General features: G+C 69.4%; 54 protein-coding genes (1 of these 54 only partly in view). 17 read left to right on the forward strand and 37 right to left on the reverse strand.

Annotated features, from left to right (window positions below):
• The coding region (locus ACFOMP_RS10225) for a DUF533 domain-containing protein (protein WP_379030066.1) at positions 1-561 on the forward strand (561 nt) is incomplete at its 5' end.
• On the opposite strand, the gene dinB is transcribed toward ACFOMP_RS10225, so the two are convergent.
• From dinB to ACFOMP_RS10240, 3 genes are read right to left on the reverse strand one after another with little or no spacing between them, the layout of a single operon-like run.
• Complete coding sequence (dinB, locus tag ACFOMP_RS10230) at positions 552-1,643, reverse strand: DNA polymerase IV (RefSeq protein ID WP_379030069.1); 1,092 nt, start codon at positions 1,641-1,643, stop codon at positions 552-554. The two genes, ACFOMP_RS10225 and dinB, sit on opposite strands and share 10 nt — an antisense overlap.
• Entirely contained in the window at positions 1,640-2,356 is a 717-nt protein-coding gene (ygfZ, locus tag ACFOMP_RS10235; protein WP_379030072.1) for a CAF17-like 4Fe-4S cluster assembly/insertion protein YgfZ, read from the reverse strand. The genes dinB and ygfZ overlap by 4 nt, the downstream gene beginning before the upstream one ends.
• Positions 2,356-4,095, reverse strand: coding sequence for an ABC transporter ATP-binding protein (locus ACFOMP_RS10240; RefSeq protein WP_379030075.1), 1,740 nt, complete (start codon positions 4,093-4,095; stop codon positions 2,356-2,358). The genes ygfZ and ACFOMP_RS10240 overlap by 1 nt, the downstream gene beginning before the upstream one ends.
• 318 nt (positions 4,096-4,413) lie before the next feature.
• Here ACFOMP_RS10240 and ACFOMP_RS10245 point away from each other — a divergent pair, with 318 nt between their 5' ends.
• The 4 genes from ACFOMP_RS10245 to ACFOMP_RS10260 all read left to right on the forward strand — a co-directional run bounded on the left by ACFOMP_RS10245 (position 4,414) and on the right by ACFOMP_RS10260 (position 8,544).
• The gene (locus ACFOMP_RS10245) at positions 4,414-5,586 is read left to right on the forward strand and encodes a pyridoxal-phosphate-dependent aminotransferase family protein (RefSeq protein ID WP_379030077.1); all 1,173 of its coding nucleotides are present in this window, start codon (positions 4,414-4,416) and stop codon (positions 5,584-5,586) included.
• A 463-nt stretch (positions 5,587-6,049) separates the two neighbouring features.
• Complete coding sequence (exbB, locus tag ACFOMP_RS10250) at positions 6,050-7,219, forward strand: tonB-system energizer ExbB (protein ID WP_379030080.1); 1,170 nt, start codon at positions 6,050-6,052, stop codon at positions 7,217-7,219.
• 3 nt (positions 7,220-7,222) lie between these two features.
• On the forward strand, positions 7,223-7,696 hold the full coding sequence (gene exbD, locus ACFOMP_RS10255) for a TonB system transport protein ExbD (protein WP_379030083.1): 474 nt from the start codon (positions 7,223-7,225) through the stop codon (positions 7,694-7,696).
• The gene (locus ACFOMP_RS10260; protein WP_379030086.1) at positions 7,693-8,544 is read left to right on the forward strand and encodes an energy transducer TonB family protein; all 852 of its coding nucleotides are present in this window, start codon (positions 7,693-7,695) and stop codon (positions 8,542-8,544) included. Before exbD ends, ACFOMP_RS10260 begins: the two co-directional genes overlap by 4 nt.
• On the opposite strand, the gene ACFOMP_RS10265 is transcribed toward ACFOMP_RS10260, so the two are convergent.
• Together ACFOMP_RS10265 and ACFOMP_RS10270 are read right to left on the reverse strand one after the other, a co-directional pair.
• On the reverse strand, positions 8,525-9,490 hold the full coding sequence (locus ACFOMP_RS10265; protein WP_379030089.1) for a hydrogen peroxide-inducible genes activator: 966 nt from the start codon (positions 9,488-9,490) through the stop codon (positions 8,525-8,527). The two genes, ACFOMP_RS10260 and ACFOMP_RS10265, sit on opposite strands and share 20 nt — an antisense overlap.
• A 41-nt stretch (positions 9,491-9,531) precedes the next feature.
• Positions 9,532-10,809, reverse strand: coding sequence for a hemolysin family protein (locus ACFOMP_RS10270; RefSeq protein ID WP_289894350.1), 1,278 nt, complete (start codon positions 10,807-10,809; stop codon positions 9,532-9,534).
• 315 nt (positions 10,810-11,124) lie between these two features.
• On the opposite strand from ACFOMP_RS10270, the gene ACFOMP_RS10275 reads away from it, so the two are divergent.
• The gene (locus ACFOMP_RS10275; protein ID WP_379030093.1) at positions 11,125-12,279 is read left to right on the forward strand and encodes a DUF3734 domain-containing protein; all 1,155 of its coding nucleotides are present in this window, start codon (positions 11,125-11,127) and stop codon (positions 12,277-12,279) included.
• 45 nt (positions 12,280-12,324) lie between these two features.
• Here the strand turns inward: ACFOMP_RS10275 and ACFOMP_RS10280 are convergent, their stop codons facing one another.
• From ACFOMP_RS10280 to hutI, 11 genes are all read right to left on the reverse strand, one after another.
• On the reverse strand, positions 12,325-13,428 hold the full coding sequence (locus ACFOMP_RS10280; RefSeq protein WP_379030096.1) for an NADH:flavin oxidoreductase/NADH oxidase: 1,104 nt from the start codon (positions 13,426-13,428) through the stop codon (positions 12,325-12,327).
• Positions 13,429-13,568: 140 nt separating this feature from the next.
• Entirely contained in the window at positions 13,569-14,339 is a 771-nt protein-coding gene (locus ACFOMP_RS10285; protein WP_289894353.1) for an amino acid ABC transporter ATP-binding protein, read from the reverse strand.
• A 4-nt stretch (positions 14,340-14,343) separates the two neighbouring features.
• Entirely contained in the window at positions 14,344-15,006 is a 663-nt protein-coding gene (locus ACFOMP_RS10290) for an amino acid ABC transporter permease (RefSeq protein WP_379030100.1), read from the reverse strand.
• Positions 15,006-15,653, reverse strand: a complete 648-nt coding sequence (locus ACFOMP_RS10295) for an amino acid ABC transporter permease (RefSeq protein WP_379030103.1) — start codon at positions 15,651-15,653, stop codon at positions 15,006-15,008. The genes ACFOMP_RS10290 and ACFOMP_RS10295 overlap by 1 nt, the downstream gene beginning before the upstream one ends.
• Before the next feature lie 57 nt (positions 15,654-15,710).
• Entirely contained in the window at positions 15,711-16,523 is an 813-nt protein-coding gene (locus ACFOMP_RS10300; RefSeq protein ID WP_379030106.1) for a transporter substrate-binding domain-containing protein, read from the reverse strand.
• A gap of 67 nt (positions 16,524-16,590) precedes the next feature.
• Entirely contained in the window at positions 16,591-18,255 is a 1,665-nt protein-coding gene (gene hutU, locus ACFOMP_RS10305) for a urocanate hydratase (RefSeq protein WP_379030109.1), read from the reverse strand.
• A gap of 12 nt (positions 18,256-18,267) precedes the next feature.
• The gene (locus tag ACFOMP_RS10310; protein WP_379030112.1) at positions 18,268-19,422 is read right to left on the reverse strand and encodes an acyl-CoA dehydrogenase family protein; all 1,155 of its coding nucleotides are present in this window, start codon (positions 19,420-19,422) and stop codon (positions 18,268-18,270) included.
• Positions 19,419-20,552: a CaiB/BaiF CoA transferase family protein gene (locus ACFOMP_RS10315; RefSeq protein WP_379030115.1), complete on the reverse strand. Its 1,134-nt coding sequence runs from the start codon at positions 20,550-20,552 to the stop codon at positions 19,419-19,421. Before ACFOMP_RS10315 ends, ACFOMP_RS10310 begins: the two co-directional genes overlap by 4 nt.
• Positions 20,549-21,340 (reverse strand): N-formylglutamate deformylase, encoded by a 792-nt coding sequence (gene hutG / locus ACFOMP_RS10320; RefSeq protein ID WP_379030118.1) that lies wholly within the window; start codon positions 21,338-21,340, stop codon positions 20,549-20,551. The genes ACFOMP_RS10315 and hutG overlap by 4 nt, the downstream gene beginning before the upstream one ends.
• Positions 21,337-22,878: a histidine ammonia-lyase gene (gene hutH, locus ACFOMP_RS10325; RefSeq protein ID WP_289894362.1), complete on the reverse strand. Its 1,542-nt coding sequence runs from the start codon at positions 22,876-22,878 to the stop codon at positions 21,337-21,339. The genes hutG and hutH overlap by 4 nt, the downstream gene beginning before the upstream one ends.
• Positions 22,871-24,073 (reverse strand): imidazolonepropionase, encoded by a 1,203-nt coding sequence (hutI, locus tag ACFOMP_RS10330; protein WP_379030121.1) that lies wholly within the window; start codon positions 24,071-24,073, stop codon positions 22,871-22,873. The genes hutH and hutI overlap by 8 nt, the downstream gene beginning before the upstream one ends.
• 96 nt (positions 24,074-24,169) lie before the next feature.
• Here hutI and ACFOMP_RS10335 point away from each other — a divergent pair, with 96 nt between their 5' ends.
• The 4 genes from ACFOMP_RS10335 to ACFOMP_RS10350 all read left to right on the forward strand — a co-directional run bounded on the left by ACFOMP_RS10335 (position 24,170) and on the right by ACFOMP_RS10350 (position 28,109).
• On the forward strand, positions 24,170-25,531 hold the full coding sequence (locus ACFOMP_RS10335; protein ID WP_379030124.1) for a formimidoylglutamate deiminase: 1,362 nt from the start codon (positions 24,170-24,172) through the stop codon (positions 25,529-25,531).
• The gene (locus tag ACFOMP_RS10340; RefSeq protein WP_028714095.1) at positions 25,528-26,235 is read left to right on the forward strand and encodes a GntR family transcriptional regulator; all 708 of its coding nucleotides are present in this window, start codon (positions 25,528-25,530) and stop codon (positions 26,233-26,235) included. The genes ACFOMP_RS10335 and ACFOMP_RS10340 overlap by 4 nt, the downstream gene beginning before the upstream one ends.
• A gap of 68 nt (positions 26,236-26,303) precedes the next feature.
• Entirely contained in the window at positions 26,304-27,092 is a 789-nt protein-coding gene (locus ACFOMP_RS10345; protein WP_289894365.1) for an inositol monophosphatase family protein, read from the forward strand.
• 63 nt (positions 27,093-27,155) lie between these two features.
• Positions 27,156-28,109, forward strand: coding sequence for a DMT family transporter (locus tag ACFOMP_RS10350; protein WP_379030128.1), 954 nt, complete (start codon positions 27,156-27,158; stop codon positions 28,107-28,109).
• Here the strand turns inward: ACFOMP_RS10350 and ACFOMP_RS10355 are convergent.
• On the reverse strand, positions 28,069-30,219 hold the full coding sequence (locus tag ACFOMP_RS10355) for a transglycosylase SLT domain-containing protein (protein WP_379030131.1): 2,151 nt from the start codon (positions 30,217-30,219) through the stop codon (positions 28,069-28,071). The two genes, ACFOMP_RS10350 and ACFOMP_RS10355, sit on opposite strands and share 41 nt — an antisense overlap.
• A 102-nt stretch (positions 30,220-30,321) precedes the next feature.
• On the opposite strand from ACFOMP_RS10355, the gene dapA reads away from it, so the two are divergent.
• Complete coding sequence (dapA, locus tag ACFOMP_RS10360; RefSeq protein ID WP_289894368.1) at positions 30,322-31,197, forward strand: 4-hydroxy-tetrahydrodipicolinate synthase; 876 nt, start codon at positions 30,322-30,324, stop codon at positions 31,195-31,197.
• Positions 31,198-31,384: 187 nt separating this feature from the next.
• Here the strand turns inward: dapA and ACFOMP_RS10365 are convergent, their stop codons facing one another.
• The 6 genes from ACFOMP_RS10365 to ACFOMP_RS10390 are packed head-to-tail and all read right to left on the reverse strand — an operon-like array spanning position 31,385 to position 37,363.
• On the reverse strand, positions 31,385-31,768 hold the full coding sequence (locus tag ACFOMP_RS10365; protein WP_019351522.1) for a Na+/H+ antiporter subunit G: 384 nt from the start codon (positions 31,766-31,768) through the stop codon (positions 31,385-31,387).
• Between the two features lie 10 nt (positions 31,769-31,778).
• A complete protein-coding gene (locus tag ACFOMP_RS10370) occupies positions 31,779-32,048 on the reverse strand; it encodes a K+/H+ antiporter subunit F (protein ID WP_019351523.1) in 270 nt (89 codons plus the stop codon).
• Positions 32,045-32,536: a Na+/H+ antiporter subunit E gene (locus ACFOMP_RS10375; RefSeq protein WP_379030136.1), complete on the reverse strand. Its 492-nt coding sequence runs from the start codon at positions 32,534-32,536 to the stop codon at positions 32,045-32,047. Before ACFOMP_RS10375 ends, ACFOMP_RS10370 begins: the two co-directional genes overlap by 4 nt.
• Positions 32,533-34,143 carry a monovalent cation/H+ antiporter subunit D gene (locus tag ACFOMP_RS10380; RefSeq protein ID WP_379030139.1) on the reverse strand — a complete coding sequence of 537 codons (1,611 nt, stop codon included), beginning with the start codon at positions 34,141-34,143 and terminating at the stop codon, positions 32,533-32,535. The genes ACFOMP_RS10375 and ACFOMP_RS10380 overlap by 4 nt, the downstream gene beginning before the upstream one ends.
• The gene (locus tag ACFOMP_RS10385; protein WP_289894371.1) at positions 34,140-34,523 is read right to left on the reverse strand and encodes a Na+/H+ antiporter subunit C; all 384 of its coding nucleotides are present in this window, start codon (positions 34,521-34,523) and stop codon (positions 34,140-34,142) included. The genes ACFOMP_RS10380 and ACFOMP_RS10385 overlap by 4 nt, the downstream gene beginning before the upstream one ends.
• Complete coding sequence (locus tag ACFOMP_RS10390) at positions 34,523-37,363, reverse strand: monovalent cation/H+ antiporter subunit A (RefSeq protein WP_379030142.1); 2,841 nt, start codon at positions 37,361-37,363, stop codon at positions 34,523-34,525. Before ACFOMP_RS10390 ends, ACFOMP_RS10385 begins: the two co-directional genes overlap by 1 nt.
• Before the next feature lie 121 nt (positions 37,364-37,484).
• Between ACFOMP_RS10390 and ruvC the strand changes: the two genes are divergently transcribed.
• The 5 genes from ruvC to ACFOMP_RS10415 are packed head-to-tail and all read left to right on the forward strand — an operon-like array spanning position 37,485 to position 40,999.
• Entirely contained in the window at positions 37,485-37,979 is a 495-nt protein-coding gene (ruvC, locus tag ACFOMP_RS10395; protein ID WP_289894373.1) for a crossover junction endodeoxyribonuclease RuvC, read from the forward strand.
• Positions 37,980-37,989: 10 nt separating this feature from the next.
• A complete protein-coding gene (gene ruvA, locus ACFOMP_RS10400; RefSeq protein WP_379030146.1) occupies positions 37,990-38,664 on the forward strand; it encodes a Holliday junction branch migration protein RuvA in 675 nt (224 codons plus the stop codon).
• A gap of 4 nt (positions 38,665-38,668) precedes the next feature.
• Positions 38,669-39,574 (forward strand): zinc metalloprotease HtpX, encoded by a 906-nt coding sequence (gene htpX, locus ACFOMP_RS10405; protein ID WP_379030149.1) that lies wholly within the window; start codon positions 38,669-38,671, stop codon positions 39,572-39,574.
• Positions 39,571-40,596 carry a Holliday junction branch migration DNA helicase RuvB gene (gene ruvB, locus ACFOMP_RS10410; RefSeq protein WP_379030152.1) on the forward strand — a complete coding sequence of 342 codons (1,026 nt, stop codon included), beginning with the start codon at positions 39,571-39,573 and terminating at the stop codon, positions 40,594-40,596. The genes htpX and ruvB overlap by 4 nt, the downstream gene beginning before the upstream one ends.
• Positions 40,589-40,999: a PaaI family thioesterase gene (locus ACFOMP_RS10415; RefSeq protein ID WP_379030155.1), complete on the forward strand. Its 411-nt coding sequence runs from the start codon at positions 40,589-40,591 to the stop codon at positions 40,997-40,999. Before ruvB ends, ACFOMP_RS10415 begins: the two co-directional genes overlap by 8 nt.
• Before the next feature lie 132 nt (positions 41,000-41,131).
• Here the strand turns inward: ACFOMP_RS10415 and ACFOMP_RS10420 are convergent, their stop codons facing one another.
• From ACFOMP_RS10420 to ACFOMP_RS10480, 13 genes are all read right to left on the reverse strand, one after another.
• Entirely contained in the window at positions 41,132-41,449 is a 318-nt protein-coding gene (locus ACFOMP_RS10420; protein ID WP_289894378.1) for a chorismate mutase, read from the reverse strand.
• A 336-nt stretch (positions 41,450-41,785) separates the two neighbouring features.
• Complete coding sequence (ftsH, locus tag ACFOMP_RS10425; protein ID WP_379030206.1) at positions 41,786-43,684, reverse strand: ATP-dependent zinc metalloprotease FtsH; 1,899 nt, start codon at positions 43,682-43,684, stop codon at positions 41,786-41,788.
• Positions 43,685-43,744: 60 nt separating this feature from the next.
• Entirely contained in the window at positions 43,745-44,983 is a 1,239-nt protein-coding gene (gene tilS, locus ACFOMP_RS10430) for a tRNA lysidine(34) synthetase TilS (RefSeq protein ID WP_379030158.1), read from the reverse strand.
• Entirely contained in the window at positions 44,973-45,923 is a 951-nt protein-coding gene (locus ACFOMP_RS10435; RefSeq protein ID WP_379030161.1) for a tetratricopeptide repeat protein, read from the reverse strand. The genes tilS and ACFOMP_RS10435 overlap by 11 nt, the downstream gene beginning before the upstream one ends.
• A complete protein-coding gene (gene pal, locus ACFOMP_RS10440) occupies positions 45,923-46,432 on the reverse strand; it encodes a peptidoglycan-associated lipoprotein Pal (RefSeq protein WP_379030164.1) in 510 nt (169 codons plus the stop codon). Before pal ends, ACFOMP_RS10435 begins: the two co-directional genes overlap by 1 nt.
• Before the next feature lie 22 nt (positions 46,433-46,454).
• Positions 46,455-47,765, reverse strand: coding sequence for a Tol-Pal system beta propeller repeat protein TolB (gene tolB / locus ACFOMP_RS10445; protein ID WP_379030209.1), 1,311 nt, complete (start codon positions 47,763-47,765; stop codon positions 46,455-46,457).
• A gap of 76 nt (positions 47,766-47,841) precedes the next feature.
• The gene (locus tag ACFOMP_RS10450; RefSeq protein WP_289894383.1) at positions 47,842-49,386 is read right to left on the reverse strand and encodes a protein TolA; all 1,545 of its coding nucleotides are present in this window, start codon (positions 49,384-49,386) and stop codon (positions 47,842-47,844) included.
• A complete protein-coding gene (locus ACFOMP_RS10455) occupies positions 49,379-49,843 on the reverse strand; it encodes an ExbD/TolR family protein (protein WP_289894384.1) in 465 nt (154 codons plus the stop codon). Before ACFOMP_RS10455 ends, ACFOMP_RS10450 begins: the two co-directional genes overlap by 8 nt.
• Before the next feature lies 1 nt (position 49,844).
• The gene (gene tolQ, locus ACFOMP_RS10460) at positions 49,845-50,540 is read right to left on the reverse strand and encodes a protein TolQ (RefSeq protein ID WP_289894385.1); all 696 of its coding nucleotides are present in this window, start codon (positions 50,538-50,540) and stop codon (positions 49,845-49,847) included.
• 99 nt (positions 50,541-50,639) lie between these two features.
• Positions 50,640-51,044 carry a tol-pal system-associated acyl-CoA thioesterase gene (gene ybgC, locus ACFOMP_RS10465; RefSeq protein WP_379030169.1) on the reverse strand — a complete coding sequence of 135 codons (405 nt, stop codon included), beginning with the start codon at positions 51,042-51,044 and terminating at the stop codon, positions 50,640-50,642.
• Positions 51,045-51,080: 36 nt separating this feature from the next.
• Complete coding sequence (locus tag ACFOMP_RS10470) at positions 51,081-51,653, reverse strand: hypothetical protein (RefSeq protein WP_379030172.1); 573 nt, start codon at positions 51,651-51,653, stop codon at positions 51,081-51,083.
• Between the two features lie 89 nt (positions 51,654-51,742).
• The gene (locus ACFOMP_RS10475; RefSeq protein WP_379030175.1) at positions 51,743-52,387 is read right to left on the reverse strand and encodes a 3-oxoacid CoA-transferase subunit B; all 645 of its coding nucleotides are present in this window, start codon (positions 52,385-52,387) and stop codon (positions 51,743-51,745) included.
• Entirely contained in the window at positions 52,387-53,091 is a 705-nt protein-coding gene (locus ACFOMP_RS10480; RefSeq protein WP_379030178.1) for a CoA transferase subunit A, read from the reverse strand. Before ACFOMP_RS10480 ends, ACFOMP_RS10475 begins: the two co-directional genes overlap by 1 nt.
• Positions 53,092-53,203: 112 nt before the next feature.
• Between ACFOMP_RS10480 and ACFOMP_RS10485 the strand changes: the two genes are divergently transcribed.
• The gene (locus ACFOMP_RS10485; protein WP_019352972.1) at positions 53,204-53,551 is read left to right on the forward strand and encodes a DUF488 domain-containing protein; all 348 of its coding nucleotides are present in this window, start codon (positions 53,204-53,206) and stop codon (positions 53,549-53,551) included.
• Here the strand turns inward: ACFOMP_RS10485 and ggt are convergent.
• Positions 53,545-54,867, reverse strand: the 3' portion of a protein-coding gene (gene ggt, locus ACFOMP_RS10490) for a gamma-glutamyltransferase (RefSeq protein ID WP_289894390.1). 417 nt of this gene lie beyond the right edge of the window; the window shows 1,323 of its 1,740 coding nt (coding positions 418-1,740); its start codon lies off the right edge, out of view; its stop codon occupies positions 53,545-53,547. The two genes, ACFOMP_RS10485 and ggt, sit on opposite strands and share 7 nt — an antisense overlap.

Consider the following 54,867-nt stretch of genomic DNA (forward strand, 5'->3'; position numbering starts at 1 on the left):
CTTGGCGGCATGTTGGGCGAGCTGCTGGGCGGGCGCGGCGGCCAGGCGCAGGCCGGCCAGGCCACCACCGGCCAGCCCCAGCCGGGCCAGCCGCAGGGCGGGCTGGCGCAGAAGGGGTCGCAGCCGCAGAACGACGCCAGCTTCGGCGAGCTTTTCAACGAGGCGCTGGCCACCGGCGACGAGCCGGCCACCGCGCCGACACCGGAACAGAACGCGCTGGCCGGGCTGATGCTGAAGGCGATGATCCAGGCCGCGAAATCCGACGGCGAGATCGACGAGGCCGAAAAGGCCAAGCTGATGGACCAGTTCGGCGAGCTGGACGACGACGAGCGCGCCTTCATCCGCGAGCAGATGGCCGCCCCGGTCGATGCCGCGGCCCTGGCCCGCGAGGTGCCGCAGGGCTTCGGCCCGCAGGTCTATCTGATGTCGCTGATGGCGATCGAGTTCGACAACCGCAAGGAAGCCGAATACCTGCACACGCTGGCACAAGGCCTTGGCCTCGACAAGGAGACGGTGAACGGCATCCACCAGAAGGTCGGCGTGATCAACCTTTACGCCTGATCGAACAGACCCAGCTGGCGCGGCGGCCCGTCCTGCCGCGCCTCCTCCAGCCCCGACAGCGTGATGCCGAGCAGCCGCACCCCGTGCGGATCGGCAAAGACCGGCGCCAGCAGGTCGCGCGCCATCTCCAGCATCTTGTCCCGGCTTTCCACCGGGCGCGGCAGAGAGCGGGCGCGGGTGATCTGGCGGAAATCGCCGTATTTCACCTTCAGCGTCACCGTCCGCCCGGCGCGGCCCGCGTTCGAGGCATGGCGCCAGACCTTGTCGGCCAGCTCCGCCAGCGCCTGATGCGCCGCCGCCAGGTCGCGCAGATCCTCGAAATAGGTGTTCTCGGCGCCGATGCTCTTGCGGATGCGGTTCGGCTTGACCTCGCGATGGTCGATGCCGCGGGCGATGTTCCAGTAATAGCTGCCGGACTTGCCGAAGCGCGCGGTCAGGAACTCCAGGCTCTGCCGGGCCAGGTCGGCGCCGGTCAGGATGCCATGCGCCTCCATCCGCGCCGCCGTGGCCGGGCCGATGCCGTGAAAGCGGCCGATGGGCAGGCTTTGCACGAACTCCGCCCCGGCCTCGGGCGGGATCACGAACAGCCCGTCCGGCTTGCGCTGGTCCGAGGCCAGCTTGGCCAGGAACTTGTTGTAGCTGACCCCGGCCGAGGCGGTCAGCCCGGTCGCCTGCCGGATGCGGGCCCGGATCTCCTGCGCGATGCGGGTGGCGGTGCGGCCGTCCAGGTGGTCGGTCAGGTCCAGATAGGCCTCGTCCAGCGACAGCGGCTCGACCAGCGGGGTGTATTCGGCAAAGATCGCGCGCACCTGCTGGCTGACGGCGCGATAGACGTCGAAACGCGGCTTCACGAAGATCAGGGCCGGGCAAAGCCGCATCGCCCGCATCGAGGGCATGGCCGAGCGCACGCCGAAGCGCCGCGCCTCGTAGCTGGCCGCCGCCACCACGCCGCGCTGGATGCCGCCCACGGCGACCGGACGCCCGCGCAGCTCGGGATTGTCGCGCTGCTCGACCGAGGCATAGAAGGCGTCCATGTCCACATGCACGATGCGGCGGACGTGCTCCCCGGCCGGGCCGGTCACGGGATGATGCGGGCGTCCCCCGCCACCAGCCCGTCTCCCATGCGGTCGAAGCGCATATGGGCGATGGCGCGGCCGCCGGACTGGGTGAAAAGCGTGCCCGCCTCGCGCCCGTCCGGCATCAGGATCGGCGTGCCGACCGGGGCGGCGCCCTCGATCCCGATCGTCACCAGCCCCTTGCGCAGCTCGGTCTTGTGCTTCATCCGCGCCGTGACCTCCTGCCCGACATAGCAGCCCTTGCGGAAATCGACGCCGTGCAGGCGCTCGAACCCGGCCTCCAGGATGAAGGTCTCGTTCGGGATCAGCTCGATCAGGGTTTCGGGGATGCAATGCGCGACCCGGATGGCATCCCAATCGGTGCCGCCATCCCCTTCGCCGCCATAAAGCCGCCAACCCAGCGCCTCGTGCCGGGGATCGGCGATGGCGGCGTCGGGCTTCTCGCCGGTGCCGCGGGCGACGGTCAGGCCGGTCGGCTCCAGCGCGACCCGGGACCGCAGCTTGTACATCGACAACCGCCGCAGCAGGTCGTCCGCCAGCCGCGCGTCCACATCGACCAGCAACCGCCCGCCATCCGGCACCACCAGAAAATCGGCCAGATACTTGCCCTGCGGTGTCAGCAGCGCCGCCCAGCAGGGCACCGGGCCGACTTTGTTGGTCACCAGCCCCTGCAGGAACTCGACCCGATCCTCACCCGAGACCGCCAGAATCCGCCGCATCACGTCTCTCCGAATTGCAGTTTGACCAGGGCCGCATAGGCGCCGCCCCGGGCCATAAGCTGGTCGTGATCGCCCTCTTCGACAACCCTGCCCTGGTCCATCACCACGATCTTGTCCGCCTGCCGCACGGTCGAAAGCCTGTGCGCGATGACCAGAGTGGTGCGCCCCGCGGACAGCTCGTCCAGCGCCTGCTGCACCAGCCGCTCGCTTTGCGCGTCCAGCGCGCTGGTCGCCTCGTCCAGAAGCAGGATCGGCGCGTTGCGCAGCACGGCGCGGGCGATGGCCACGCGCTGGCGCTGGCCGCCCGACAGGGCCGAGCCGCGCGGCCCGGCCGGCGTGTCCAGCCCCAGGGGCAGCGCATCGGTGAAATCCGCGACATGGGCGGCGACGATGGCGCGGCGCAGCGCCGCGTCGTCCTGCGCATGGCCCAGCAGGATGTTCTCGCGCAGCGTCTCGTCGAACAGCGCCGCGTCCTGGCTGACGGTCGAGAACTGCTCGCGCAGCGTGGCCAGGTCGAATTCCGCCAGCGGCACGCCGCCCAGCGTGATCCGGCCCGAGGCCGGGTCGATCATCCGCGTCAGCAGGTTGAAGACCGTGGACTTGCCGGCCCCCGACGGCCCGACCAGCGCCGTGGTCCTGCCGGCCTCGGCCGTGAAGCTCAGCCCGTTCAGCACCGGATGATTGTCATAGGCCAGCCGCACATCCTCCAGCCGGACGGTGGTGTCGGGCGGCGGCGCCCTGCGCGACCCCGAGGTGATCGTGGGCCGCAAGTCCAGCACGCCATAGATCCGCTCCAGCGAGGCCGCCGCCGCCTGCCAGGTGCCGGCCAGCGCGCCCAGCCGCCGCAGGGGCTGGAAGGCCAGCGCCAGCGCGGTGAAGAAGGACATGAAGTCGCCCACCGTGCGCTCGCCCCGGGTGACCTCGGCGCCGCCAAGCGCCAGCACGCCGACGAAGCCGATGCCGGTGACCACATCGACCAGCGCCGGCACGGTGGCGCCGATGCCGGACATCTTGATCTCGGCCCGGCGGATGCGGTTGACGATCTGGGCGAAGCGGCCGGTCTGGTACGCCTCCATCTGGTTCAGCTTGACGGCGTTGATGCCGTGCAACACCTCGTCCAGCCTGGTGGCGCGCTGGCTGGCATTGACGCGGTTCTGCCGCACCTTGCGGCGGATGTAGCGCTGCACCAGCACCGTCGGCAGGATCAGGATCGGCGCGCCGATCAGCGCGGTCATGGTCCACCACGGGTCCACCGCCACCGCCACCCCGAACAGCGCCACCAGCGAAACCATGTCGCGCCCCGCGCCCGAGATGAAGGTGGTCCAGACCCCCTGCACCGCCTGGGTATCGCCCTGCACCCGCTCGATCATCGCGCCGGGCGGGTTCTTCTGGAAGAAATGGCTGTCCAGCGTCATCACATGGGACAGCAGGTCGGTCTGCATCCGGGTCGAGACCGACAGCGAGACCGAGGTCATCAGGCTGCGGTTGATGACAAAGGTCGCGGCCCGGATCAGGAACAGCGCGAAAATGGTGCCGCCCACCCACCAGATCGCATCGGTGTCGCCGCCGACGAAGACGCGGTCGAACAGCGGTTTCAGCATCCAGCTCAGCAGGCCCAGGGTCGAACCTTCGACGACCAGAAAGACCAGCGCCAGCAGGATGCGCGCCCAATAGGGGCCAAGATAGTCGCGCCACATCCGGGCGAACAGATTGGCCGTGCTGTGAAGTCTGTCCGCCATCGCGTCCCCGGTCCTCGGTCAGGGCAAGGGATAAGGCGCAAGCCGCGCCGGGGCAAGCCGCCGGCGCTCCCGCCAGTTCCGGCCGCCCGCCGCCTGCGCGCAACCGCCCGGCCTTCACCGTTTCCCAAATACCCACTCTGCCCGCGCCACGCACCCCGGCCGCGCCGCCCCGAAGCGCATGCCCGCCGCGCCGCTGCGGCAGGCCCCGGCCCGGCCCTTCCCGTTGCCCGGACCCCCATGCTCGCGCACCCTGGCCGCCCCGTTGACCTTGCGCGGGGGCCGTCCTACCGATGACGGGTCATCAGAAAGGCATCCCGCATGAGCTTTGCCCAAGGCGCCGCCGTCCTGGCCATTCCCGGCCCCTCTCCGGTTCCCGATCGGGTGCTGCGCGCCATGCACCGCGCCTCGCTCGACATCTACGGCGAAACGCTCGCGGCCGAGAACCGCGCCATGATCGCGGCGCTGAAGCGGCTGGCCGGCACCTCCGGCCATGTCGCGCCTTATATCGGCAACGGCCATGCCGGCTGGGAAGCGGCGAATGTCAACCTGTTCAACCGCGGCGACCGCGCGCTGGTGCTGATCTCGGGCCATTTCGGCCGCGCCTGGGCGGCCACGGCCCGCGCCCTGGGCGTCGAGGTCGAAGAGCTGGATTTCGGCCTCGCCGCCGCCGATCCGCAACGCCTGGCCGAGCGGCTCGCCGCCGATCCCGGCCACCGCATCAAGGCGGTGCTGGTCTGCCAGGTCGACACCGCCAGTTCGGCCCGCGCCGACATCCCCGCGCTGCGCGCCGCCATGGGCGACCATCCCGCCGCCCTGGCCGTGGACGCCATTGCTTCGCTGGGCTGCGAGCCGCTGCTGATGGACGAATGGGGCGTGGACCTGCTGGTCTCGGCCAGCCAGAAGGGGTTGATGGTGCCGCCGGGACTGGCCTTCGTCTGGTTCTCGGACCGGCTCAGGCAATGCGGGTCGACCGACCTGACCACGCCCTATTGGGACTGGGCGCCGCGCACCGAGGCGCAGGAGCTCTGGCAGTTCTGGGGCGGCACGCCTCCGGTCCAGCACATCTTCGGCCTGAACGAGGCGCTGCGGATGCTGCTGGACGAGGAGACGCTGCCGCGCGCCTGGGCCCGGCACGAGGGGCTGGCCCGCGCCACCTGGGCCGCGCTGGAGCGCTGGGGCGCCGGCGGCAGCGGCATCGCCCCGCTGGTCGCCGAGCCGCAAGGCCGGGCCCGGTCCGTCACCGCGGCGATCCTGCCCGGCGCCGCGGCGCTGCGTGCATGGACCGCCGCCAAGGCCGGGGTGACGCTGGGCATCGGCCTGGGCGCGCCCGATCCCGACAACGCCCTGCGCATCGCCCATATGGGCCATGCCGGCGCGCCGCAGCTGCTGGGCGTTCTGGCGGCGGTCGAAGCCGGGCTGACCGCGCTGCGGATCCCGCATGGCCCGGGCGCGGTCGAGGCCGCCGCGGCCGAGATCGCCCGGCTGGCCTGAACCCGGCCTTGACGCGCGGGACAAGGCACCCGACCTTCCCCGCAAAGCCACGCGAGGCCGGATGCGCATCACCCCCCTGCCCGAGTTCCAGTCCGAAACCCCGCCGCCTCGTCCGGCGGGCTTCCGGGCCCGGCGCCTATCCGGGGGCGGCGGGGCGCTGATCGGCCGGTTGCGCGACAGCGCTCCGACCGCCGACAGCTTGTCTATGGGCGGCGGCCGCGAAACCCGCCACCGCCGCCCCGCGCCGCCCGGATTTTCGGCGGGCCGGGTCATGGCAGGCCCTGCGGCCATCGCCCGGCCGATTGCAGCGCATAAAGATCGGCCCTCGTCCCGGCTAATAGTTGACAATTTTACCATGACGTTCGATACGGGCGCCAAAGGCGTCAAGGCGGCACGTTTGCGCATGTGCCGCGCCCAAGCAAGAAGCGGACGGATCCCAATGCCGGAACTACTAAGGAACGCCATGACCAAGACGTCGCTGCCGCGCCACCGCGCGGGGACCGCCCTTGCCCTTGTCTGCCTGATGCTGGCCGCGCCGCTTTCAGCGCAGGAAAGCCAGCCGGGCCCCCCGACCGGCACGGCGGCGCCCGAAATCCAGGACCTGGCGCCGGCCCCGCAGGCCGCCGCGCCGCAAGCCCCCGCAAGCAGCACCGCGCAAACCCCGGCATCCGCGCCCCCCAGCGTGCCGCAGCCCGCCCCTGCCGAACCGGCGGCAAGCCCGGCGCCGGCAGCGACGCCTGCGACGCCGCCGGCGGCGGACAACGCCCCTGCCGCGACCGGCCCCGCCGGCGCCCAACCCCCCGCAGCCGCCGCTCCGACGGAAACGCCTGCGGAAACCCCGGCCGCCCAGCCGCAGCCGGCAGGCTCCGGCATCCTGCCGCAAGCGGTGCAGGACGCGCTGGCGCCCATGCTGAACCCGCCGGCCCGCGATCCGAACCTGCCGCATGACCTGTCGCCCTGGGGCATGTTCCTGGCCGCCGACTGGGTGGTGAAGGGGGTGATGATCGGCCTGGCCATCGCCTCGGTCATCACCTGGACGGTGCTGGTCGCCAAGATGCTGGAGCTGATGGGCGCCATGAACCGCGCGCAATCCGGCATCCGCCGCATCGAGACCGCCGCCAGCCTGCCCGCCGCCCTGTCGGCCGCCGGCAATCGCCGCGACCCGGTCTCGCGCATGATCCGCGCCGCGGCGGGCGAATACGACCGCTCGGCCCCGGCGCTGGACCAGGCCGGCGACAGCGGCGTCAAGGAGCGCGTCGAATCGCATCTGGACCGCATCGAGGCCAGCGCCGGCCGCCGCATGAGCCGGGGCACCGGCGTGCTGGCCACCATCGGCTCGACCGCGCCCTTCGTCGGGCTGTTCGGCACCGTCTGGGGCATCATGAACAGCTTCATCGGCATTTCCCAGGCGCAGACCACCAACCTCGCCGTGGTGGCGCCGGGCATCGCCGAGGCGCTGCTGGCCACCGCCATCGGCCTGGTCGCCGCCATCCCGGCGGTGGTGATCTACAACGTCTTCGCCCGCGCCATCACCGGCTATCGCCTGCGGCTGGCCAACGCCGCCGCCGGGGTCAAGCGCCTGGTCAGCCGCGACCTCGACTTCCGCGGCGCCGTTCCGCACCGGGAGGTCTGAGCCATGGCCGGCGGCTTCCGCGAGAGCCAAGGCGACGATCTGGTCGAGAACCACGAGATCAACGTCACGCCCTTCATCGACGTGATGCTGGTGCTGCTGATCATCTTCATGGTCGCGGCGCCGCTGGCGACGGTCGATGTGAATGTGGATCTGCCGGTGTCGAACGCCACGCCGGCGCAGCGCCCCGACCAGCCGGTCTATGTCACCGTCAAGCCCGACCTGACGCTGGCCATCGGCAACGAGGACGTGCCGGCCGGCGGGCTGGCCGCGGCGCTGGGGATGGCAACCGGCAACGACCGCGAGCAGCGCATCTTCCTGCGCGCCGACCGCGAGGTGTCCTATGGCGACCTGATGGGGGTCATGAACACGCTGCGCGAGACCGGCTATCTGAAGATCGCCCTGGTCGGGCTGGAGGCCGCGGCGGCCGGCACCCCGGCCCCGGCCGCCGCAACCGCTGACGGGGCCGTGCAGCCATGAGCCGGAACGCCCCCTCGGCCCTGCGCGAGGGCGCGCTCTGGGGCGGTGCCGCCGTGGTGGTGCTGGCCGCGCATCTGGGCGGCGCGCTGTGGATCATGCACGGCGCCAAGGCCGCGGCGCCTCCGGGCCTGCCCGATCCGGTCTTCGTCGACCTGGCGCCGGCCCCGCAGGCCGCCGCGCCGCTGGACGAGGCCGAGACCCCCGACATGGCCGAGGCGGAACCCGAGCCGGAACCCGAGCCCCAGCCAGAGCCGGAGCCGGAGGAGATCGTCCTGCCCGAGCCGCTGCAGGAACTCGAGCCGCTGCCCGAGATGACCTCGCTGTTCCCGCCGCCGGCCGATGCGGTGGCGCTGCAGAAATCCGCCCGCCCGAAAGAACGCCCCGAGCGCGAGCCGGAACCGGAACCCGAGCCGCAGGTCGCCGAAAAGCAGCCCGAGCCCCGGCGCGAGAAAAAGGAAAAGGCCCCGCAAGACCAGCCGGCCCGCCAGGCCACCACCCGGCTGCGCGCCCCGCAGGCCGAGCGCACCGCGGCACCGCAGGCGCAGGTCGGTGCTGCCCCCAGCGCCCGCCAGGTGGCAAGCTGGCAATCCAAGGTGCAGGCGGCCGTGGCGCGGCACATGCACCGCACGCGCCTCTCGGCCGGTCGCGGCGGCTCGGTCACGGTGACCGTGCGGTTCAGCGTCGATCCCAGCGGCCGGGTGGCGGGGGCGCGGCTGGCCGGCTCGACCGGCGATCCCGGGATCGACGCGGCGCTGAGCCGTCAGGCCTCGCGCATGCCGCGGATGCCGGCGCCGCCCTCGGGGCAAACGGTGGCGCTGGTGCTTCCGGTCAAGATCCTGCTGCGCTGATCCCCTGCCCGCCGGCGCCCGGCCCGGCCGGCAGCGGCGTCACCCCCAGCAGCGGCGCCAGGCCGCGCACCATCTCGGCCAGCACCCGGGCATCGGCGCCGGATTCGGCATTGCGCCGCCAGACCACCGCCAGATCGCGCGAGGGCGCCGGCACGGCAAAGGGCACGATGCGCAGCCGGCCGTCGCGATTCTCGTCCGCCAGCGCCAGTTGCGGGATCAGCGTCATGCCCATGCCGCTGGCCACCATCCGCATCAGGGTCGCCATCGACGCCGCCTCGAGGTTCAGCTTGCGGCGCGGATCGCGCAGACCGCAGACCTCCAGCGCCTGATCGCGCAGGCAATGGCCGTCGGCCAGCAGCAGCAGCCGCTCGGCCTCGATGCTTTCGGGTCGGGCGGGACCGGCCAGATAGGTGGTGTCGTCCTCGGACAGTGCCACCAGGAAGGCGTCGCGCAGCACCGGCTCGGCCTGGATCCCGGCATCGCCCGCCGGCAGGGCCATGATCCCGGCATCGAAGCGATGGCTGACAATGCCCCCCACCAGTTCGTCGGTGACGACCTCGTGCAGTTCCAGGTCCAGCGCCGGATGGCTGGCGCGCAGGGCCGGGACCAGATGCGGGATCAGATAGGGCGCCACCGTCGGAATGATCGCCAGCCGCAGCCGCCCCGACAGCGGCTCGCGCCCGGCCCGCGCCAGGGCATCCAGCCGCTTCGCCGTGTCGATCAGTTCCTGCGCCACCGGCAGCAGCCGTTCGCCCAGCGCCGTCAGCCGCACCGGCGCGGCGCCGGCGCCGCGCTCGAACAGCGCGCCGCCGAGCCGGCCTTCCAACTGGGCGATCTGGCTGGACAGGCCGGGCTGCGAGACATGCACCACCTCGGCGGCGCGGCCGAAATTGCCCTGCCGGGCAACGGCCAGGAAATAGGTGATCTGGCGAAGCGTGAAGTTCATAAGCCGTGATTATCACGCAGCCCCGGAACCACAAGCGGCACTCAAGCGGGCAGACGGTCCACCAGCAGCTTGTCGATGCGATGGCCGTCCATGTCCACCACCTCGAGCCGCCAGCCCTGCCAGTCCACGCGGTCGCCCGCCTGCGGCAGCCGGCCCGCCAGCTCCAGCACCAGCCCGGCCACGGTGGAATAGTCGTGATCCTCGGGCAGCGGCACCGAGAGGCGGTCGGCGAATTCGTCCACCGGCATCCAGCCGGCGACCAGCAGGCTGCCGTCCTCGCGCATGACGACCTTGGGTTCGTCGTCGTCGAGTCCGGCAAATTCGCCGGTGATCGCCTCCAGCACGTCCATGGGCGTCACCACGCCCTCGAAATGGCCGTATTCGTCATAGACCAGCAGCATCTGGCCGGGCGCGGCGCGCAGCCGGGCGATGACCTCGGGCGCATCCATGGTCTCGGGGATGATCGGGGCGGGCTGCATGACCTCGCGCAGGTCGATGGCTTCGGCCCGGCTTTGTGACATCAGGTCCAGGCTGGCGACCACGCCGATCATGTTGTTCGGATCGCCGTCGCTGACCGGCAGGCGGGTGCGGCGGCTGTCCTGGAACTTGCGCGCCATCTCCTGCCAGCTGTCCGCGACATCGACGGCCGGGATGTCGCGCCGCGGCGTCATCAGCCCGCGGGCGCTGCGGTCGGCGATGCGCATGACCCCGGCGATCATCTCGGTCTCGGCCCGGTGCATGACGCCGGCGGTCTCGGCTTCCGAGATGACGAGCTTGATCTCTTCGTCGCTGATGGTCTGCCGGTCCTCGCCCGATTGCCCCAGCGCCGCCAGCAGCAGCTTGCCCGAGCGGTCGAGCAGCCAGACCAGCGGCGCCGCCCCGCGCGAAATCGCCCGCATCAGCGGCGCCACCCGCACCGCCACCCGCTCGGGCGCCTTCAGCGCCAGCTGCTTCGGCACCAGCTCGCCGACGATCAGCGACAGGTAAGTGATGGCGACGACCACGCCGCCCATGCCCAGCGGCTGCGCCAGCGAGGCGGGCACGCCCCAGCCCGGCAGCGCCGCCGCCAGCCGCGCACCCAGCGTCGCGCCAGAGAAGGCGCCCGACAACACCCCGACCAGGGTGATGCCGATCTGGACCGAACTGAGGAACCGGCCCGGATCCTCGCCCAGGGCCAGGGCGGTGACGGCGCCGCGGTCGCCGCGCTCGGCCAGAACCTTCAGCCGCGCCGGCCGGGCCGAGACGATGGCCAGCTCGGACATGGCCAGCAGGCCGTTCAACAGCGTCAGCACAAGGACGATGGCGATCTCAAACCACATGGGGAGAACTCGGGTGCTTTCGGAAATGGGCCGGATCGAGAGTGCGGCCACGGGCCGCCCATCTCTCGTAAGGATCGTCGATCATGCGCGTATCGGCATCTGACTCCGGCTGGGACATGACGCAGTATAGACCGCCGGCGCGCCAGCACAATCGCCCTGACCGGATTTCTGCCGCCGCGTCCGGCTTTGGGCGGATTCCGGAATACTTGACGTTGCGGCAGGCGTTTCCATTGCTTCGCATGGGCTTATGGCAATCCGCCTGTTTCGGCCCTAGCGTGAAACCTGTGTGACCATTGCGCGGATGGGGAAGCGACCATGCCAGACACCGACAAGGAGCGGCCGGAAAAGATCGTGCTTGTCCTGCAGGGCGGCGGCGCGCTGGGGGCCTATCAGGCCGGCGCCTACGAGGCGCTCTGTCGCAGCGGACAGCAGCCGGAATGGCTGGCCGGCATCTCGATCGGCTCGATCAACGCGGCGCTGATCGCCGGCAATCCCCCCAAGCGGCGGCTCGGGGCGCTGCGCCGGTTCTGGGAAGCGGTGACCGGCGCGCCCTGGCTTCTGGGCCATTGCTTCGAGGGTGGGCCGCTGGCCGACCCGATGCGCGCCTTCTGCAACGAAAGCCGGGCCACGCTCAGCACCATGCTGGGCGCCCCCGGCTTCTTCCGCCCGCGCCTGCCGGACCTGTTCTCGTTCCTGCCCGGCTTGATGCGGCAGACCAACTGGTATGACACCTCGCCCTTGCGCGCGACGCTGCTGGAGCTGGTCGATTTCGCCTATCTCAACGAGGCGGGGCCGCGGCTGAGCGTCTGCGCCGTGGATGTGCAGACCGGCAACTTCACCTGCTTCGACAGCCGCGAGACGTCGATCACCGTCGATCACATCATGGCCTCGGGGGCGCTGCCGCCCGGCTTTCCGGCGGTCGAGATCGACGGCCGGCATTATTGGGACGGCGGGCTGGTCTCGAACTCGCCGCTGCAGGTCGTGCTGGACCGGCCCGCCCGGCGGCCGCTTTGCATCTACCAGGTGGACCTTTATCCCTCGCGCGACCGCCTGCCCCGGACCATGGCCCAGGTCGAGCAGCGCGAGCGCGAGATCCGCTTTTCCAGCCGCACGCGGTTCAATACCGACGAATTCCGTAACCGCCATGCGCTGTCGCGGGCCGCGCGCCGGCTGCGCCAGCGGCTGCCCGAGGCGTTCCGCGACGACCCGGACCTGCAGATGCTGATCGAAGCCGGCCCGTCGCAGCCGGTCAGCCTGATGCACCTGATCTATCGCCACGCCGATTATGAAAGCGCCTCCAAGGATTACGAATTCTCGCGCCTCTCGATGCTGGACCATTGGCGCGACGGGCGGCGCGATGCCGAACGCTCGCTGCGCCATCCGCGCTGGACCGGCCGGCAGGTGCCCGAGGACGGGCTGATGGTGTTCGACATGAACGACCCGCACCGGCCCGAGGCAGCGGCGGACTGAGCGCCGCGCCCGGCGGGCATCGCCGCTGCTGCGGCGCCCGGCTGGCTACTTGCCGAACAGCTCGCGCAGCCCCAAGGGCTGGCAGCGCCGGAATTGCGGCGGCGCGGTGACGCTGGCTCCCAGCTTGGCGGCCGCGTGCCAGGGCCAGCGCGGATCGTAAAGCACCGTCCGGGCCAGCGCGATCATGTCGGCATCGCCGGTGGCGACGATGGCCTCGGCCTGCTCGGGCTCGGTGATCAGGCCGACGGCAATGACCGGAATCCCGACCGCCTGCTTGACCGCCCGCGCCAGCGGCACCTGGTAGCTCGGGCCGACCGGGATCTGCTGGCGCGGATCCAGCCCGCCGCTGCTGACATGGATGGCGGCGCAGCCCCGCGCCTCCAGCGCCCGCGAAAAGGCGATGCTGCCTTCGATGTCCCAGCCGCCCTCGACCCAGTCGGTGCCCGAGATCCGCACGGTGACCGGATAGCCCGCCGGCACCGCGTCCCGCACCGCCTCGAAAACCTCCAGCGGAAAACGCATGCGGTTTTCCAGGCTGCCGCCATAGTCGTCCTCGCGCCGGTTGGACAGCGGCGACAGGAACTGGTGCAGCAGATAGCCATGCGCCGCATGGATCTGGATCGCGTCGATCCCCAGCCGCACCGCCCGCCGCGCCGCCTCGGCAAAGGCGTCGCGCACCCGCGCCAACCCGGCGCGATCCAGCGCCACGGGCGGGTTCTCGCCCTCGGCGAAGGCCCGGTCCGAGGCCGAGACGGTCTGCCAGCCATTCGCCGCATCCGGCGCGATCTGCGCCCCGCCGTCCCAGGGCTTGGCGGTCGAGGCCTTGCGCCCGGCATGGGCCAGCTGGATGGCGACGGGCATGTCGGACCAGGCCCGCACGCCCTTCAGCACCCGGTCCATCGCCGCCTCGGTCGCATCGTCCCACAACCCGACATCGGCATAGGAGATGCGGCCCTCGGGCAGGACGGCGGTGGCCTCGATGGTCAGGATGGCCGCGCCGGAATGCGACAGCGCGCCGAGATGGATCAGGTGCCAGTCGGTCATCCGCCCGTCCTCGGCCGAATACATGCACATGGGCGCGATGACGATCCGGTTCGCAAGGCTCTGACCGCCAATGGCGATCGGCTCGAAAAGTGTCGGTTTGGGCATGAAGGCGATCCTTGCTGTTGCCCGTTCCAGATAAGCCTCGGCCGCCGCGCCGCAAGCCCCCGCCCCCGCGCTTCACCGTTTCCCAAATACCCCGGGGGAGTCGCGGAACGCGACGGGGGCAGAGCCCCCGCCGCCCGCGATCAGAAGCTGTTGCGCTCGTGATAGGTGCGCAGGAAGTTCTGGATGCGCTGGTCCTTCGGCGCGTGGAAGATGGCCTGCGGGCTGTCCACCGCCACCAGCTCGCCCTTTTCCATGAAGGCGACCTGATCGGCGACATGGGCGGCAAAACCCATCTCATGCGTGACCACCACCATGGTCATGCCCTCGTTCGCCAGCGCCTTCATCACGTTCAGCACCTCGCCCACCAGCTCGGGATCCAGGGCCGAGGTCGGCTCGTCGAACAGCATCAGCCGCGGCTCCATGGCGATGGCGCGGGCGATGGCGACGCGCTGCTGCTGGCCGCCCGACAGGCGCGAGGGGTGGTTGCCCATCTTGTCGCCCAGCCCGACCTTGGTCAGCGCCTCGGCGGCGCGCTTCTCGGCCTCGGCTTTCGACAGGCCGCGGACGCGGATCAGCCCCTCGGCCACGTTCTCCTTGGCGGTCATGTGCGGCCACAGGTTGAACTGCTGGAACACCATGCCGATGGAGCGCCGCATCTCGCGCAGCTTGCGCCCGGCCATCTTCCGCCCCGGCGCCTCGTAGCCCATCAGCTTCCCGTCGATGCGGATCTCGCCCGAATCGTATTCCTCAAGGAAATTGATGCAGCGCAGCAGCGTGGACTTGCCCGATCCGGATGGCCCGATCAGGCAGGTCACCTTGCCCGGCGGGATGGACAGGTCCACGTCCTTCAGCGCGTGGAAGGGGCCGTAATACTTGTTGACCTTGCGGATCTCGACGGCGGATGCCTGCATCGGCTCAGGTCCTTTCGATCAGGTGTTTGGTGATGCGCGTCTCAAGCCGGCGGCCGACGCGCGAGATGGTCTCGACCAGCGCCCAGAAGAACAGCGCCAGCACCAGATTCGCCTCGAGATAGCGGAAGGTCTCGGTGGACATGCGGCTGACCTGATACATCAGTTCGGGCACGGTGATGATCGACAGGATCACCGTCTCCTTGGTCAGGATGATCGAGAAATTGACCAGCGCCGGCAGCGACGAGACCAGGCCCAGCGGCAGCAGGATGCGGCGCACGATGGCCGGCTCGGCCATGCCGATGGCGCGGGCGGCCTCGATCTGGCCATGCGGCACGGCGCGGAAGCCCGAGCGGAAGATCTCGGCGAAATAGGGGCTGCCATAGAGGGTCAGGCCCAGCAGGCCCGCCGGCAGCGCGTCCAGCCGCAGCCCGATCAGCGGCCCGCCGTAATAAAGCACGAAAAGCTGCACCAGGAAGGGCGTGCCGCGGATCACCTCGATATAGGCCTGGATGATCCAGCCCAGCCAGCGCGGCCCATAGCGCTGGAGCAGCGCGACCAGCAGGCCCAGCGCCATGCCGAAGATGGTGCCGAGGATCCAGCACAGCACGGTGACGCCGAAGCCCCTCAGCAGGGCCGGGCCGTATTGTTCAAGGATGCTCCATTCCATCAGACGGCCGTCCTGTGTTCAAGGTAACGTCCCAGCGCCGCAAGGCAGAGGTTGATCGCCAGATAGATGCAGGCGGCGGCGATATAGACCTCGAGCGGGCGGAAGGTGGTGGCGGCCTGCGCCTGGCTGGCGCGGGTCAGTTCGAGGATGCCGACGATCGATACCAGCGAGCTGGCCTTGACCAGCAGGATCAGCTCGTTGACCAGCGCCGGCAGCGACAGGGTGAAGGCCTGCGGCAGGATCACCCGCGTCCAGACGTCGCGCGGCGTCATGCCGATGGCGACGGCGGCCTCGGCCTGGCCCTTGGGCAGCGCCGCGATGGCGCCGCGCCAGATTTCCGAGATATAGGCGCTGGCGCAGATGCCGACGGTGACGACCGCCGCAACGATGGCGGGCACGTCGACGCCGATCACCGGCAGGGTGTAATAGAACACCAGCAACTGCACCAGCAGCGGCACGCCGCGCAGGAAGCTGACCCAGATCGCGGCGAAGCGGCGCAGGGCCGCATAGGGCGAAAGCCGGGCGGCGCAAACCAGCGTGCCGATCACCAGCCCCAGCGCGATACCCAGCACCGAAATCAGCAGCGTATAGCGCGCCGCCCAGAACAGCGGTTCGAAACTTTGAAGGAAGACCGGGATTGAGAACATGCGCGCCTCGCCTTGGCCCTTGGGGAACGGGCGGGGCATCCCCCGCCCGCCAGCGACTTAGTTGGTCGGAACTTCGCGGGGCAGTTCGGTATAGCTGCCCAGCCATTTCTCCTGGATCGCCTTGACGCGGCCGTCATCGGTCATCTTCAGCAGCGCGTCGTTGATGGCCTTGGCGAAGCTTTCGCTGTCGGCGTCCTTGCGCAGCACCCAGGCGAAATAGGTCGGCTGGCCGAACTGGGCCGGTTCGAACAGGGCGAAGGTCTCGGAGCGGTTCTTCACCAGATAGGTCAGGTTCGGCAGCGAGCCCGCCACCGCGTCCAGACGGCCGGCAGCCAGGTCGGCATAGGCCTCGTCGGTGGTGCCGTATTCCTTGACCGTCACCCCGCCCAGGCTTTCGCCATAGGCCGAAAGCTGCTTGAACTGCGCCGTGCCCTGCTGCACGCCGACGGTCTTGCCCTTGATGTCCTCGGGCTTGGTCAGCTCGGTGTTCGAGGCGGCCTTGACCAGCGAGACGGTGGCGTCGGCGATCGGCAGGGTGAAGGTATAACGCTCCAGCCGCTCGGGGGTGATGGTGACGGGCGCGATCACGATGTCGAACTTCTTGACTTCGAGGCCCGGCAGCTCGGCGGTCCAGGGGATGTCCTGATAGACCGGCTCGACGCCGATTTCCTTGCTGACCTCGTCGAACAGATCCTTGGTCATGCCCTCATAGGTGCCGTTGTTCAGCATGTCGAAGGGGGCATAGTGCATGTCGGTCGCGGTGACGATCTTGCCCGCCGCCTTGACGTCGGCCAGCTGGTCGGCCTGCGCGGCGGTGCCCAGCGCGAGCAGGCCGATGGCGGCGGCTTTCAGACTCATGTGAAAACTCATGTCTTTCTCCTTGTTGGACAGGTAATGGGCGCGGCCACGGAGCGTTGCGCAGCCCACGCCCCTTGGATCAGAGAATCCCGGGCAGATTCAACCCGTGCTCCCGCGCGCAGTCCAGCGCGATCTGATAGCCCGCGTCAGCATGGCGCATGACGCCGGTGGCCGGATCGTTCCACAGCACCCGGGCCAGCCGCGCATCGGCATCCTCGCTGCCGTCGCAGCAGATCACCATGCCGGAATGCTGCGAAAAGCCCATGCCGACGCCGCCGCCATGATGCAGCGACACCCAGGTCGCGCCCGAGGCGGTATTCAGAAGCGCATTCAGCAGCGGCCAGTCGGAAACCGCGTCCGAGCCGTCCTGCATCGCCTCGGTCTCGCGGTTCGGCGAGGCGACCGAGCCCGAGTCGAGATGGTCGCGGCCGATGACGATGGGCGCCTTCAGCTCGCCATTGCGCACCATCTCGTTGAAGGCGAGGCCCAGCTTGTGGCGGATGCCAAGGCCGACCCAGCAGATCCGCGCCGGCAGCCCCTGGAAGCTGATGCGCTCGCGCGCCATGTCCAGCCAGTTGTGCAGATGCGGGTCGTCGACCAGTTCCTTGACCTTCTGGTCGGTCTTCAGGATGTCCTCGGGATCGCCCGACAGCGCCGCCCAGCGGAACGGGCCGATGCCCTTGCAGAACAACGGCCGGATATAGGCCGGCACGAAGCCCGGGAAGGCGAAGGCGCGCTCGAAGCCTTCCTCCAGCGCCATCTGGCGGATGTTGTTGCCGTAATCGACGGTCGGGATGCCTGCGTCATGGAAGGCTACCATGGCCTCGACCTGCTGGCGCATCGACTTGCGGGCGGCGGCGGCCACCGCCTTGGGATCGGTTTCCTGGCGCGCGCGCCATTCGGCGACGGTCCAGCCCTGCGGCAGATAGCCATGCACCGGGTCGTGGGCCGAGGTCTGGTCGGTCACGATGTCGGGACGCACGCCGCGCTTGACCAGTTCCGGGAACACGTCGGCGGCATTGCCGATCAGCGCCACGGATTTCGCCTCGCCGGCCTTGGTCCAGCGGTCGATCATCTCCAGCGCCTCGTCGAGGCTGTGGGTCTTTTCATCGACATAGCGGGTGCGCAGGCGGAAATCGGCGCGGGTCTCGTCGCATTCCACCGCCAGGCAGCAGGCCCCGGCCATGACCGCGGCCAAAGGCTGGGCGCCGCCCATGCCGCCAAGCCCGGCGGTCAGGATCCACTTGCCCTTCAGGTCGCCATTGTAGTGCTGGCGCCCGGCCTCGACGAAGGTCTCGTAGGTGCCCTGGACGATGCCCTGGCTGCCGATATAGATCCAGGAACCGGCGGTCATCTGGCCGTACATGGCCAGGCCCTTCTTATCCAGCTCGTTGAAATGGTCCCAGTTCGCCCAATGCGGCACCAGGTTCGAGTTGGCGATCAGCACCCGCGGCGCGTCCTTGTGGGTCTTGAACACGCCGACCGGCTTGCCGGATTGCACCAGCAGCGTCTCGTCGGTTTCCAGCTTCTTGAGGCTGTCGACGATCAGGTCGAAATCCTTCCAGGTGCGGGCGGCGCGGCCGATGCCGCCATAGACCACCAGCTCATGCGGGTTCTCGGCCACGTCGGGATGCAGGTTGTTCATCAGCATCCGCATCGGCGCCTCGGTCAGCCAGCTTTTCGCGGTGATCTCGGGACCGGTGGGCGGGAAGATGTCGCGGGTGTTGTGACGGGGGTTGTCCATCTGGGTCTCCGTTCAGGCCAGCATGTTGCCGGAAATGATGATGCGTTGGATTTCGGACGAACCTTCGTAGATCCGCATGATGCGCAAATCGCGGTTGATCCTCTCGATGGGAAAGTCGCGGGTGTAGCCATAGCCGCCATGCAATTGCAGCGCGGTGTCGGCGATCTTGCCCGCCGCCTCGCTGGCCGCGAGCTTGGCCATGCTGGAGGCCAGCGAGAAGCGCCCGCCGCCGTGATGCGCCGCCTGCCGCTGCCGCGCCGCGTCCTGCGACAACAGCAGCGCCTGGCGATAAGCGACGCCCATGTCGGCGATCATCCAGCGGATGCCCTGCCGGTCGGTCAGCCGCTCGCCGCCGATCACGCGGTCCTTGGCATAGGCGATGGCGGCTTTCATCGCCGCCTCGGCCAGGCCCAGGCATTGCGCAGCGACCTCGATGCGGCCGTTGTCCAGCACCTGCATGGCGGTGCGGAAGCCCCTGCCCTCCTCGCCCAGCAGCGCGTCCTCGGGCAGCTGGCAGTCGAGGTTCAGGGTGAAGACATGCCCACCCTTCAGCCCCATGGTCTTTTCCGGCGCGCCCGGCTCCAGCCCCGGCGTCCCTTTCGGCAGGATGAAGGCCGAGATGCCGCGATGGCCCTTGTCGGGGTCGGTCACCGCATAGACGACGATGAAATCCGCCACCCCGCCGTTCGAGATGAAGCATTTCGTGCCCTTCAGGTGCCAGCCGGTTTCCGTGCGGCGGGAGCGGGTCTTCATGTCGGCGGGGTCCGAGCCGGCGGTGGGCTCGGTCAGGGCGAAGGCGCCCAGCGCCTCGCCCGTCGCGGCCTTTTGCAGCCATGCCTGCTTCTGCGATTCAGACCCGCCGATCAGGATCGAATCGGTCGCCAGGTAATGCGCCGTCAAGGCCGAGGCCGTGGACCCGCAGGCCCCCGCCACGATGGCGACCGCGCGCAAAAGCGCCGGGGCCGAAATGCCCGAGCCGCCATAGGCCTCGGGCAGGTTCGCGCCCATCATCCCGGCCTCGCCCAGCACGGCAAGCTGGTCGTGGACAAAGGCCGAGGTCTCGTCGGTTTCCGACGCCTTGGGCGCGATCTGCTCGGCGCAGATGCGCTCCAGCACGTCGCAGAACAGCCGCTCTTCCTCGGCCAGCATGTGCCAGTCGTCGCTCATGCGGTTTCCTCCAATCCGAATGCGCGCAGAATGGCGGCGCGGTCGCCGCCAAGGCGCGGGGCCGGGGTCTCGGCCAGGGGTTTCTCTGCATCGAAGCGCACCGGCTGGCCGACGACCGGGTTCCGACCCAGCAGGCTGACCAACCCGCGCGCGCGGGCGTGATCGTTGTCGGCCGCCTGGGCAATGTCCCAGATCGGCGCGGCGGGCAGGCCGACGCCGGCCAGCGCCGCCACGGCGGCCTCGGTGCTCAGGCGCGAGGACCAGGCCTCGATCAGCGCCTTGACCTCGGGTTCATGCTCGGTGCGCGATTCGTCGCTGGCGAAACGCGGGTCCGTCGCCGCCTCGGGCGCACCGATCAGCTGCGCCAGCGCGGCGAATTGCTTGCCCGACAGCACCGCGATCACCACCTGCCCGTCGCTGGTGGCAAAGCAGCCGAAGGGCGTCGACAAGGGATGGCGGTTGCCGACCCGCTGCGGCAGCTTCTCGGCGTAGAAATGCAACGCATGGCTGGTCGTCAGCATGGAAAACAGCGCGTCATACATCGCCACGTCCAGCACCGCGCCCTGCCCGGTGGCGTTGCGCCCGACCAGCGCCGCCATGATCGACCAGCTGGCAAACAGGCCGGCCAGCAGGTCGGCGATGCTTTCGCCGGTCTTCAGCGGCGCGCCGCCTTCCTCGCCGGTGCCGGCCATCAGCCCGGACATGGCCTGCACCACCAGGTCATAGGCCGGCAGGTCGCGGAACGGCCCCTGCTGGCCGAAGCCCGAGATCGAGCAATAGACCAGCCGCGGGTTTGCCGCGCGCAGCGCCTCGGCACCCAGCCCCAACCGGGCCGCGACGCCGGGGCGGAAATTCTCGACCACCACATCCACCTGCGCCGCGATGGCCTTGGCCAGCGCCAGGTCGGCGGGATCCTTCAGGTCCAGAACCAGGCTTTGCTTGCCGCGGTTGTTCAGGGTGAACAGCGCGCTTTCGCCGTCCTTGAACGGGCCGATATGCCGGTAGTCGTCGCCCGAGGGCGGCTCCAGCTTGATGACCTCGGCCCCCAGATCGGCCAGCAGCGCGGTGCAATAGGGCCCCGCCAGCACCCGCGACAGGTCCAGCACCTTGATACCCGCAAGCGGCTTCATGCCCGCAGCTCCGGCGCCAGCGCGGCGAGGCGCTCCAGGATCGCCCCAAGCGTCACCCGCAGGCTCTCGGCCTTCCGCTCGTCATAGGCGAAGGGCGGGGCCTCGGTGGCCAGATGCGTCGCCTGCGCCAGCTCCATCTGGATGGCGTGCACGCGCTGTCCCGGCCGGCCGTAATGCCGCGTCGTCCAGCCGCCCTTGAAGCGGCCGTTCAGCACATGGCTGCGGCCGGTGGCGGCGCAAGCCTCGAAGGTGGCGGCTTCGATGCGCTTGTCGCAGGATGCGCCGCTATTGGTGCCGATGTTGAAATCCGGCAGCACGCCGTCGAACAGAAAAGGGATCACCGAACGGATCGAATGGCAGTCATAAAGGATCGCAACCCCGTGCTTCGCCTTCACCCGCTCGATCTCGGCGGCCAGCGCCGCGTGATAGGGGGTATGGAAGCGAGCCTTGCGCTCGGCGATGTCCTCCTCCGTCGGCTCCGCCTCCCAGATCGGCTCGCCGTCGAAATCGGTCAGCGGCACCAGACCGGTGGTGTTCTGGCCGGGATAGAGGCTCGCATCGTCCGGGCCGCGATTCGCGTCGATGACATAGCGGTGGAAGGTCGCCCGCACCGTGGTCGCACCGGGCAGAAGCCCGTCATAAAGCCGCTCGATATGCCAGTCGGTATCGGCCAGCACCTGCCCGCGCGGATTCAGCGCCGCGCGGATCTTCTCGGGCAGCCAGGTCCCGGTATGCGGCAGGCCGAGAATGACCGGGCTGTCGCCCTGGACGACTTCGACGGGATTCACGGCCGCACCTCGTCCAGCAGGTGGCCGGGGATGGCGCCGACCAGCACGCCCTCGCGCACCAGCCGGGCAGATTCGGCCAGGTCCGGGGCAAGGTAGCGGTCCTGCTGCAGCGCCGGCACCGTCCGGCGCAATGCGGCGATCACCGCCCGCAACGGGGCCGAGGTCGCCAGGGGCGCGCGGAACTCGACGCCGGCGCTGGCGCAAAGCGCCTCGATCCCCAGAATCTGCGCGAGGTTCGCGTTCATGCGCTTCAGCCGCCGCGCGCCATGCGCGGCCATGGAAACGTGATCCTCCTGGTTGGCCGAGGTCGGCGTCGAGTCGGTCGAGCAGGGCGTCGCCAGATGCTTGTTTTCCGACATCAGCGCCGCCGAGGTCACCTCGGCGATCATCAGCCCCGAATTCAGCCCCGGATCGGGGGTCAGGAAGGGCGGCAGGTCGTGCGACAGCGCCGGATCGACCATCAGCGCGATGCGGCGCTGGGAAATCGCGCCGATCTCGGCGATCGCCAGCGCGATCTGGTCGGCGGCGAAGGCCACCGGCTCGGCATGGAAATTGCCGCCCGAGACGATGCGGTCGGCGCCGACCAGCACCAGCGGGTTGTCGGTGGCGGCGTTCGATTCGATCTCCAGCGTCCGGGCGGCCTGCCAGAGCAGGTCGATACAGGCGCCCGTCACCTGCGGCTGGCAGCGGATGCAATAGGGATCCTGCACGCGGGTGTCGCCCTCGCGGTGGCTTTCGCGGATCTCTGACCCGTCCATCAGCGCGCGGATGGTCCGGGCGGCGACGATCTGGCCGCGATGGCCGCGCAGCGTGTGGATCTCGTCCAGGAAGGGCGCGGTCGAGCCCATGATCGCGTCGGTCGACAGCGACGAGGTGACCAGCGCCGCACGGGCGCTTGCGAAGGCCTCGAACAGCCCGGCCAGCGCGAAGGCGGTCGAGACTTGGGTGCCGTTGATCAGCGCCAGCCCCTCCTTGGCGGCCAGCACCACGGGCTTGAGCCCCGCAGCGGCCAGCGCCTCGGCCGAGGGCATCTCGCGGCCGTCATAGGTCGCACGGCCCTCGCCCAACATGGCGGCGGCCATATGCGCCAGCGGCGCCAGGTCGCCCGAGGCGCCGACCGAGCCCTGCGACGGGATCACCGGCAGCACGCCGCGGGCCAGCATGGCTTCGATGAGCGCGATCACCTCCGGGCGCACGCCCGAGGCGCCCCGGCCCAGCGACAGCAGCTTCAGCACCATGATCAGCCGCACGGTTTCCGGCTCGACCGGCTCGCCGACGCCGCAGCAATGCGACAGGATCAGGTTCCGTTGCAGCGTTGCGGTGTCCTTGGACGCGATCTTGATCGAGGCGAGCTTGCCGAAGCCGGTATTCACGCCATAGACCGGCACCGCGCCATTGGCGGCGGCCTCGATACGGGCGGCGGATTCGGCGATGCCGGGGCGGGCCGAGTCGGCCAGCCGCACGGCCAGCCCCTGACGCCAGACCTGTTCAAGCTGCGCGAGGGTGGTTTCACCGGGGATAAGGATCAGTTCAGACAAGCTCGCCTCCGACGATGCAGGCATGAAGGGGGTTGAAGCCGATGCGATAGGTCAACTCGGCCGGATGCCGGATGTCCCAGACCGCCAGATCGGCGCGCATGCCGGGCGCCAGCCGGCCGCGATCCGCCAGACCCAGCGCATGGGCGGCGTGACGCGTGACGCCGGCCAGACATTCCGAGGGCGTCATGCGAAACAGCGTCGCGCCCATGTTCATGGTCAAGAGCAGCGAGGTCAGCGGCGAGGTGCCGGGATTGCAATCCGTCGCCAGCGCGATCGGCACGCCGGCATCGCGCAGCGCCTGCATCGGCGGATATTGCGTCTCGCGCAGGGTATAGAAGGCGCCGGGCAGCAGCACCGCCACGGTGCCATGGGCCGCCATGGCCTTGATGCCGTCCGGACCCAGATATTCCAGATGGTCCGCCGACAGCGCCCCGTGCTGCGCCGCCATCGCCGCGCCGCCCAGATCGGAAAGCTGCTCGGCATGCAGCTTGACCGGCAGGCCCAGCTTGGCCGCGCGGTCGAAGATCCCGGCCATTTCCTCGCGCGTGAAGGCGATGCCCTCGCAGAATCCGTCCACCGCGTCGATCAGCCCCTCGGCATGGCCGCGCTCCATGCCGGCGATCACCACCTCGCGGATATAGCCGGCGCGGTCGTCCTTGTATTCCGGCGGCAGGGCATGGGCGGCCAGCCAGGTGGTGCGCACCGTCACCTTGCGCAGCTGCCCGATCCGGCGGGCGACGCGCAGCATCTTCAGTTCGCTGTCGATGTCCAGCCCGTAGCCCGACTTGATCTCCAGCGTGGTCACGCCCTCGGCCAGCAGCGCATCGACGCGCGGCAGGGCGGATGCCAGCAGCGCCTCCTCATCCGCCTCGCGCGTGGCGCGGACGCTGGACAGGATGCCGCCGCCGGCCCGCGCGATCTCCTCGTAGGAGGCGCCTTCCAGCCGCATCTCGAACTCGCGGGCGCGGTCGCCGCCAAAGACGATATGGGTGTGGCAGTCGATCAGCCCCGGCGTCACCAGCCGCCCGCCCAGGTCGTGCCGCGTCGCATCGGCATACCGTTCCGGCAAGTCCGTTTCCACACCGATCCAGCTGATTCGACCCGCCTCGATCGCCAGCGCCCCCTGCTCGATCAGGCCGTAACCGCCTGATTTTTCGTCCATCGTGACAAGCTGCGCGTGGTAGAGAAGCTGCATCGGATCGCATCCCGGATTGATTTCTCGGTTGTTCTATGTCTAAACTTAATTAATCTCTATGTCTAAACTTATTTTGGCGCAAGCAAGGGTGACGGGATGACGGTTATCTGGGCGGAACGGGCCTTGTTGCCCGATGGATGGGCGGAAAACGTCCGGGTGACGGTCGAACAGGGCCGAATCGCCGCGGTGGAAAAAGACACGGCGCCGCAAGGCCAGCGCGTCGGCCTGCTGCTGCCGGCGCTCGCCAATCTGCACAGCCACGCCTTCCAGCGCGCCATGGCCGGGCTGTCCGAAGCGAAAGGCCCCGAGCCGCGCGACACCTTCTGGACCTGGCGGCAGATCATGTATCGCTTCCTCGACCACCTGACGCCCGAGGATGTCGAAGCCATCGCCGCGCTGGTGCAGATGGAGATGCTGGAGGCCGGCTATGCCACCAATGTCGAGTTCCACTATCTGCACCACCGCCCCGGCGGCGGGCATTACGACAACATCGCCGAGATGGCCGCGCGCATCGCCGCCGCCGCCAGCCGCACCGGCATCGGCCTGACCCTGCTGCCGGTGCATTACCAGTTCGGCGGCGTGGACCGCCGGCCGCTGGCCCCCGGCCAGAACCGTTTCGGCACCACGCCCGAGGAATTCGTGCAACTGGTCGAGGGCGCCGAGACCGCGCTGCGCGCCCTGCCCGCCGATTCCGGCATCGGCGTCGCCCCGCATTCGCTGCGCGCGGTCTCGCCCGAGGGGCTGGCGGCCTGCGTCGCGCTGCGCCCCGGCCGGCCCTTGCACATGCACCTGGCCGAGCAGGTGCCCGAGATCGAGGAAATCAGCGCCGCCTATGGCCGCCGCCCGGTCGAATGGCTGCTGGACAATCACCAGCCTGACCGGCGCTGGACGCTGATCCACCTGACCCACATGACCGAGGACGAAACCCGCCGGCTGGCCGCCACCGGCGCCGTGGCCGGGCTTTGCCCGATCACCGAATCGTCGCTGGGCGACGGCATCTTCAACGGCACCATCTGGGCCGAGGCGAAGGGCCGGCTCGGCTTCGGCTCGGACAGCAACATCCGCATCTCGCTGGTCGAGGAGCTGCGGACGCTGGAATACAGCCAGCGCCTGCGCGACCGCGGCCGGGCGATCCTGGCTGAGCCGGGACGTTCCACCGGCCGCGTGATCTACGAGGCGGGGCTGGACGGCGGCGCCACGGCGGCGGGGCGCGAGACCGGGGCGATCCGGCCGGGGCTCTGGGCCGATCTGGTCGCGGTCGGGTTGGACAACCCGGTGATGTTCAGCCGCAAGGGCGACCAGCTTGTCGACAGCCTGGTCTTTGCCGGGCATGACGGGCTGGTTCGCGACCTGTGGTCGGCGGGTCGCCATGTCGTGCGGGACGGCCGGCATATGGACCGCGACCGCATCATGTCGGAATATCTGGCGACCGTCGCCCGCGTTCAGGATCGCATGTGACCGAGAAAACCGCCCAGATCTCCAAGGCGCAGGCCATCGTCAGCGAGGTGCGCCGCCGCATCGTCGACCGCGAATGGCGCCAGGGCGACCGCATCCCGGACGAGGCGGAACTGGCCGTCGAGTTCGGCGTCGCCCGCGCCACGGTGAACAAGGCCCTGCAGATGCTGGCCGAGGAGGGATTGCTGGACCGCAAGCGCCGGGCCGGCACCCATGTGACGGTGAACCCGGCGCGCAAGGCCACGCTGACCATCCCCATCGTGCGCGAGCAGATCGAGCAGGCGGGGATGGAATACAGCCACCGGGTCATCGCGCAGAAGGAAAGCCCGATCCCGGCCGAGATCGCGCAGCGCATGGAACTGCCCGAGGGGCGGATGCTGATCCACCTGCGCACCGTGCATTACGGCGACGGCAAGCCCTTCCAGGTCGAGGATCGCTGGATCAATCCCGGCGCCGCGCCGGGCGTCGCCGGCATCGACTTCCACCGGGTCAATGCCAATGAATGGCTGGTGCGCAACGCGCCCTGGCTGCGCGCCGACATGGCCTTTTCGGCCGAGAACGCCAATGCCCGCGACGCCCGGCTGCTGGAGACGCGGCAGGGCAGCGCGCTCTTGATCCTGCAGCGCACCACCTTCAACGACCTGGGCGCGATCACCACCGTCCGGGTGGCCTTTCATCCCGGCTATGCCATGATCGCAACGCACTAGGCGCCGCGCCGGCTTCACTTTGCGCGGCCCTTCGCCTAATAGGCTGGCAATCCCAAAAAGGAAAAGCCATGGCCAGCGCCAATCTCAACATCATGATCAAGGCCGCGCGCAAGGCGGGCCGCAGCCTCGTCAAGGACTTCCGCGAGGTGGAAAACCTTCAGGTCTCGGTCAAGGGCGCCGGCGATTTCGTCAGCCGCGCCGACCGCGAGGCCGAGCGCATCATCAAGGAAGAGCTGCGCACCGCCCGCCCGAACTATGGCTGGCTGGGCGAGGAAACCGGCGAAGAGGCGGGCGAAGACCCGACCCGGCGCTGGATCGTCGATCCGCTGGACGGCACCACGAACTTTCTGCACGGCCTGCCGCATTGGGCGGTCAGCATCGCGCTGGAGCACAAGGGCGAGATCGTCGCCGCAGTGATCTTCGATGCCGCCAAGGACGAGATGTTCACCGCCGAGCGCGGCGACGGCGCCTTCCTGAACGACCGCCGCATCCGCGTTTCGGGCCGCCGGCAGATGATCGAATCGATCTTCGCCACCGGCGTGCCCTTCGCCGGGCGGCCGATGCTGCCGGCGACGCTGCGCGACCTGGGCCGGCTGATGCCGCTGACCGCCGGCATGCGGCGCTGGGGCGCGGCCTCGCTGGACCTGGCCTATGTCGCGGCCGGCCGCTTCGACGGCTATTGGGAACGCGGCAACCAGCCCTGGGACATCGCCGCCGGCATCCTGCTGGTCAAGGAAGCCGGGGGGTTCGCCGAATCGATCCGGGGCGAGGAAAGCCCGGTCCAGACCGGCTCGGTCGTGGCGGCCAACCCGCAACTTTTCAACGAATTCGCGGAAATCGTACGCCGGCCGGACTGAGCCCGGCTTGACCTTTCCGCGGCAGGGGCGCATGGCCGGGTTTCCAGCCCAGGATGATGCGCCATGCCAGACAACCGCCAGACGGGGCCGCTGATGGCCCCGGCCGCACAGCCCCCTGCCGTTCCGCCGCCGCATGCCCGGCCGCGCGCCGACCGGCAGGGCGCCGCGATCCTAATGATCTGCGCATCGAGCTTCATCTTCGCGGCGCAGGACGGGGTCTCGCGCTACCTGGGCGCCGCCTATTCGCCGATTTTCGTGATCATGCTGCGCTATTGGTTCTTCGCGCTGTTCGTGATCCTGCTTTGCGCGCGCAGCTCCGGCGGGCTGGGCCGCGCCATCCGCTCGCGCCGGCCGGGCCTGCAGATCTTTCGCGGCGTGCTGCTGGTGGCCGAGGTCGTCGTCACCATCGAGGCCTTCGTGCGGCTGGGCCTGATCAACACCCATGCGATCTTCGCCTGCTACCCGCTGATCATCTCGGCCCTGTCCGGGCCGGTGCTGGGCGAGAAGGTCGGCTGGCGCCGCTGGGCGGCGGTGGCGGTGGGCTTCGCCGGCATCCTGATCGTGCTGAGGCCGGGCAGCGGCGTGTTCAGCGCCAATGCCACGCTGCCGCTGCTGGGCGCGGCGATGTTCGCGCTTTACGGGCTGCTGACCCGGCTGGCCGGGCGCGACGACACCGCCATGGTCAGCTTTTTCTGGACCGGGATCTCGGGCGCCGTCGCCATCACCGCCGTCGGCATCTGGCATTGGGAACCGATCGCCGGCCGCGACATTCCCTGGCTGCTGATGCTCTGCCTGACCGCGGTGGCCGGGCATTTCCTGCTGATCAAGGCCTATGAGCTGGCCGAGGCCTCGGCGCTGCAGCCGTTCTCCTATACGCAGCTGGTCTGGATCAGCATCTTCGGCGTAACGATCTTTGGCGAGCATCTGGCGCCGAACGTCGCCATCGGCGGCGTCATCGTCGTCGGCGCCGGGATGTTCACCTGGTGGCGCTCGCGCCAGCGCGAGCGGGCCGGGTAGCGTCGATGGCCCGCGCCGCCGCCAGGGCGGGCGGCGGGCCCAGCACCTCGGCCAGCACCCCGCCGGCGGCAAAGGGCAGCAGGCTGCGCGCCGGTATCCGCGGCCGCGACGATTGCGCCAGACGGATCGGCGGCGGCGCCGGCGCGGGTTTCACCCCGCCCCCGGTCAGATCCCAGGTCGGCACCAGCGGCACCGGCGCACCCTTGATGCGGGCGCGATAGACCGGCAGCGACTCGGCCACGCGCATGACGTAGTTGCGCGTCTCGTCGAAGGGGATCATCTCGACCCAATCCACCGGATCGACCTGGCCGCGCAGGTCGCCGAATTCGCCCAGCCAGCGCGCCGACCGCCCCGGCCCGGCATTGTAGCCCGCCGCCACCAGCGCGATCGAGGGGCCGAAGCGTTCGCGCAGCCCGGCCAGATAGGCCGCGCCCAGCCGGGCGTTATAGGCGGCGTCGCGGGTCAGCCGCGCCTGCTCGAAGGGCTCGCCGACCTTGCGCGCCATGGAACGCGCGGTGTCGGGCATGACCTGCATCAGCCCCAGTGCCCCGGCATGCGAGGACACGGTATGGTTGAACTCGCTTTCCCGCCGGGCGATGGCCATGACCAGTTCGGGCGGCAGGCCCAGTTCGCTGCTTTCAAGACCGGTCAGCGGGAAATAGGCGGCGGGATAGACCGCGCCCTTGGCGGCGGCGGCCTTGGCCAGCCGCAGCGCGTGCCAGGGCAGGCGCATTTCCAGCATCATCCGCGCCATGCGGCCGATATCCTCGGGCGCGGCGGTTTCGGCCAGGTGCAGGAAGAAGCGCGCGGCCTGGTCCGTCTCGCCCGCCGCCAGCAGCCAGGTGCCGGCCTGCCAGACCGGATTGTCGCGCAGGGCCGAGCCGCGCCATTCCGGCAGGCTGGTCTCGCTGCGCCCGGCCACGGCCAGCTCTGGCCGCATCGGCAGGCCCAGCTTTTCCGCGGCCAGTTGCCCATACCAGGCCGACTGGTATTCGGCGGCGCTGGCATAGGCCGCGGCGGCGCCCGGCGCATCGCCCCCGGCCTCCAGCGCCCGAGCCTGCCAGTAATGCGCCCGGGACAGCGAGATCGGGCTGGCCACCGCCGTCTCCAGCGTGCGGAAATGCTGCAGCGCCCGGTCGGGCGCGCCGCCGCGCAGCGCCGCATAACCGGCCAGCCATTCCAGATCGGAAAAGGCATCGCTGCCCGGCGGCAGGAAATGCCCGGCGGCCAGCCGTTCCGCCAACGCCCAGTCGCCCTGCCGCAGCGCCAGCCTTGCGTAATCGGCGCGCTTGGGCGCCCAGGCGGCGGGATCGCGCAACGCCTCGGCGCCGGTCGAGCGTTCCAGCATCAGCGCGCGCGCCAGATCCGGCATCTTGGCCCAGACCCGCCAGCGGAAGCGATCCAGCGCCAGCCCGGCATCGTCCCGCTGGTCCCCGGGCAGGGCCAGGATCAGCGCATCCACCCCGGCCTGTCCCGATTGCAGCGCCAGCCGCGCCTTGCCCAGGGCCTGCGCCGGGGCCGAGGCCATGGGCAGCACCACCTGCGCCGCCTGCCATTCGCCCAGATCCAGCAGCCGCGTCAGCCGCGCATCGTGCAGGCCGGCGACCTCGGCGCCATGCGCGGCCAGGAAGATGTCGGCCTCGGGTTTGGTCAGCGCCTGCTCGGACCAGAAGCGGGCGATCTCGGCCTTGGCGGCCTGCGGATCGGTCGCCTGCAGGGCGGCGATCAGCGCCATGGCGCCATTCAGCGTGTCGGGGCGGCGGGGGCCGAACCAGCGGATCACCTCGGCCGGCGGCAGGTCGGTGCGCAGCACCGCATCGCCGCGTTTCCGGAACAGCGCCATGCCCGGCCAATCCGCATGGCGCAGGGCAAAGTCGCGATAGTCCGGCCAGCTGCCCTGCCCGGCCCGCAGCCGCTGCCAGGCGACCAGATCGCGGGCGATGGGGCCGGATTGCGCCGCCTCGGCCGCGGCGGCGGTCCAGTCGCGCGTCCCGGCCGCCGCCAGCGCGCGCGACAGACGACCGGCATCCTCGGCCCCGGCCGGCGCGGCAAGGCCGACCCCCAGGGCCAGCAACGGTCCCAAAATCCTGTCGCGGAAAGGATACATCATGCCCCCATTTCTGTTCGGTTCCGCCGGGCGGCGCAACTCACATCCTTGGCAATCGGCGCGCCCGGATGTAAGTCCCGTCAGAGGCAAATTCAGGATACCCACATGTTCAAAGGCTCGCTGCCCGCGCTGGTCACGCCATTCACCCCGGACGGGGAGCTGGATCTCCCCGCGCTGGAAAAGCTCGTCGACTGGCATGTCGCGCAGGGCAGCCACGGGCTGGTGCCCGTCGGCACCACCGGCGAAAGCCCGACGCTGAGCCATGAGGAACACCGCAAGGTCATCGAGGAAGTGGTGCGCATGGCCGCCGGCCGCGTGCCGGTCATCGCCGGCGCCGGCTCGAACGCCACGCATGAGGGGATCGGCCTGGTCCAGCACGCCCAGGCCGCCGGCGCCGATGCGGCGCTGGTGGTGACGCCCTATTACAACAAGCCGACCCAGGCCGGGCTGATCGCGCATTACACGGCGCTGCACGATGCCAGCGACCTGCCGATCATCATCTACAACATCCCCGGCCGCTCGGTCATCGACATGCTGCCCGAGACCATGGGCCAGCTGGCGAAGCTGCCGCGCATCATCGGCGTCAAGGACGCCACCGGCAAGCTCGAACGGGTCAGCCAGCAGCGCGCCGCCTGCGGCAAGGAGTTCGTGCAGCTTTCGGGCGAGGATGCCACGGCGCTTGGCTTCAACGCCCATGGCGGGGTCGGCTGCATCTCGGTCACCGCCAATGTGGCGCCGAAGCTCTGCGCCGAGTTCCAGGAGGCGACGCTGGCCGGCGACTATGCCAAGGCGCTGGACTACCAGGACCGGCTGATGCCGCTGCACGAGGCGATCTTCATCGAGCCGGGCGTCGCCGGGGCGAAATACGCCATGTCGCGGCTGGGCCTCATCAGCGACCGGGTGCGCCTGCCGCTGGTCGGGCTGACCGACGCCACCAAGGCCCGCATCGACGCGGCGCTGGCCCATGCCGGGCTGATCTGAACGGCGCGCATCGGGCTTGACGACAGGGGCGGGTTTTCCGCCCCTTTTTGGTGCCGCGCCCGGCACCGTTGCCGCATCCGGAGGCGTCGCCCCCCGCAAGACATTCGAACAGGACAGATACCTGCCGCAAGGCGGATGTCCGCCCCGGCTTCCGACGCGCCCGGCTGCCCTGGTAATCCGCTGCCCGCTAATCCCCGGACCGGCGATCGACAAGGCTGGCCTTGTCCGGGTCGGCGAAGGTGGCCCAGTCCTTGCCGGGCGCCGGGCGGGGCAGTTCATCACGGCTCCAGCCCAGATGCATATGGGCCTTGGCGATGAAATAGCCGGTGACGGGCGCGGTCAGGAACAGGAACAGGGTGATCAGCAGCTCGTGCCAGGTCAGCATGCCATGCCGGGCCGGGAACCAGATCAGCGAGGCGATCAGCACCGCCCCCACGCCCAGCGTCGCCGATTTCGTCGGCGCATGCAGCCGGGTCATCGGGTCCGGCAGCTTGACCAGCCCATAGGAGCCGACAAGCCCGAAGAACCCGCCCACCACCAGCAGAACCGAGACGACGATTTCCGCGATCATGCCCGCTCTCCTATTCGATGATGTCGCCGCGCAGGACGAATTTCGCATAGGCCACGGTCGAGATGAAGCCGACCATGGCGAACAGCAGCGAGGCCTCGAAATACATCGTCGTGCCCTTGTCGATGCCGAACAGCGTCAGAAGCGCGATCATGTTGATCGCCATGGTGTCCAGCGCCAGCACCCGATCCGACAGGCCGGGCGCGAACACCACCCGATAAAGGCAGAACAACAGCGCCAGTCCGAAGCAGCCATAGGCGAACAGCAGCGCGTAAGCGATCATTCGAAGATCTCCTTCAGCCGGGCCTCGTAGCGGGTCTTGATCTCGTCCAGCGCCGCCGCCGGGTCGGGGGCGTGCATGGCATGGACCAGCAGGGCGCGGCCGTCCTCGGACAGGTCGCAACTGACCGTGCCGGGGGTCAGGGTGATGGTCGCGGCCAGGGCGGTGATCGCCTCGGGGCGGCGCAGGTCCAGCGGCACGGCGATCCAGGCCGGCTGAAGCGCCCGGCGCGGCATGAACAGCACGATGCGCGCCACGGTGAAATTCGCCTTGGCGATGTCCCAGATCACGACGGCCAGATAGGCCGGGATGCGCTGCGGCTTGCTGTAGCCGGTCGCGCCCGGCCAATAGGGCGCGGTGACCAGCGGCACCACCACGCCGATGATCGCGGCGAAGACCAGCGAACCCACGGCCCAGCGGTTGACCAGCAGCATCCAGACCAGGACCAGCGTGACCGAAAGCCAGGGATGCGGGAACAGGCGGCGGATCATTTCGTGTCCTCCTGCCCTTCCAGCACCGCCGAGACATAGGCGTCGGGGTTGTGCAACTGCGCGGCGGTCGCCTCGGCAAAGCGCATCGCGGGGCCGGCAAAGGCGGTCAGCGCGACGATCCCCGACAGAAGCAGCGCCACCGAGGCCACCGCCAGCCAGTTCGCCGGCGCATCGCCAAGATCCTGGATCGGCTCGTCCGGTTCCAGCTTGGGGCTAAGCGGGGCCGAGGCCTCGGCCGCGGCCGGTTGGGCCGTTGCGGAAGCCGGCGCCGGAGCCGGGGCGGGGCCAAGCTCGAAACTTTTCCAGAAGACGATCGAACCGGCCCGCGACATGGCATAGATGGCGATCAGCGAGGTGATCAGGATGGTGGCCCAGATCCAGACCATCGCCGGCGCCGCCCCGGTGGCCTGCATCACCAAGAGCTTGCCGATGAAACCGGAAAACGGCGGCATGCCGACCACGGCGATGGCCGCGGTGAAATACAGCGCCGCCACCAGCCCGTTGCCCGGCATCACCCGCTCCAGCCGCAGCCACAGGTCGCCCCGGCGCGCGCCGATCATGTCCACGATCAGGAACAGCGCCCCCGCCGCCAGCGTCGAATGGATCATGTAATAGACCGCCGCCGAGGTGCCTTGCGGGGTGAACTGCGCCACCGCGATCATCAGCGTGCCGATCGAGCCGATGGCGGCGAAAGCGGCCAGCCGGCCCAGATGGCGGGTGCCCAGAATGCCGATCTGGCCGATGGCCAGCGTGAACAGCGCCGCCGGCAGCAGCAGGTCGGCCGCCACGCCCTGGGTCACGGCGTCCTGCGGAAAGACCAGCGTGAAGAAGCGAATGATGCCATAGACCCCGACCTTGGTCATGATGGCGAACAGCGCCGCCACCGGCCCCGGCGCATTGGCATAGGTCGAGGGCAGCCAGAAATGCAGCGGCACCAGCGCCGCCTTGACGGCAAAGACCAGCATCAAGAGCACGGCGCCGACGCGCAGCAGCGCCGTGTCCTCGGCCGGCATCGCCGCGACGCGCAGCGCCATGTCGGCCATGTTCAGCGTGCCGGTGACGGAATAGAGCACCCCCAGCGCCGCCAGGAACAGGGTCGAGCCGGCCAGGTTGTAGGCGATATACTGCACGCCCGCGCGCAGCCGCATCTCGCCGCCGCCATGGATCATCAACCCATAGCTGGCGATCAGCAGCACCTCGAAGAACACGAACAGGTTGAAGGCATCGCCGGTCAGGAAGGCGCCGCAAATGCCCATCAGCTGGAACTGCCAGAGCGCATGGAAATGCCGGCCCTTGCGATCCCAGCCCGAGCCGATGGCGTAAAGCTGCACCGCCAGCGCCAGCCCGGCGGTCAGAAGCAGCATCAGCGCCGCCAGCCGGTCCAGCATCAGGACGATGCCGAAAGGCGCGGCCCAGTTGCCCAGCCGATAGACCTGCACGTCTCCGCCGGCAGCCAGGACATTCAGGTAAAGCGCCACCGCGACCAGAAGCGCGGTCCCGGTGACCGAGAACACCCGCTGCAGCAGCAGGTCGTTGCGCATCCACAGGATGATCAGCGGCCCGATGACGGCGGGCAGGACGACGGGGGCGATGATCAGATGGCTCATGCGTCGCCATCCCCCGAGGCGCGATCGGCAGGCGCGGCATCGGCCGGCAGGCGGTCGGCGCGCGGCATGTCCACGCGGTCGTCGCCACCTTCGATGAATGCCCCCAGCGCCATCATCACCACCACCGCGGTCATGCCGAAGCTGATGACGATGGCGGTCAGCACCAGCGCCTGCGGCAGCGGGTCGGTATGGAACTCGACCCCTTTCTGCAGGATCGGCGGCGCGTTCACCACCAGCCGCCCGGTCGAGAACAGGAACAGGTTGATGGCATAGCTGAGCATGGTCATGCCCAGCACCACCGCGAACGTCCGCAGCCGCAGGATCAGATAGACCCCGGCAGCGGTCAGCATCCCGATCGCGCTTGACAGCAGCAGTTCCATCAGCGCCGCGCCTCCTTGCTGGGGTCGATATCCATGGGCTCCAGGTTCACCGTGGCCCCCGCCTGCCGGGCGATCCGCGACAGCGAGTTCAGCGCCAGCATCACCGCGCCCACCACGCACAGGAACACGCCCAGGTCAAAGCCCATGGCCGAGGCCAGCTCGAATTCCTCGAGCCCCGGCAGCTTCACATAGCCATAGGTCGAAGTCAGGAACGGCAGCCCGGCGAACCAGGCGCCGATCCCGGTCAGCCCGGCGGCGATGACACCGGCGCCGATCAGCGCGTGATAGTTGATCTTTTGCCGCTCCTGCGCCCAGGCAAAGCCCGAGGCCATGTATTGCGACACCAGCGCGATGGCGACCACCAGACCGGCGACGAAGCCGCCCCCCGGCATGTTGTGGCCGCGCAGGAAGATATAAAGCCCGACCACCAGCGCGATCGGCAGCACCAGCCGCGTCGCCACCACCAGCATCAGCGGATGCCGGTCGCCGGCTCGGCGGCTGTCATGCACCCAGTTGCGCAGCCGCCGGCCGCTGGCGCCGGCCAGCAGCGTCTCGGTCAGGGCAAAGATGGTCAGGGCGGCGATGCCCAGCACGGTGATCTCGCCGAAGGTGTCGTAGCCGCGGAAGTCCACCAGGATCACGTTGACGACATTGGCGCCGCCGCCCAGCTTGTAGCTGTTCGCCAGCATGTATTCCGAGATCGGCGAAAAGGCGAAATCGCTGCGCATGATCACATAGGCCAGCGCCCCGAAGCCTAGCCCGGTCACGGTGGCGATGAAGGCGTCCAGACCGCGCTTGCGGTCGCGGCTGTCGATCACGGTGAATTTGGGCAGGAAGTTCAGCGCCGCCAGCAACAGGACCACCGTGACCACCTCGACCGAGATCTGCGTCAGCGCCAGGTCGGGGGCCGAGAAATAGATGAAGCTGACCGAGACCATCAGCCCGATGATGCCGACCAGCACCAGCGCCAGGATGCGGTGGCGGTGAAAGGCCACCATGCAGCACGTCGCCACGATCAGGGCCACCCAGCCGATCAGCGGCACCGGCTCGACGGGCAGCATCGGCCGGGTCGCGCCCTGCCAGCCTCCGGTCGAGAAGGCCCAGAAGCCGCAAAGCACCACCGTCAGCGAAAAGGCGGCCAGGGCGCGCGACATCGAGCCATTGGTCAGCCGGTCGGTAAAGATGCCCGCCGCGCCGGCCGCGCAGCGGGTGATGGCGTCGAAGATCGCCTTGGCGTCCGGCCAGACCATCGCCGCCCGCGCCGCCAGCAGCCGGCGGTTCAGCGCCAGCAGCAGCCCCCCGCCAACCAGCGCGGTGATCGACAGCATCAGCGCCGGCGTCACGCCATGCCACAGCGCCAGATGCGGATGCTGGGCCGCGCCGGTGACGGCACTGGCCGAGGCCTCGACCAGCCAGCCGGCCATGCCGGCCGGGAACAGCCCGATCAGCACCACCAGCACCGCCAGCAGCGCCGGGGCCGACCACAGGCCGAAACCCGGATCATGCGGGCGATGCGGGTAATCCCGACGCTCGGGGCCGAAGAACACCTGCCAGACGAAGCGCAGCGAATAGCAGACCGAGAACAGCGCCCCCAGCGTCGCCATCGCCGCCACCAGGCCGGGATGACCCTGCCAGGCGGCATGGGTCGCCTCCTCCAGCATCAGTTCCTTCGACAGGAAGCCGTTCAGCGGCGGGATGCCGGCCATGGACAGCGCCGCCACGGTGCCGATGACGAAAGTCACCGGCATCAGCCGGCGCAGCCCGCCCAGCCGGGCGATCGAGCGGGTGCCGGCCTCGTGGTCGATGATGCCGGCGGTCATGAACAGCGCCGCCTTGAAGGTGGCGTGGTTGATGATGTGAAACACCGCCGCCACCGCCGCCGCCTCGGTGCCGAAGCCCAGCAGCATGGTGATCAGCCCCAGATGCGAGACGGTGGAAAAGGCCAGCAGCGATTTCAGGTCGTCGCGGAAGATGGCGATCCAGGCCGCCAGCACCATGGTCACAAGGCCGGTGGTGGCGACGATGTAGAACCATTCCGGCGTGCCCGACAGCACCGGCCACAGCCGCGCCATCAGGAACAGCCCGGCCTTCACCATGGTCGCGGAATGCAGATAGGCCGAGACCGGGGTCGGCGCCGCCATGGCGTGCGGCAGCCAGAAATGGAACGGGAACTGCGCCGATTTGGTGAAGGCGCCCAGCAGGATCAGCAGCAGCGCCGGCAGATAATAGGGGCTGGCCTGGATCGCCTCGCGCGCCTGCAGGATATCCGAGATATCGAAACTGCCGGCGATATTGCCCAGGATCAGCATCCCCGCGATCATCGCAAGCCCGCCCATGCCGGTCACGGTCAGCGCCATGCGGGCGCCCTGCCGCCCCTCGGGCAGGTGCTTCCAGTAACCGATCAGCAGAAAGGAGGAGAGCGAGGTCAGTTCCCAGAACACCAGCAAAAGCAGGATGTTGTCCGACAGCACGATGCCCAGCATCGCGCCCTGGAACAGCATCAGATAGGTGTAGAACACACCCACCGGATCCTCGCGCGACAGGTAATAGCGCGCATAGGCGATGATCAGCAGGCCGATGCCCAGGATCAGGATGCCGAACAGAAGCCCCAGCCCGTCGATTCGGAAATGCGCGTTAAGCCCCAGCGAGGGCAGCCAGGCAAAGCGCGCCGTGATCACCTCGCCCGCCATGATCCCCGGGATATGCAGACAAAGCCCCAGCAGCGCGATGAAACTTGCCGTCGCGCAAGAGACCGCAGCGACATCGCGCCCCGAGCGGATCAGCAATCCGGGCAGAAGCGCCCCGATGAACGGAAGCACGGCGATCAGCGCTGGCGACATTGTCCCTCGTTCCTTTTCGTGCCCCTCTGTTCGCGGCGGAGGCCTGCGATGTCAAGCAGATGACAAAGCAACTAGGCGATGTTCGCCTTTCGTGCTAACGCTGGGCAAAAAGGGAACAGGCATGAAGATCATCGGCATAGACCCCGGCCTGCGGAACATGGGCTGGGGCGTGATCGCGGTCGAAGGGCCGCGCCTGCGGCATCTCGGCAACGGCATCGTCCATTCCGAAGCGGGCGAGCTGGGTCCGCGTCTCGCCACGCTGTATCGCGGGCTTTGCGCGGTGATCACCCGGCACGCCCCCGATGCGGCCGCGGTCGAACAGACCTTCGTGAACAAGGACGCCTTGGGCACGCTGAAACTGGGCCAGGCGCGCGGCATCGCCCTGCTGGCCCCGGCCGAGGCCGGGCTGGAGATCGGCGAATATGCCCCGAACGCGGTCAAGAAGGCCGTGGTCGGCGTCGGCCATGCCGCCAAGGAACAGATCCAGCACATGGTCCGCTTCATGCTGCCCGGGGTCGAGTTCGCCGGGCCGGACGCGGCGGACGCGCTGGCCGTGGCAATTTGTCACGCCCATCACCTGCAGGGCCGCGCCCTGCGCATCAAGGCAAGCGCATGAGGGTCGGGCCATGATCGGACGCATCGCCGGGGTGATCCTGCATCGGGCGCAGGACCATGTGCTGATCGACGTGCGCGGCGTGGGCTATATCGTCCATGTCAGCGAACGCACCGCCGCCAGCCTGCCCCCCGCCGGGCAGGCGACGGCGCTTTATACCGAATTGCTGGTGCGCGAGGATCTGTTGCAGCTTTTCGGCTTCCCGACGCTTCTGGAAAAGGAATGGCACCGGCTGCTGATTTCGGTGCAGGGGGTGGGGGCCAAGGTGGCGCTGGCGGTGCTGGGCACGCTGGGGCCAGACGGGCTGTCGCGGGCGCTGGCGCTTGGCGACTGGTCGGCGCTGCGCAAGGCGCCCGGCGTCGGCCCGAAACTGGCGCAGCGCGTGGTGATGGAGTTGAAGGACAAAGCCCCGGCGGTGATGGCGCTGGGCGGCGCGCTGACCGTCGATCCCGGCCCGCTGGCCGAGATCGAGCCGGTCGAGACCACCGCCGCCGCTCCGGCGCCGGCCCGGACGGCGCCGGCCTCATCGGCGCAGGCGACGGCGGATGCGCTCTCGGCGCTGGGAAATCTGGGCTATGCTCCGTCCGAGGCCGCTTCGGCGGTGGCCGAGGCGGCCGCCCGGGAACCCGAGGCACCGACCGCGGCGTTGATCCGCGCGGCCCTGCGGCTGCTGGCGCCCAAGGAGTAAGACGATGACCGGAAACCTGCGCACCTTCGTGCTGATGGCCGCCATGACGGCGCTGGTCATGGGCATGGGCTGGCTGATCGGCGGCCAGGGCGGCGCGGTGATCGCGCTGCTGGTCGCCGGCGCCGGCAACATGTTCGCCTGGTGGAACAGCGACAGGATGGTGCTGCGCCAGCAGGGCGCGCATCCGGTCACGCGCCAGCAGGCGCCCGAACTGGTCGACATGGTGGCGGCGCTGGCGCAGCGGGCCGGCCTGCCGATGCCCAAGATCTATGTGCTGGACACCGAACAGCCCAATGCCTTCGCCACCGGCCGCAACCCGGAAAACGCCGCGGTGGCGGTGACGCAGGGCATCCTGCGGGTGCTGAGCCGCGACGAGCTGGCCGGGGTGATCGCGCATGAGCTGGCCCATATCAAGCATCGCGACACGCTGACCATGACCGTGACCGCCACCATGGCCGGCGCCATCGCCATGCTGGGCAACATGCTGATGTTTTCCAGCATGTTCGGCGGCCGCGACGACAATCGCGGCGGCGGGCTGGCGGCGATCCTGGCCATGATCTTCGCGCCCATGGCCGCGGGGCTGGTGCAGATGGCGATCTCGCGCACCCGCGAATACGAGGCCGACCGCAGCGGCGCCCAGATCTGCGGCCAGCCGATGGCGCTGGCCGGGGCGCTGGCCAAGATCTCGCGCGCGGCGGGCCAAGTGGTGAACGTCCCGGCCGAGCGGAACCCGGCCTCGGCGGCGCTGTTCATCGTCAACCCGCTGCACGCGCTGCGCATGGACCGGCTGTTCGCCACCCACCCCCCGGTCGAGGATCGCATCGCCCGGCTGCAGGCCATGGCCGGCGGTCTCGCGCCCTCGCGCGTGCCGGCCTCGGGCGGGCCCGCCGGCCCCTGGGGCGCGCAATGAGCCAGCCCGACCCGATGCTGCGCCCCGAACCGCTGGCAAACGACGGCGAGGACCGGGCGCTGCGCCCGCAGATGCTGGCGGATTTCGTCGGCCAGGCCGAGGCGCGGGCGAACCTGCGCGTCTTCATCGAAAGCGCCCGCATGCGCGGCCAGGCCATGGACCACACGCTGTTCCACGGCCCCCCCGGTCTGGGCAAGACCACGCTGGCGCAGATCATGGCGCGCGAGCTGGGGGTGAACTTCAAGATGACCTCCGGGCCGGTACTGGCGCGGGCCGGCGACCTTGCGGCGATCCTGACCAATCTGGAAGCCCGCGACGTGCTGTTCATCGACGAGATCCACCGCATGAACCCGGCGGTCGAGGAGATCCTCTATCCCGCCATGGAGGATTTCGAGCTGGATCTGGTGATCGGCGAAGGCCCCGCCGCGCGCACGGTGCGCATCGAACTGCAGCCCTTCACCCTGGTCGGCGCCACCACCCGTCTCGGCCTGCTGACCACGCCGCTGCGCGACCGTTTCGGCATCCCGACCCGGCTGCAATTCTACACCATCGAGGAACTCGACCTGATCGTCACCCGCGGCGCCCGCCTGCTGGGCATCCCCTCGGAACCCGCGGGCACGCGCGAGATCGCCCGCCGGGCCCGCGGCACGCCGCGCATCGCCGGCCGCCTGCTGCGCCGGGTCATCGATTTCGCGCTGGTCGAGGGCGACGGCCGCCTGACCCGCGCCATCGCCGATTCGGCGCTGACTCGGCTCGGCGTCGATCACCTGGGCCTCGACGGCGCCGACCGCCGCTATCTGACGCTGATGGCCGAGCATTACGGCGGCGGCCCGGTCGGGGTGGAAACCCTCTCGGCCGCGCTGTCGGAAAGCCGCGACGCCATCGAGGAGGTGATCGAACCCTATCTGATGCAGCAGGGCCTGGTCGCCCGCACGCCGCGCGGCCGGACGCTGGCGCGGCTGGGCTGGCGGCACCTTGGCCTTGACGCGCCGCGCCCGCAGGAGAGCCTGTTCGATGAATGACCCCACCAACCGCATCCGCGACAGCTTCGACCGGCAGACCATGATGCAGACGCTGGGCGCCACCCTGCTGGCCGTGGCGCCGGGCAAGGTCAGCATCGCCGCACCGATCTTGCCGTCGGCACTGCAACAGCACGGCGCGGGCCATGCCGGACTGGCCTTCAGCATCGGCGATTCGGCGGCCGGCTATGCCGCGCTGTCGCTGATGCCCGAAGGCGCCGAGCTGATGACGGTCGAGATGAAGATCAACCTGATGTCGCCGGCGGTCGGGGACCGCCTGCTGGCCGAGGGGCGGGTGATCCGCCCCGGCCGCCGCATCATGGTCGTCGCCGCCGATATCTGGGCCGAAACCGGCGAGAGCCGCAAGCATGTCGCCATGCTGCAGGGCACGATGATCCCGGTCTGATGCCGCGACCTTGCGTGAGGTGACCGGGCCCCCGCGCCGGGGGCTTTGCGCCCCCGGACCCCCGCAGGGGATTGGGGGCAGCGGAGAAGCAGGCGGGCGGATGGCCGGTCACAAGCCCGGAAGGCGCGGCGGTTAGGTCTGTTCGCCGCCGGAAAGGACGCGGTCTTCCTGCGCGATGAAGTGATCCATCATCACCCGCCACAGCCGCTCGGCCAGGTCCGGGTCCAGCCCCTGTTCGGCGGCAAGGCGGCGGGCATTGGCGGCGACCTCCTCGACGCGGCTGTCGATGCGGGCGGGCAGGTTCTCGCGGGTCTTGATCCGCGCCGCCTCGTCGATCAGCGCCGAGCGTTCGGCCAGCAACGCCACCAGCCGCGTATCCAGCGCGTCGATGCGCGCCCGCAGCTCGGGCATGGCGGAGTTCGGGGGCAGTTCGGATTCGGATCGGCTCATGCCCGACCCATGCCCTGCCCGGCACGCCGGCGCAAGCCCCGGCTGTGGCGAATTTGTCGCAACCCATCGGCGGATTTCCGCCGAAACCGGAACGATCTGGCGAGAATCGGGGTTTTGCCCTGAACTGGAACCAGGGCGCGTCTCGCGCCCGTTGCGAAAGGTCATCGGATGAAAGCAGCCAGTTTCGTCATCAATGTGGGTTTCGGTCTGGGATTGGCGCTTGGCGCCGTCGCACTTCTGCTGCTCTGATTTTCGGCGCGCCGCTCGGACCGGCCCTTGGCGCCAATGCAAAACCCCCGGCCGATGGCCGGGGGTTTTCCTGTCAGGATCGCCGGTTCAGCCCTGCGGCTGCGGCGCGGCGTCCGGCGCCGGCTTGGCCGCACCCGCGCGCGGGATGGCGCTGACCGAGGGGATCGAGGAGCCCGGCGGATTCTCGTCGCCACCCAGCGCCTCGCCCCGGATCACCCGGCCGATATCCTCGCCGGTCAGGGTTTCGTATTCCAGAAGCCCCTTGGCCAGGCGCTCGAATTCCTCTTCCTTCTCGATCAGGATGCGATAGGCGTCCTGATAGCCCTGTTCGATCAGGTCATGGACCTCCTGCTCGATCAGTTCCTTGGTCGCCGCCGAGACCGAGAAGCCGCCGGTATTGCCGGAATAACCCTCATGCGCCTCGGCATAGTCGATGTTGCCGACCTTGTCGGACATGCCCCAGCGCATCACCATGGCGCGCGCAAGCTGGCTGGCCTGCTGGATGTCGCCGGCCGGACCGTTCGAGACACCTTCCTCGCCGTATTTGATGATCTCGGCCGCCTTGCCGGCCATGGTCATCGTCAGCTTCTGCTTGGCCTCGTCCTTGTGATAGTTCAGCCGGTCCATTTCCGGCAGCGACACCACCATGCCAAGCGCACCGCCGCGCGGGATGATCGTCGCCTTGTAGACCGGATCGCATTTCGGCAGGCTCAGGCCGACGATGGCGTGGCCGGCCTCGTGATAGGCGGTCTTTTCCTTCTGCTCGGGGGTCAGGACCATGCTGCGGCGCTCGACGCCCAGCATGACCTTGTCCTTGGCGTTCTCGAAATCCTCCATGGTGACGAAGCGGCGGCCGATGCGCGCGGCCATCAGCGCGGCCTCGTTCACCAGGTTCATCAGGTCGGCCCCCGAAAAGCCGGGCGTGCCGCGGGCGATGATGCGCAGGTCCACGTCCGGACCGACCGGCACCTTGCGCGAGTGCACGCCCAGGATCTTCTCACGCCCCTTGATGTCGGGGTTCGGGACATAGATCTGGCGGTCGAAGCGGCCGGGACGCAGCAGCGCCGGGTCCAGCACGTCCTTGCGGTTGGTGGCGGCGATGATGATGACGCCCTCGTTGGCGTCGAAGCCGTCCATTTCGACCAGAAGCTGGTTCAGGGTCTGCTCGCGCTCGTCATTGCCGCCGCCGATGCCGACGCCGCGGGCGCGACCGACCGCGTCGATCTCGTCGATGAAGACGATGCAGGGGGCGGATTTCTTCGCCTGCTCGAACATGTCGCGCACGCGGCTGGCGCCGACGCCCACGAACATCTCGACGAAGTCGGAACCGGAGATGGTGAAGAACGGCACCCCCGCCTCGCCGGCGATGGCGCGGGCCAGCAGGGTCTTACCGGTGCCGGGCGGGCCGACCAGCAGCGCGCCTTTCGGGATCTTGCCGCCAAGGCGGCTGAATTTCTGCGGATTGCGCAGGAATTCGACGATCTCCTCCAGCTCTTCCTTGGCCTCGTCGATGCCGGCCACGTCGTCGAAGGTGACGCGGCCATGCTTTTCAGTCAGCAGCTTGGCGCGCGACTTGCCGAAGCCCATCGCCCCGCCTTTGCCGCCGCCCTGCATCCGGTTCATGAAGAAGATCCAGACGCCGATCAGCAGGATGAAGGGCAACCAGACGCCCAGAAGCGACATGAAGCCCGACTGCTGCTGGCGCTCGACCTTGACCTCGACGCCCTTGTCGATCAGCCGGTCGGCGATTTCCTCGCCCTGCGGCCGGACGGTGGCGTATTGCTTGCCGTCCTTGTCGGTGATGCCGATATTCTCTCCGTCGATGGTGACGGACGTCACTTCATCCTTGTCCACCCGCTGGATGAAGTCCGAATAGCTGATCTGGCGGCTGTTCATCTGGGCCGATCCGTCGCTGAACAGATTGAACAGCGCCAGGATCATCAGAAACAGCACGACCCAGAAGGCGATATTGCGCGCGTTGCCCAAAGGCATGTCCTCCGCGGGTAAACAGGCTTTCGAGTGAAAATAGGGATTCCGGCGTCAGGTTCAATGCACATAGAGCAGTGCGCGGAATTCCGGCAGGCCGCGCAGGGGTTCGGCAGAGATGCCGGCGACCGGACGCAGCAGCGGCGCGGCGACAAGCCGCCCGCCCTGCCAGATTCCGGGACTGGCAGCAGCCTCGTCGCGCAGCAGGCCCGAATCGCGCCAGCCAAGGCCCGGCAGCGGCGCGTGGCCCAGCGCCCGCACCTCTTGCCCCGGCCCCAGCCCAGAGAGCCGCCAGCGGCCGTCCCAGACCGCCGGGTCGCCGCTGGCCGCCGGGCTGCGCGCGGCTGCGGCGGGTTCGCGGATCAGATGCAGCGCCCCGTCCCGCGCCTCGGCGATCGCCCCGTCCAGCGTCAGCCGCCCGCCCTTGGCCAGCGCGGCCAGCGCCTGCAGCACCGGCTCGCGCCGGGGCGGGTAATCGGCGTCGGTCACGAAGCGCAGCCCTGCGACAAGAAGTCGCCGGCGAATCTCGGGCGGTGCGGCCAGAAAGCGGGCCAGCGGCAGGAGCAGCGAACCGGCCCGGACCTCGGCCCCCTGCGAAACCTGCGCGGCGAACTCCTGCAAGGCGTCCCGTGCCATGCCGAGATTCGCCGCCGACTGGCCCAACTGTTGCAGTGGCAGACCCAGCGTCGCGATGGCCTTGCGGATGCGGACACGTTCGAAATCCGCGTTCTCGTTCGATGGGTCGTCCGCCCAGACCAGCCCGCGCGCGGTCAGCCATTGCCGCAGCTCGGCCCGGCTGGCACCCAGCATCGGCCGCAACCAGACCATGCCGCAGGCACGGCGCGTCTCGGCCATGGCCGACAACCCGTCCACCCCGGCGCCGCGGTTCAGGCGCATCAGCAGGGTCTCGGCCTGGTCGTCGAGCGTATGGCCCAGCAGCACCGCGGCCAGCCCGTGGCGACGCGCCCAATCCGCCAGCAGCCGCAAGCGCGCCTGGCGGGCAGCCGCCATCAGGTTGCCGCCGCCCGCGCGGGTCGTCCAGACCAGGGTCTCGTGCGGGATGCCGAGCACGCCGGCCGCAAGCCCGGCCTGCCGCGCCTCGGCGGCCGAGCCCGGGCGCAGCCCGTGATCGACCGTCGCCGCCCTCAGGCGGGCGCGGCCCCAACGATGGACAAGATGCATCAGTGCCGTGGAATCGCCGCCGCCCGACAGTGCGATCCCCAGCGAGGGCAGGTCTCCGGCCAGGCGGTCCAGCGCGGCATGGACGCGCGCCTCGACCGCGGCGGGGTCAGCCGCCATCCGCCAGGTCCGCGGCGGCCTCGGGGTCCAGGGCCTCTTCCGCGGCCATGCCGTCCTCCGCATCGCCGACCGAGCCTTCGATCAGCGCTTCGCAGCCGACGGCGGCCTTGCGCTTCTCCGCCTCGGCCGCCTGGGGCGAGTCCGGGAAGCGGTTGGTGATTTCCTGCAGATAGAAGCAGCCTTCCTGCGGTCCGCCCTTGGCGGACATGGCCCGCGACAGGCCCAGCAGCGCATCGGCCGCCTGCGGTCCGTCCGGATTGGCGGCGAAGCTTTCCAGCCAGGCCAGGCCGGCGCCTTCCAGATCGCCGGCGGCATCCAGCGCCGCCCCGCGCAGGAACAGCGCCTCGGCGGTCAGTGGACCACCGGCATGGGTCTTGGCGATGGCCGCAAAGAGCTGCGCAGCACGGTGAAAGTCACCTTGACCGAGCACCTCCCGGGCCCGGTCGAAATCGGCTTTTTCCGCCGCAGTGGCGGCCCCGGCCGAAGGGGTCTTGGCGGGCGCGAGCGCCCCTTGCTGATCCGAGGACGGCAGCGGCGCCGCCCCCCCTTGCTCGCCCAGCGGCGACGGCGTGGTCAGGCTGCCAAGATCGCAGCCCTCCTCCATCTCGCACAGGCGGAATTCGATGTCGCCGATGCGGGTGGTGCCGTCCTTGACGATGCGGTCGATGCGGTTCTGCAGCTGCTCGGTCTGGCCGGTCAGCTGCGCCAGCCGCGCCTCCATGGCATTCATGCGGTCGATGGCGCTGTCACCGCCCGCGGCCGCGAAGCCGGCAGGCCCCGAGGCGACGAGCTGCGCGCGCAGGTTCTGCAGATCGCTCGAAAGCTGGTTCAGCTCGGTCCGGATATCGGCCAGGGTCCGCGCGTCCTGCGCCGCGGCCGGCCAGGCGGCCAGGACGAAGCCCGCCGCCAGAACCAGTCCCCGGAAAACCCCTCCGACCATCACATGCCCACCCCGGGGCTGACCACGGTCACGGCACGGCGGTTCTTGGTGAAACACTCCTCGGTCGAGCAGATCGCCAGCGGCCGTTCCTTGCCATAGCTGACGGTGCGCAGCCGGCCGGCCGCGATGCCCTGCGAGATCAGGTATTCCTGCACCGAGTTCGCCCGCCGGGCGCCCAGGGCAAGGTTGTATTCGCGGGTCCCCTGCTCATCGGCATGGCCCTCGATCACGGCCGAGAAGCCGGCATTCTGGCTCAGCCACCCTGCCTGGTTGGCCAGGATCGCCCGCGCCTCGGGCGTCAGGGTGGACTGGTCCAGCGGGAACAGCACGGTGTCGCCGACGCTGGCCTTGAAATATTCGGCGCTGCCCGGCAGCGCGGTCGAGCCGACGCCCGACGCGCCGCCCGCCCCGGCATAAGGGTCCTGGACCTGCATGTCCTGCGCCGGCCGGGCGCAGGCCGCCAGCGCGAGAATGGCACCGACTGCGGCAATTTTCATGAAAGTTTTCATAATCCTGTCCATCTCACGCACTTCAGGGCAGCAAGGGGCCCCAATCGGGGTCCGAGGCTGCGCCATTGATCTTGACCGGGCGCATGTTGCGCCCCGTGATATCCACCGAATGCAGGCGCGGCTGGCCGTCGCCGCCCGGCGTCACCCGCGTGAACATCACGACGCGCCCATTGGGGGCCCAAGTCGGGCCCTCGTCAAGGAACGATTCCGTCAGCATTTTCTCTTCCGAACCATCGGTGCGCATGACGCCGATGTGGAATTTTCCGCCGACCTGGCGGGTAAAGGCGATCATGTCGCCGCGCGGCGACCAGACCGGGGTGCCGTAGCGCCCCTCGCCGAAGCTGATCCGCTTCGGCTCGCCGCCATTGGCGCCCATGATGTAGAGCTGCGGCGAGCCCGAGCGGTCGCTTTCAAAGACGATCTGCTTGCCGTCCGGGCTGTAGCTGGGCGAGGTCTCGATCGAGGGGGCGTTGGTCAGCGCCCGCTGCGCGCCCGAGGCCGCGTCCATCTGGTAGATGTCGCTATTGCCGTTCTGTTCCAGCGAGTAGACGATCCAGCGCCCATCCGGCGAGAAGCGGGGCGAGAAGCTCATCGTGCCCTGCTGGCCGCCGCTCAGTTGCCGCACCGAGAGCGAGTTCACGTCCATCATCATCGCCTGCGGGAAGCCGGTGGCGTAGCTGGTGTAAAGCAGCCGCGAACCGTCGGGCGAGAAGCGCGGCTTCAGCACCAGCGTGGAATCGTCGGTCAGCCATTTCACGTTGGCGCCGTCGTAATCCATGATGCCGATGCGCTTGCGGCGCGCGTCCTTGGGGCCGTTTTCCTGCACGAAGGCGACGCGGCTGTCGAAATACGGGCCCTCGCCCGTCAGCCGCGAATAGACCTGATCGGCCGCCTTGTGCGCGGCACGGCGCCAGTTGCCGGTCGAGGCGTCGAACTGCATGCCGTCGCCCAGCGGCTGGCCGGCGAAGACGTCGAACAGCCGGAACTTGACGACGACCTTGCCGCCCTCGACCCTGACGGCGCCGGTGATCAGCGCCTGGGCATTGATCGCCTTCCAATCTTCATAGGAGACCGGCGCGTCGAAACTTTCCGGCCGGGCGATATGGGCGCTGGCCGGGATCTCGCGGAACAGGCCGGTGCCGGTCAGGTCGGCGGCGATCAGGTTCTGCACCTGCTGAAGATATTCGCCGGCGCCGCCCTCGTCGTGGAATTGCGCGATGGCGAAGGGCATCGGTTCGATGACCCCGTCGGTGATCTCGATCCGCAGGGGTCCGTCCTGCGCCAGAACCGGCGCGGCCAGCCCCAGACCCGCCAGGGCCATCACGGAAGTCATCAGGAATTGTCGCAACATGAATCGCCCTCGTAAGGTCTTGGTTGCAGAATAGAGTGTCATGCGCCGGGATGCCATGTCACTTGACCCGCGCGCCCCCGCTGGCGTTGAAGTCGATGATGACATCCTTCCAGCGGTTGTATTTCTCCGGCGGCAGCTTGTAGCCGCCGCGCTCGCACATCAGGATCGCCCGACGCGCCGCCTCATAGGCCTGTTTCGCCGCCGCATCCGAACCGCCGTCATGGCCGATCATGCGCAGCGAGCCTTTTTCCACCGAGCCGTCCGGCGCCATCGCGAACTGCACCGAAACCGTGGTGCGGCTGGCCTCGGTCGAAAGCGAGCCGCGGTTCCAGCATTGCTCGACCGCGACGCGGAAGCCGTCCTTCTCGCCCTGGCTCAGCGGCGGGCCGCTGGCAGCCGCACCGCCGCCGCCCGACCCGGCCGAGCCCTCGTCCTTCATCGCCTCTTCCAGCGCGGCCTGCTTGGCGGCCTCGGCCTTGCGCTCGGCCTCGGCCTGTTTGCGGGCCTTGGCCTCGGCGGCGGCCTTCTCGGCCGCCTTCTTCTTCTCGGCCGCAGCCTTTTCTGCGGCGGCCTTTTCCTCGGCCTCCTTGCGGGCCTTGGCCTCGGCCGCCTTCTTCTCGGCCGCCTTCTTCTCGGCGGCAGCCTTTTCCGCGGCGGCCTTTTCGGCCGCCTTCTCGGCGGCGGCCAGGCGTTCGGCCTCAGCCTTCTTCTCGGCGGCCTTCTTCTCGGCGGCGCGGCGTTCCGCAGCGGCCGTTTCCTTTTCGGTCGCCTCGGCCTCGGCCTGGCGGCGTGCGCGTTCCCTGGCCTCCGAAGCGCGGCGGGCGGCTTCGGCATCCTCGGCCTGGCGCGCCGCTTCGCGGCGTTCCTCCTTCGCGCGCTCCTCGGCGGCGCGGCGGGCGGCGTCCTTCTGTGCCTTCTCGGCGGCGGCCTGCTCGGCGGCGGCCTCATCGGCCTGACGGGCCAGGGCGATTTCGCGCTGGCGCGCTGCCTCGGCCGCCTGCCGCCGGGCCTGCACCGCCTCGGCCAGCCCCTCGGGCCGGCCGTGCGGGCGGGCGGAATCAACCGGCGCCAAGGTCGAGCGCTGCGGGATCGGCGCCGGGGATTGCGGCTGCGCCGGGTTGCGCGCCGGATCAGGCCGGTCACTGGTCTGCGGCAATGCCGCCAGTTCGACCGAATTCTCGGGCTGCGACGGCTGCGGTGCGTCGGTCACCACGGCCACCGGCCGGTCGGGCGTCTGGAAATCCGACAGGTCCGGACGCGCCTCGGGCCGGTCCGAGGGCTGGGTCAGCTCGGCCGCCTGCCCGTCCGGCGCGGGAGGGCTGGTGGCCTCGACCTCGCCCAGCCGGTTCTCGTCAGCGGGCGGGCGCGGCTGCGCCGGGGTGGTGGCGGCGGAATCCGACACCGGGCCGCGCCCGGCGGCCGCGGCAGCCAGTGACTGGAACTCCGCCTCGGACATGGTCGCGACCTCGGCCATGCGCACGGCCTCCAGCGGCTGCGGCCGGAACAGCGCGCCGCCGACCAGCGCCGCCCCCAGCAGCCCGGCATGAGCAACGCCCGAGACCCAGAAACCGATGCGTTCCGCCCGATCCATGGCTTCAGCCATCCGCGCCTGCGTCCATCCGCGGCCCGCCAGCCTCGGTCACCAGGACGATGTTGTTGAAACCGGCCGCGTTCAGCGCTCCCATCACCTCCATGATCCGCGCATAGGGGATCGAGCCGTCGGCGCGCAGGTAGATCTTGTCGCTCTGCCGCTCGGCGGCGACGGCGCGCAGCCGGGTGACCAGCTGATCCTCGGGCACCTCGCTGGTCATGACCAGGATCGGCCCTTCGGGCGTGACCGAGACGCTCAGCGGCTCCTCGGGTTCGGCGGGCACGGCCTGGGCGGCGGTCTTGGGCAGTTCCAGCGGCACGCCCACGGTCAGAAGCGGCGCCGCCACCATGAAGATGATCAGCAGCACCAGCATCACGTCCACGAAGGGCGTGACGTTGATCTCGGCCATCGGCTGGCTGCGGGCGCGGCCCTTGCCGCGGCTTGTGCGTTTGACGACCCCGGCCCCCATCTTATTCGTCGTCCAGCTGGCGCGACAGGATGGTCGAGAACTCGTCGGCGAAGCTTTCGTAGCCGCCGGTGATGCGGTCGGCATCGGCGCTGAGCTTGTTGTAGAAGATCACCGCCGGAATCGCCGCCAGCAGGCCAAGCGCGGTTGCCACCAGCGCCTCGGCGATGCCCGGCGCCACCACGGCCAGCGAGGTGTTCTGCGAAATGGCGATCTCCTCGAAGGCGGTCTTGATGCCCCAGACGGTGCCGAACAGGCCGATGAAGGGCGCGGTCGAGCCCACCGTAGCCAGGAAGGGCAGGCCGCGGGTCAACCGGTCGTTCTCGCGATTGATGGTGACGTTCATGGCGCGGTCGATGCGCGCGGTCACGCCGGCGATCAGGTTGCCGTCGTCGCGGTGGCTGCGCCGCCACTCGGTCATGCCCGAGGCAAAGATGCGCTCGGCCGGACCCGAGGGGGTTTCGCCGATGCGATCGTAAAGATCGTCCAACGGCTGGCCCGACCAGAAGGCGCGGTCGAACCGGTCGGCCTCGCGCCGGGCGGCGTTGAAGGCGATGAATTTCTGGATGATGATCGCCCAGGCCCAGAATGAGGCCAGGATCAGGATCACCATGACGATCTGGACGGTCAGCGAGGCGCGCGCAAACAGCGCGATCAGCGAGAAATCGACCGGCTGCCCGGTTCCGGCGAGTTGTTCCATGAATTTAGGCCTGTCCTTTGGGCCGCTGCGGCGCGGCTTCTGCCAGCGCAACTAGCAGATCGGCCCAGGGGGAAAAACCCTGGTGACGTCAATTCTGCGTCAGCGCCCCGCGATGGCCGCTTCCTGCAGCCGCGCCGCCACCGCGCCCGGAATCCGCGCCGGCCGCCCCGAGGCGGCCAGGCAGGCGACGGTGACGCAGGCCCGGAACAGCGCCTGCCCGCCGCGCAGGACGCATTGGTCCAGGACGATGCGCGCCGGGCTCAGCGTCCGCAGCACGGTCTCGACCTCCAGCAGGTCATCGAAGCGGGCGGGGGCCAGGTAATCCGCCTCGACCCGCCGCACGGCAAAGACGAAGCCCTGGCGCTGCAGCGCGCCCTGGTCGACGTCCAGCAGGCGCAGCCATTCCGAACGCCCGCGCTCGATGAATTTCAGGTAGTTGGCATAATAGACGATCCCCGCCAGGTCGGTGTCCTCGTAATAGACGCGGATCGGAAACCTGTGCATGACAGCCTCGCTGGTTCGCAAACTGGGCCGCCGCGCTCAGGACAGCCGCGCCGCCAGACGCAGCGCATGCGCGGCATCGGTGGCGACCGCCGGCATGACCGGATCATAGGCGGCGCGGATCAGCCGCGCCAGCTCGGCCGAGGGCACAACGTCGCGCGCAAAGGTCAGCATGGCGCGCACCGCCAGGGTCTCGGCCAGTTGGCCGGGATGGGAATCGGCCAGCGCCCCGCCCATGTTGACGAAGGTCAGGCAGGCGCGGATCGCCCCGTCGGCGTCGAAACGGAACAGCCGGTACTGGTCTGCCGACCCCGCCTTCAGACGCTCGGGCAAGCCCGACTGGCCGGTCAGCCGGTCAAGGTCGGGCAGCCCGCCCAGCTCGTCCCAATCCCGCACGAAGAAGGTCATCAGATTCGCACCCATCTCGGGATCGGTCTCGGCCATGGGCTGGCCGGCATGGGTCAGCACCGCCCGCAGGGCCTCGCGAAAGATCGGCAGGCTCTCGTCGGCCAGACCGAAGACGACCGGCGCCACCGGCCGCCCCCAGCGCGCGCACAGATAGCGGCCGTCGCGGGTAAACAGCGCCTCGATGGCCTGAGGATCGAACGCCATCCGGTCTTTCTCCGTTTTGCAAATACCCTCGGGGGTGAATTGCGGCAAAGCCGCAAGAGGGGGCGGACAGCCCCCTCCCTTCGCGGGCGTCACCCGACGATGGTCGCCTCGGTCGCGGCGCGCAGCTCGTCCTCGCTGACGCCGTCCGCCAGCTCGACGATCTTCAGCCCGCCCTCGACCACATCCAGCACGCCCAGATTGGTGATGATGCGATTGACCACCTTCTGCCCGGTCAGCGGCAGCGTGCAGGCCTTCAGCACCTTCGATTCGCCATGCTTCGAGCTGTGGTCCATCACCACCACCACCCGGCCGACACCGGCGACCAGATCCATCGCCCCGCCCATGCCCTTCACGAGCTTGCCCGGGATCATCCAGTTCGCCAGGTCGCCGTTCTCGGCCACCTCCATCGCCCCCAGGATCGCCATGGCGATCTTGCCGCCGCGGATCATCGCGAAGCTCTCGGCGCTGTCGAAATAGGCGGTCTGCGGCAGCTCGGTCACCGTCTGCTTGCCGGCGTTGATCAGGTCCGGGTCCTCCTCGCCCTCGAACGGAAACGGCCCGATGCCCAGCATGCCGTTTTCCGATTGCAGCGTCACATGCACCCCCTCGGGGATGTAGTTCGCCACCAGCGTCGGAATGCCGATGCCGAGGTTCACATACCAGCCGTCCTGCAGCTCCCGCGCGGCCCGCGCCGCCATCCGGTTGCGGTCCCAGCCCTTGATTTCGGCGGCCATCACGCGGTCTCCTTCTTGCGAGTGGTGCGCTGCTCGATGCGCTTCTCGTGCTGCCCCTGGAACAGGCGGTGGACATAGATCCCCGGCAGGTGGATGCCGTCGGGGTCGAGGCTGCCGGTCGGCACGATCTCCTCGACCTCGCAGACGCAGATCCGGCCGCATTTCGCCGCCGGCACGTTGAAGTTGCGCGCGGTCTTGCGGAACACCACATTGCCCGACTCGTCCGCCTTCCAGCCCTTGACGATCGCCAGGTCCGCGACGATGCCGCGTTCCAGGATATAGGTCTCGCCGTCGAAATCCTTGTGGTCCTTGCCCTCGGCGATCACCGTGCCGACCCCGGTTTTCGTGTAGAACCCCGGGATGCCGGCGCCGCCGGCCCGCATGCGCTCGGCCAGGGTGCCCTGCGGGTTGAACTCCAGCTCCAGCTCGCCCGAGAGATACTGCCGCATGAACTCGGCGTTCTCGCCGACATAGGAGGAGACCATCTTGCGGATCTGCCGGGTGTCGAGCAGCTTGCCCAAGCCGAAGCCGTCGACGCCGCAATTGTTGCTGACCACCGTCAGCTCCTTGGTCCCCGCCTTCAGGATCGCCTCGATCAGCAGCTCGGGGATGCCGCAAAGCCCGAAGCCCCCGGCCGCGATCAGCATCCCGTCCGTCAGCAGGCCGTCAAGAGCAGACTCGGCGCTCGCATAGACCTTCTTCATGCAACCCTCTCCCCGTGTTGGACGCGCCAGTTGTGGACACAATCCAAAACCGAGTCAACGCGCCGGGAACCCGTTAGCGCGACCAGGAATTTTGTTGCGAAAGGAGAATGCGATGCCTGCGATTTCCATTCGCCGCGCCTATGATCCCGCCGCCCCGGACGAGGGTCACCGGGTGCTGGTCGACCGGCTCTGGCCACGCGGCCTCAGCCGCGAGGCGCTTGGGGCGGATCTCTGGCTGCGCGAGATCGCCCCCTCGGACGACTTGCGGCACTGGTTCGGCCATGACCCCGCGAAATGGGACGAGTTCCGCCGCCGCTACGCGGCCGAACTCGACGCCAACCCGGATCCGGTGCGCGCATTGCGCCAACTGGCCAGGAAAGGCCCCGTCACCCTGCTTTACGCAGCCCATGACCAGCAGCACAACAACGCGGTGGCGCTGCGCGACTATCTCGCTCAATAGCCCAGCGTCGCCGCATCCGGCCGGCGCGGGTCCGAGGCGCCGTAAAGCGTCCCCGTCTCCGGGTCGCGCATGATCGACTGGGTCGAGCCCATCGCCTCCTTGACCGCGACGGTGTGGCCCTTGGCCTGCAGGATGCGGACGGTATCCAGGCCGATCCCCTCCTCGACCCGCAGCTCGTCGGGCAGCCACTGGTGATGGACGCGCGGCGCCGTCGAGGCCTCGGCGACGTTCATGCCGTGGTCGATCATGTTCATCACCACCTGCAAGACCGTGGTGATGATCCGCGCCCCGCCGGGCGAGCCGGTGACCAGCCAGACCTTGCCATCCTTCAGCACCATGGTCGGCGTCATCGACGACAGCGGCCGCTTGCCCGGCTCGACCGCATTGGCATCGCCGCCGACCAGGCCAAAGGCATTGGGCACGCCGGGCTTGGCCGAGAAATCGTCCATCTCGTTGTTCATCAACACGCCGGTGCCCGCCGCCACCAGCCCCGATCCGTAGCTGAGATTGATGGTATAGGTGTTCGAGACCGCGTTGCCCTGCTTGTCCACCACCGAGAAATGCGTGGTCTGGTCGGATTCATAGGGCGCCAGGTCCGCCGGCCTGATCATCACCGAGGGCGTGGCGAAATCGGCGCTGATCTTGCGGCGCATCTCGACCGCGTAATCCTTGCTGGTCAGCGCCGCGACCGGCACATCGACGAAATCGGGATCGCCCAGATATTCCGAGCGGTCGGCATAGGCCAGCTTCATCGCCTCGGCCATCAGATGGATGGTCTCGCCGGAATTCTGCCCCAGCGCCCCGACCGGATAGCCCTCCAGCGCGTTCAGGATCTGGATCAGGTGCACCCCGCCCGAGGAGGGCGGCGGCATCGAGACGATGTCATAGCCGCGATAGCTGCCCAGCACCGGCTGGCGTTCCACGGGCTTGTAGGCGGCCATGTCCTCGACGGTGATCAGCCCGCCCGCCCCCTGCACCGCCTTGGCGATGGCCTCGGCCACCTCGCCCTTGTAGAAGCCGTCCGGCCCTTCGGCGGCGATCTTCTTCAGCGTCTTCGCCAGATCGGCCTGCACCAGCCGGTCGCCGGGCCGGTAAGCCGCGCCGCCCTCCTTGAAGAAGATCGCGGCGCTCGAGGGGAACTTCTCCAGATGCTCGCGCCCGGCCTCGATGCTGTCGGCCAGCTCCGGGGTGACGGTGATGCCCTCCTCGGCCAGCCGGATCGCCGGGGCGATGACCTCGGCCCAGTCCATGCTGCCGTATCTGTCCAGCGCCAGCTTCATCCCCGCCACGGTTCCCGGCACACCCGAGGCTGCGCC

This window comes from Paracoccus simplex (genome assembly GCF_042648325.1).
GTDB classification, from domain to species: Bacteria; Pseudomonadota; Alphaproteobacteria; order Rhodobacterales; family Rhodobacteraceae; genus Paracoccus; species Paracoccus simplex.

What these genes read in the sequence shown, in the direction of transcription:
- ygfZ (WP_379030072.1), bottom strand. Translation starts at nt 2,356, where the DNA reads ATGCGGCGGATTCTGGCGGTCTCGGGTGAGGATCGGGTCGAGTTCCTG.
- ACFOMP_RS10240 (WP_379030075.1), bottom strand. Translation starts at nt 4,095, where the DNA reads ATGGCGGACAGACTTCACAGCACGGCCAATCTGTTCGCCCGGATGTGG.
- ACFOMP_RS10245 (WP_379030077.1), top strand. Translation starts at nt 4,414, where the DNA reads ATGAGCTTTGCCCAAGGCGCCGCCGTCCTGGCCATTCCCGGCCCCTCT.
- exbB (WP_379030080.1), top strand. Translation starts at nt 6,050, where the DNA reads ATGACCAAGACGTCGCTGCCGCGCCACCGCGCGGGGACCGCCCTTGCC.
- exbD (WP_379030083.1), top strand. Translation starts at nt 7,223, where the DNA reads ATGGCCGGCGGCTTCCGCGAGAGCCAAGGCGACGATCTGGTCGAGAAC.
- ACFOMP_RS10260 (WP_379030086.1), top strand. Translation starts at nt 7,693, where the DNA reads ATGAGCCGGAACGCCCCCTCGGCCCTGCGCGAGGGCGCGCTCTGGGGC.
- ACFOMP_RS10265 (WP_379030089.1), bottom strand. Translation starts at nt 9,490, where the DNA reads ATGAACTTCACGCTTCGCCAGATCACCTATTTCCTGGCCGTTGCCCGG.
- ACFOMP_RS10270 (WP_289894350.1), bottom strand. Translation starts at nt 10,809, where the DNA reads ATGTGGTTTGAGATCGCCATCGTCCTTGTGCTGACGCTGTTGAACGGC.
- ACFOMP_RS10275 (WP_379030093.1), top strand. Translation starts at nt 11,125, where the DNA reads ATGCCAGACACCGACAAGGAGCGGCCGGAAAAGATCGTGCTTGTCCTG.
- ACFOMP_RS10280 (WP_379030096.1), bottom strand. Translation starts at nt 13,428, where the DNA reads ATGCCCAAACCGACACTTTTCGAGCCGATCGCCATTGGCGGTCAGAGC.
- ACFOMP_RS10285 (WP_289894353.1), bottom strand. Translation starts at nt 14,339, where the DNA reads ATGCAGGCATCCGCCGTCGAGATCCGCAAGGTCAACAAGTATTACGGC.
- ACFOMP_RS10290 (WP_379030100.1), bottom strand. Translation starts at nt 15,006, where the DNA reads ATGGAATGGAGCATCCTTGAACAATACGGCCCGGCCCTGCTGAGGGGC.
- ACFOMP_RS10295 (WP_379030103.1), bottom strand. Translation starts at nt 15,653, where the DNA reads ATGTTCTCAATCCCGGTCTTCCTTCAAAGTTTCGAACCGCTGTTCTGG.
- ACFOMP_RS10300 (WP_379030106.1), bottom strand. Translation starts at nt 16,523, where the DNA reads ATGAGTTTTCACATGAGTCTGAAAGCCGCCGCCATCGGCCTGCTCGCG.
- hutU (WP_379030109.1), bottom strand. Translation starts at nt 18,255, where the DNA reads ATGGACAACCCCCGTCACAACACCCGCGACATCTTCCCGCCCACCGGT.
- ACFOMP_RS10310 (WP_379030112.1), bottom strand. Translation starts at nt 19,422, where the DNA reads ATGAGCGACGACTGGCACATGCTGGCCGAGGAAGAGCGGCTGTTCTGC.
- ACFOMP_RS10315 (WP_379030115.1), bottom strand. Translation starts at nt 20,552, where the DNA reads ATGAAGCCGCTTGCGGGTATCAAGGTGCTGGACCTGTCGCGGGTGCTG.
- hutI (WP_379030121.1), bottom strand. Translation starts at nt 24,073, where the DNA reads ATGCAGCTTCTCTACCACGCGCAGCTTGTCACGATGGACGAAAAATCA.
- ACFOMP_RS10335 (WP_379030124.1), top strand. Translation starts at nt 24,170, where the DNA reads ATGACGGTTATCTGGGCGGAACGGGCCTTGTTGCCCGATGGATGGGCG.
- ACFOMP_RS10345 (WP_289894365.1), top strand. Translation starts at nt 26,304, where the DNA reads ATGGCCAGCGCCAATCTCAACATCATGATCAAGGCCGCGCGCAAGGCG.
- ACFOMP_RS10350 (WP_379030128.1), top strand. Translation starts at nt 27,156, where the DNA reads ATGCCAGACAACCGCCAGACGGGGCCGCTGATGGCCCCGGCCGCACAG.
- ACFOMP_RS10355 (WP_379030131.1), bottom strand. Translation starts at nt 30,219, where the DNA reads ATGATGTATCCTTTCCGCGACAGGATTTTGGGACCGTTGCTGGCCCTG.
- dapA (WP_289894368.1), top strand. Translation starts at nt 30,322, where the DNA reads ATGTTCAAAGGCTCGCTGCCCGCGCTGGTCACGCCATTCACCCCGGAC.
- ACFOMP_RS10365 (WP_019351522.1), bottom strand. Translation starts at nt 31,768, where the DNA reads ATGATCGCGGAAATCGTCGTCTCGGTTCTGCTGGTGGTGGGCGGGTTC.
- ACFOMP_RS10370 (WP_019351523.1), bottom strand. Translation starts at nt 32,048, where the DNA reads ATGATCGCTTACGCGCTGCTGTTCGCCTATGGCTGCTTCGGACTGGCG.
- ACFOMP_RS10375 (WP_379030136.1), bottom strand. Translation starts at nt 32,536, where the DNA reads ATGATCCGCCGCCTGTTCCCGCATCCCTGGCTTTCGGTCACGCTGGTC.
- ACFOMP_RS10380 (WP_379030139.1), bottom strand. Translation starts at nt 34,143, where the DNA reads ATGAGCCATCTGATCATCGCCCCCGTCGTCCTGCCCGCCGTCATCGGG.
- ACFOMP_RS10385 (WP_289894371.1), bottom strand. Translation starts at nt 34,523, where the DNA reads ATGGAACTGCTGCTGTCAAGCGCGATCGGGATGCTGACCGCTGCCGGG.
- ACFOMP_RS10390 (WP_379030142.1), bottom strand. Translation starts at nt 37,363, where the DNA reads ATGTCGCCAGCGCTGATCGCCGTGCTTCCGTTCATCGGGGCGCTTCTG.
- ruvC (WP_289894373.1), top strand. Translation starts at nt 37,485, where the DNA reads ATGAAGATCATCGGCATAGACCCCGGCCTGCGGAACATGGGCTGGGGC.
- ruvA (WP_379030146.1), top strand. Translation starts at nt 37,990, where the DNA reads ATGATCGGACGCATCGCCGGGGTGATCCTGCATCGGGCGCAGGACCAT.
- htpX (WP_379030149.1), top strand. Translation starts at nt 38,669, where the DNA reads ATGACCGGAAACCTGCGCACCTTCGTGCTGATGGCCGCCATGACGGCG.
- ruvB (WP_379030152.1), top strand. Translation starts at nt 39,571, where the DNA reads ATGAGCCAGCCCGACCCGATGCTGCGCCCCGAACCGCTGGCAAACGAC.
- ACFOMP_RS10415 (WP_379030155.1), top strand. Translation starts at nt 40,589, where the DNA reads ATGAATGACCCCACCAACCGCATCCGCGACAGCTTCGACCGGCAGACC.
- ACFOMP_RS10420 (WP_289894378.1), bottom strand. Translation starts at nt 41,449, where the DNA reads ATGAGCCGATCCGAATCCGAACTGCCCCCGAACTCCGCCATGCCCGAG.
- tilS (WP_379030158.1), bottom strand. Translation starts at nt 44,983, where the DNA reads ATGGCGGCTGACCCCGCCGCGGTCGAGGCGCGCGTCCATGCCGCGCTG.
- ACFOMP_RS10435 (WP_379030161.1), bottom strand. Translation starts at nt 45,923, where the DNA reads ATGGTCGGAGGGGTTTTCCGGGGACTGGTTCTGGCGGCGGGCTTCGTC.
- pal (WP_379030164.1), bottom strand. Translation starts at nt 46,432, where the DNA reads ATGAAAACTTTCATGAAAATTGCCGCAGTCGGTGCCATTCTCGCGCTG.
- tolB (WP_379030209.1), bottom strand. Translation starts at nt 47,765, where the DNA reads ATGACTTCCGTGATGGCCCTGGCGGGTCTGGGGCTGGCCGCGCCGGTT.
- ACFOMP_RS10450 (WP_289894383.1), bottom strand. Translation starts at nt 49,386, where the DNA reads ATGGCTGAAGCCATGGATCGGGCGGAACGCATCGGTTTCTGGGTCTCG.
- ACFOMP_RS10455 (WP_289894384.1), bottom strand. Translation starts at nt 49,843, where the DNA reads ATGGGGGCCGGGGTCGTCAAACGCACAAGCCGCGGCAAGGGCCGCGCC.
- tolQ (WP_289894385.1), bottom strand. Translation starts at nt 50,540, where the DNA reads ATGGAACAACTCGCCGGAACCGGGCAGCCGGTCGATTTCTCGCTGATC.
- ybgC (WP_379030169.1), bottom strand. Translation starts at nt 51,044, where the DNA reads ATGCACAGGTTTCCGATCCGCGTCTATTACGAGGACACCGACCTGGCG.
- ACFOMP_RS10470 (WP_379030172.1), bottom strand. Translation starts at nt 51,653, where the DNA reads ATGGCGTTCGATCCTCAGGCCATCGAGGCGCTGTTTACCCGCGACGGC.
- ACFOMP_RS10475 (WP_379030175.1), bottom strand. Translation starts at nt 52,387, where the DNA reads ATGGCCGCCGAAATCAAGGGCTGGGACCGCAACCGGATGGCGGCGCGG.
- ACFOMP_RS10480 (WP_379030178.1), bottom strand. Translation starts at nt 53,091, where the DNA reads ATGAAGAAGGTCTATGCGAGCGCCGAGTCTGCTCTTGACGGCCTGCTG.
- ACFOMP_RS10485 (WP_019352972.1), top strand. Translation starts at nt 53,204, where the DNA reads ATGCCTGCGATTTCCATTCGCCGCGCCTATGATCCCGCCGCCCCGGAC.